Annotated in this window: 44 protein-coding genes, 2 tRNA genes and 1 riboswitch (1 of these 47 only partly in view); of the genes, 22 read left to right on the plus strand and 24 right to left on the minus strand. The window is 55.1% G+C overall.

Translation table 11 applies throughout. The annotated features are described in order from the left end of the window. A protein-coding gene (locus tag MJ923_RS08430) for a cation:proton antiporter (protein WP_240590703.1) crosses the window boundary here: on the plus strand, positions 1-186 show its end. It extends 1815 nt beyond the left edge of the window; the window shows 186 of its 2001 coding nt (coding positions 1816-2001); its start codon lies off the left edge, out of view; its stop codon occupies positions 184-186. 553 nt (positions 187-739) lie between these two features. Here the strand turns inward: MJ923_RS08430 and fadE are convergent. Then, positions 740-3187: an acyl-CoA dehydrogenase FadE gene (fadE, locus tag MJ923_RS08435; RefSeq protein ID WP_240590704.1), complete on the minus strand. Its 2448-nt coding sequence runs from the start codon at positions 3185-3187 to the stop codon at positions 740-742. A gap of 237 nt (positions 3188-3424) precedes the next feature. On the opposite strand from fadE, the gene MJ923_RS08440 reads away from it, so the two are divergent. Then, positions 3425-4234 (plus strand): class II glutamine amidotransferase, encoded by an 810-nt coding sequence (locus tag MJ923_RS08440; protein WP_240590705.1) that lies wholly within the window; start codon positions 3425-3427, stop codon positions 4232-4234. Positions 4235-4308: 74 nt separating this feature from the next. Here MJ923_RS08440 and MJ923_RS08445 read toward each other — a convergent pair whose 3' ends face one another. Genes MJ923_RS08445 through MJ923_RS08455 form a run of 3 tightly spaced genes read right to left on the minus strand, consistent with a single transcriptional unit; the run spans position 4309 to position 6853 of the window. Continuing rightward, positions 4309-5055 carry a DUF3108 domain-containing protein gene (locus tag MJ923_RS08445; RefSeq protein ID WP_240590706.1) on the minus strand — a complete coding sequence of 249 codons (747 nt, stop codon included), beginning with the start codon at positions 5053-5055 and terminating at the stop codon, positions 4309-4311. A 14-nt stretch (positions 5056-5069) separates the two neighbouring features. Beyond that, positions 5070-5411 (minus strand): MGMT family protein, encoded by a 342-nt coding sequence (locus MJ923_RS08450; RefSeq protein ID WP_126167018.1) that lies wholly within the window; start codon positions 5409-5411, stop codon positions 5070-5072. Positions 5412-5446: 35 nt separating this feature from the next. Continuing rightward, positions 5447-6853, minus strand: a complete 1407-nt coding sequence (locus tag MJ923_RS08455; protein WP_240590707.1) for a HAMP domain-containing sensor histidine kinase — start codon at positions 6851-6853, stop codon at positions 5447-5449. Positions 6854-7012: 159 nt separating this feature from the next. Between MJ923_RS08455 and imuA the strand changes: the two genes are divergently transcribed. From imuA to MJ923_RS08470, 3 genes are all read left to right on the plus strand, one after another. Further along, on the plus strand, positions 7013-7708 hold the full coding sequence (gene imuA / locus MJ923_RS08460; RefSeq protein ID WP_240590708.1) for a translesion DNA synthesis-associated protein ImuA: 696 nt from the start codon (positions 7013-7015) through the stop codon (positions 7706-7708). A 161-nt stretch (positions 7709-7869) separates the two neighbouring features. Then, a complete protein-coding gene (locus tag MJ923_RS08465; RefSeq protein ID WP_240590709.1) occupies positions 7870-10146 on the plus strand; it encodes a Y-family DNA polymerase in 2277 nt (758 codons plus the stop codon). Then, entirely contained in the window at positions 10146-13238 is a 3093-nt protein-coding gene (locus MJ923_RS08470; protein WP_240590710.1) for an error-prone DNA polymerase, read from the plus strand. Before MJ923_RS08465 ends, MJ923_RS08470 begins: the two co-directional genes overlap by 1 nt. 170 nt (positions 13239-13408) lie before the next feature. Here MJ923_RS08470 and trhA read toward each other — a convergent pair whose 3' ends face one another. Continuing rightward, positions 13409-14140, minus strand: coding sequence for a PAQR family membrane homeostasis protein TrhA (gene trhA, locus MJ923_RS08475; RefSeq protein WP_240590711.1), 732 nt, complete (start codon positions 14138-14140; stop codon positions 13409-13411). A gap of 545 nt (positions 14141-14685) precedes the next feature. On the opposite strand from trhA, the gene MJ923_RS08480 reads away from it, so the two are divergent. From MJ923_RS08480 to MJ923_RS08520, 9 genes are all read left to right on the plus strand, one after another. Next, positions 14686-15933: a hypothetical protein gene (locus MJ923_RS08480; protein WP_240590712.1), complete on the plus strand. Its 1248-nt coding sequence runs from the start codon at positions 14686-14688 to the stop codon at positions 15931-15933. A 131-nt stretch (positions 15934-16064) separates the two neighbouring features. Further along, a riboswitch (TPP riboswitch) is annotated at positions 16065-16163 on the plus strand. Between the two features lie 291 nt (positions 16164-16454). Beyond that, on the plus strand, positions 16455-18449 hold the full coding sequence (gene thiC / locus MJ923_RS08485) for a phosphomethylpyrimidine synthase ThiC (RefSeq protein ID WP_240590713.1): 1995 nt from the start codon (positions 16455-16457) through the stop codon (positions 18447-18449). A gap of 18 nt (positions 18450-18467) precedes the next feature. Continuing rightward, positions 18468-20054 (plus strand): thiamine phosphate synthase, encoded by a 1587-nt coding sequence (gene thiE, locus MJ923_RS08490; RefSeq protein ID WP_240590714.1) that lies wholly within the window; start codon positions 18468-18470, stop codon positions 20052-20054. Beyond that, entirely contained in the window at positions 20044-20796 is a 753-nt protein-coding gene (locus tag MJ923_RS08495) for a HesA/MoeB/ThiF family protein (RefSeq protein WP_240590715.1), read from the plus strand. Before thiE ends, MJ923_RS08495 begins: the two co-directional genes overlap by 11 nt. Continuing rightward, positions 20790-20993 (plus strand): sulfur carrier protein ThiS, encoded by a 204-nt coding sequence (thiS, locus tag MJ923_RS08500; RefSeq protein WP_126167008.1) that lies wholly within the window; start codon positions 20790-20792, stop codon positions 20991-20993. Before MJ923_RS08495 ends, thiS begins: the two co-directional genes overlap by 7 nt. A gap of 1 nt (position 20994) precedes the next feature. Beyond that, the gene (locus MJ923_RS08505; protein WP_240590716.1) at positions 20995-21810 is read left to right on the plus strand and encodes a thiazole synthase; all 816 of its coding nucleotides are present in this window, start codon (positions 20995-20997) and stop codon (positions 21808-21810) included. Then, positions 21807-22922, plus strand: coding sequence for a 2-iminoacetate synthase ThiH (gene thiH / locus MJ923_RS08510; protein WP_240590717.1), 1116 nt, complete (start codon positions 21807-21809; stop codon positions 22920-22922). The genes MJ923_RS08505 and thiH overlap by 4 nt, the downstream gene beginning before the upstream one ends. A gap of 102 nt (positions 22923-23024) precedes the next feature. Beyond that, positions 23025-23276 carry a chemotaxis protein gene (locus MJ923_RS08515; protein WP_126167005.1) on the plus strand — a complete coding sequence of 84 codons (252 nt, stop codon included), beginning with the start codon at positions 23025-23027 and terminating at the stop codon, positions 23274-23276. A 5-nt stretch (positions 23277-23281) separates the two neighbouring features. Then, positions 23282-25381 carry a putative metalloprotease CJM1_0395 family protein gene (locus MJ923_RS08520; RefSeq protein ID WP_240590718.1) on the plus strand — a complete coding sequence of 700 codons (2100 nt, stop codon included), beginning with the start codon at positions 23282-23284 and terminating at the stop codon, positions 25379-25381. On the opposite strand, the gene MJ923_RS08525 is transcribed toward MJ923_RS08520, so the two are convergent. The 8 genes from MJ923_RS08525 to cmoA all read right to left on the minus strand — a co-directional run bounded on the left by MJ923_RS08525 (position 25367) and on the right by cmoA (position 34100). Beyond that, positions 25367-26269: a LysR family transcriptional regulator gene (locus MJ923_RS08525; RefSeq protein WP_240590719.1), complete on the minus strand. Its 903-nt coding sequence runs from the start codon at positions 26267-26269 to the stop codon at positions 25367-25369. The two genes, MJ923_RS08520 and MJ923_RS08525, sit on opposite strands and share 15 nt — an antisense overlap. A 108-nt stretch (positions 26270-26377) precedes the next feature. Beyond that, complete coding sequence (locus MJ923_RS08530; protein WP_240590720.1) at positions 26378-27517, minus strand: DUF3541 domain-containing protein; 1140 nt, start codon at positions 27515-27517, stop codon at positions 26378-26380. Then, positions 27504-29186 (minus strand): M3 family metallopeptidase, encoded by a 1683-nt coding sequence (locus MJ923_RS08535; RefSeq protein ID WP_240590721.1) that lies wholly within the window; start codon positions 29184-29186, stop codon positions 27504-27506. Before MJ923_RS08535 ends, MJ923_RS08530 begins: the two co-directional genes overlap by 14 nt. Next, a complete protein-coding gene (locus MJ923_RS08540) occupies positions 29149-30105 on the minus strand; it encodes an alpha-L-glutamate ligase-like protein (protein ID WP_126167000.1) in 957 nt (318 codons plus the stop codon). Before MJ923_RS08540 ends, MJ923_RS08535 begins: the two co-directional genes overlap by 38 nt. Position 30106: 1 nt before the next feature. Further along, positions 30107-31609, minus strand: a complete 1503-nt coding sequence (locus tag MJ923_RS08545) for a UUP1 family membrane protein (protein ID WP_240590722.1) — start codon at positions 31607-31609, stop codon at positions 30107-30109. A gap of 27 nt (positions 31610-31636) precedes the next feature. Further along, the gene (locus MJ923_RS08550; protein WP_240590723.1) at positions 31637-32356 is read right to left on the minus strand and encodes an ATP-dependent zinc protease family protein; all 720 of its coding nucleotides are present in this window, start codon (positions 32354-32356) and stop codon (positions 31637-31639) included. Positions 32357-32379: 23 nt separating this feature from the next. Next, positions 32380-33372: a tRNA 5-methoxyuridine(34)/uridine 5-oxyacetic acid(34) synthase CmoB gene (cmoB, locus tag MJ923_RS08555; protein ID WP_240590724.1), complete on the minus strand. Its 993-nt coding sequence runs from the start codon at positions 33370-33372 to the stop codon at positions 32380-32382. Further along, complete coding sequence (gene cmoA / locus MJ923_RS08560) at positions 33369-34100, minus strand: carboxy-S-adenosyl-L-methionine synthase CmoA (protein ID WP_240590725.1); 732 nt, start codon at positions 34098-34100, stop codon at positions 33369-33371. The genes cmoB and cmoA overlap by 4 nt, the downstream gene beginning before the upstream one ends. A 147-nt stretch (positions 34101-34247) precedes the next feature. On the opposite strand from cmoA, the gene MJ923_RS08565 reads away from it, so the two are divergent. From MJ923_RS08565 to MJ923_RS08595, 7 genes are all read left to right on the plus strand, one after another. Continuing rightward, positions 34248-37046 carry a transporter substrate-binding domain-containing protein gene (locus MJ923_RS08565; RefSeq protein WP_240590726.1) on the plus strand — a complete coding sequence of 933 codons (2799 nt, stop codon included), beginning with the start codon at positions 34248-34250 and terminating at the stop codon, positions 37044-37046. 188 nt (positions 37047-37234) lie between these two features. Continuing rightward, entirely contained in the window at positions 37235-39010 is a 1776-nt protein-coding gene (gene aspS, locus MJ923_RS08570; RefSeq protein WP_240590727.1) for an aspartate--tRNA ligase, read from the plus strand. A 123-nt stretch (positions 39011-39133) separates the two neighbouring features. Further along, a complete protein-coding gene (locus tag MJ923_RS08575; RefSeq protein WP_240590728.1) occupies positions 39134-39880 on the plus strand; it encodes a YebC/PmpR family DNA-binding transcriptional regulator in 747 nt (248 codons plus the stop codon). A gap of 3 nt (positions 39881-39883) precedes the next feature. Then, the gene (gene ruvC / locus MJ923_RS08580) at positions 39884-40405 is read left to right on the plus strand and encodes a crossover junction endodeoxyribonuclease RuvC (RefSeq protein ID WP_220075617.1); all 522 of its coding nucleotides are present in this window, start codon (positions 39884-39886) and stop codon (positions 40403-40405) included. After that, positions 40402-41019, plus strand: a complete 618-nt coding sequence (ruvA, locus tag MJ923_RS08585; RefSeq protein ID WP_011759953.1) for a Holliday junction branch migration protein RuvA — start codon at positions 40402-40404, stop codon at positions 41017-41019. Before ruvC ends, ruvA begins: the two co-directional genes overlap by 4 nt. 17 nt (positions 41020-41036) lie before the next feature. Then, a complete protein-coding gene (gene ruvB / locus MJ923_RS08590) occupies positions 41037-42041 on the plus strand; it encodes a Holliday junction branch migration DNA helicase RuvB (protein ID WP_126166991.1) in 1005 nt (334 codons plus the stop codon). 454 nt (positions 42042-42495) lie between these two features. Then, the gene (locus tag MJ923_RS08595) at positions 42496-45015 is read left to right on the plus strand and encodes a TonB-dependent receptor plug domain-containing protein (RefSeq protein WP_240590729.1); all 2520 of its coding nucleotides are present in this window, start codon (positions 42496-42498) and stop codon (positions 45013-45015) included. A gap of 105 nt (positions 45016-45120) precedes the next feature. Here the strand turns inward: MJ923_RS08595 and gloA are convergent, their stop codons facing one another. From gloA to MJ923_RS08650, 11 genes are all read right to left on the minus strand, one after another. Further along, the gene (gloA, locus tag MJ923_RS08600) at positions 45121-45531 is read right to left on the minus strand and encodes a lactoylglutathione lyase (protein ID WP_240590730.1); all 411 of its coding nucleotides are present in this window, start codon (positions 45529-45531) and stop codon (positions 45121-45123) included. Between the two features lie 320 nt (positions 45532-45851). Continuing rightward, positions 45852-46493, minus strand: coding sequence for an endonuclease III (nth, locus tag MJ923_RS08605; protein WP_240590731.1), 642 nt, complete (start codon positions 46491-46493; stop codon positions 45852-45854). Positions 46494-46570: 77 nt separating this feature from the next. Beyond that, positions 46571-47269: an electron transport complex subunit E gene (locus MJ923_RS08610; RefSeq protein ID WP_240590732.1), complete on the minus strand. Its 699-nt coding sequence runs from the start codon at positions 47267-47269 to the stop codon at positions 46571-46573. Then, on the minus strand, positions 47262-47909 hold the full coding sequence (gene rsxG, locus MJ923_RS08615; RefSeq protein WP_240590733.1) for an electron transport complex subunit RsxG: 648 nt from the start codon (positions 47907-47909) through the stop codon (positions 47262-47264). Before rsxG ends, MJ923_RS08610 begins: the two co-directional genes overlap by 8 nt. Before the next feature lie 9 nt (positions 47910-47918). After that, entirely contained in the window at positions 47919-48965 is a 1047-nt protein-coding gene (rsxD, locus tag MJ923_RS08620; RefSeq protein WP_240590734.1) for an electron transport complex subunit RsxD, read from the minus strand. 2 nt (positions 48966-48967) lie between these two features. After that, positions 48968-51388 (minus strand): electron transport complex subunit RsxC, encoded by a 2421-nt coding sequence (rsxC, locus tag MJ923_RS08625; protein WP_240590735.1) that lies wholly within the window; start codon positions 51386-51388, stop codon positions 48968-48970. Then, the gene (gene rsxB / locus MJ923_RS08630; protein WP_126166983.1) at positions 51382-51951 is read right to left on the minus strand and encodes an electron transport complex subunit RsxB; all 570 of its coding nucleotides are present in this window, start codon (positions 51949-51951) and stop codon (positions 51382-51384) included. The genes rsxC and rsxB overlap by 7 nt, the downstream gene beginning before the upstream one ends. Then, positions 51951-52529, minus strand: coding sequence for an electron transport complex subunit RsxA (gene rsxA, locus MJ923_RS08635; RefSeq protein WP_126166982.1), 579 nt, complete (start codon positions 52527-52529; stop codon positions 51951-51953). Before rsxA ends, rsxB begins: the two co-directional genes overlap by 1 nt. A gap of 109 nt (positions 52530-52638) precedes the next feature. Continuing rightward, a complete protein-coding gene (locus MJ923_RS08640) occupies positions 52639-54546 on the minus strand; it encodes an EAL domain-containing protein (protein ID WP_240590736.1) in 1908 nt (635 codons plus the stop codon). Between the two features lie 156 nt (positions 54547-54702). After that, positions 54703-54778 (minus strand) — tRNA-Asn (locus MJ923_RS08645). A gap of 1 nt (position 54779) precedes the next feature. Next, positions 54780-54852: transfer RNA gene (locus MJ923_RS08650), tRNA-Asn, on the minus strand. Between the two features lie 779 nt (positions 54853-55631). On the opposite strand from MJ923_RS08650, the gene uvrB reads away from it, so the two are divergent. Further along, a complete protein-coding gene (gene uvrB, locus MJ923_RS08655) occupies positions 55632-57647 on the plus strand; it encodes an excinuclease ABC subunit UvrB (RefSeq protein ID WP_240590737.1) in 2016 nt (671 codons plus the stop codon). The last annotated feature ends 24 nt before the right edge of the window (positions 57648-57671 follow it).

The raw sequence follows: 57671 nt of genomic DNA on the forward strand, positions 1-57671 counted from the left end.
CTTGAAAAAGCCCAGGCTGAAAAGGAAGAAGCCGAGCGTGCAGCTTTTGAAAAGTTGGCCCGTGAGCAGGAAGAGGCCGCCAGGGAAGTGGCCAGTGAGGCCAACGCGGGTTTTGAAGAAGAAACCGTGGGCAGCCCAACCCTGCGTGATGAAGGCAGCGACGGCAATCAGCCGCTGAAAGCCTGATGAAATAAAGACGTTACCCGCTGAGTGGCTGAGGAAGTCAACATCCTGGCCATTCAAGCATTACTCAGTGGGTAACGCTCCGTTATGGCAATCGGTTCAATCGACAGCTATTACTGTCTAAACCTATCCCTTCCAATCTATTCCCAGCCTGATTTATTACTACCCTAATTTATTGCTGCCCAAGTCCTGTTCTCGATATCCAGCCTCACTGAAATCAACCGCCATCAAGATGCCGGCAAGGCTGAACACATTCGTTCGCCGACGCTCCACTGGGTTGGGGGCGCAGTCAGATGCTTTTCGAGTTCAGCTTAAGGCAGTTCAGCCTAAGCTGAGTTGTTTAAGCTGAGTTGCTTAAGGTGAATTCAATTCAGGACCTGTTCACCTTAAAGGCATTTAATTTGATGCAGGTTCAATGATCTGTGTGTCTTGGCCCGTGTGTCAGCAGTGGCCAGCGTATAGCAGAGAGTTTAAGTTTCATTGACAATAGTATGCAGTTGAATTGGCTGCAAAAGAAAAGGCGCCCGAAGGCGCCTTTTTTAGTTGGGAGCAGGGCTTAAGCCGCTTGCTCCTGAGACTTGCCAGTGGTGGTTTGCGCCACCAGCTCGGCTGGGTCGAAGTCGTCTACGTTGATAGACTTCATACGGCCAATCTCGGCTTTCTCCAGCAGGGCTATCTCGGCATCAGACAGAATGCCCAGTGCCTTACCTTCGGCAGCTACCTGATCCAGCCACATGAAGGGCAGACGCTTACCGGCAGCTTTGCATACCTTGTCGTACAGGGGCTCAGCGGCAAGGATGTCCTTGAAGGTCTGCTCCTGAACACCCACAGGGTTGTTATCGCAGGCTGCCCAGAACTGGCCCTGACCCAGGCGCTCACGGCTGGCACAAGGGGTTTGCATGATTTTGGCAACCTTGTGGTCCAGTACATCGCTTGGACGCTTCAGCGGACGACCGAAAGGCAGCAGCAGTACCCGCAGCACGCCGCCAAGACCTGCTGGGAAGTTGTCCAGCAGCTCATCCAAAGAGGCTTGCAGCTTGAACAGGGCATCTTCAACCGCCCACTGTACCAGTGGCAGATCTTCAGTTTGACGACCTTCATCCTGATAACGCTTCAAGGTGGCAGAGGCCAGGTACAGCTGACTCAGCATGTCGCCAAGACGGGCTGAGATACGTTCTTTACGCTTGAGATTGCCGCCCAGGGTGGCCATGGCAAGGTCAGACAGCAGCGCCAGATTGGCACTGAAACGGTTCATGTGCTGGTAGTAGCGCTTGGTCTTGTCGCCGTATGGGGCGTTAGAGAAGCGGCTGCCGGTCAGTCCCATCCACACACTGCGAACCAGGTTGCTGATGGTAAAGCCAATATGACCAAAGAGGGCTGCATCGAAGCGGTTCAGACCCTGACGCACGTCTTTATCGAAGGCAGAGTCCATTTCGGCCAGAACATATGGATGGCAGCGAATGGCACCCTGACCATAGATGATCATAGAGCGGGTAAGGATGTTGGCGCCTTCCACGGTAATGGCGATAGGGGCAGCCTGATAACCACGGCCCAGGTAGTTGTTGGGGCCAAGGCACACGCCTTTACCGCCGTGGATGTCCATGGCGTCGATTACGCATTTCTGCATCCGGTCGGTAAGGTGATACTTAACGATGGCCGAGATAACCGATGGCTTTTCACCCAGATCGATACCTGTAGTGGTCAGCGAGGTTACAGCGTCCATCAGATAAGCGTTACCGCCGATGCGCGCCATTGGCTCTTCAATACCTTCCAGCTTACCGATAGGCAGCTTGAACTGACGGCGGATGCGGGCATAGGCACCGGTTGCCAGTGCAGCGGTTTTCACGCCACCGGCTGAGTTGGATGGCAGGGTAATGCCGCGGCCAACCGACAGACATTCCACCAGCATGCGCCAGCCCTGACCGGCCATTTTCGGGCCGCCAATGATAAAGCTTAAGGGCACAAACACGTCTTTACCGCGGGTTGGGCCGTTTTGGAACATACAGTTGAGCGGGAAGTGACGACGACCGGTTTCCACGCCTTCCACATCGGTAGGAATAAGGGCACAGGTGATGCCGAGCTCTTCTTCGCCGCCGAGCAGACGCTCAGGGTCACGCAGTTTAAAGGCCAGACCAAGCACAGTGGCGATCGGGGCCAGGGTGATGTAGCGCTTGTTCCAGGTGAGCTTCATGCCAAGCACTTCTTCACCTTTCCACATGCCTTTGCAGACAACGCCGTAGTCAGGAATAGAGCCTGCGTCTGAACCGGCTTCCGGGCTGGTCAGGGCAAAGCAAGGCACTTCAAGACCCTTGGCCAGACGTGGCAGGTAGTGGTCTTGCTGCTCGGCCGTACCGTAGTGCTGCAACAGTTCACCAGGGCCGAGGGAGTTGGGCACGCCCACGGTGGACGCCAGCTCGCTGGAAACACCAGCCAGCTTTTGCAGTACGCGGGATTGGGCGTAGGCGGAGAACTCGAGACCACCGTACTTCTTCTTGATTATCATCGCGAAGAAGCCGTTGTCTTTCAGGTACTGCCACACGTCAGCAGGCAGGTCAGCCAACTGATGGGATACCTGATGCTCGTTCACCATGCGGCACACTTCGTTAACCGGGCCGTCGATAAAGGCTTGTTCTTCGGCAGAAAGGCGGGCGGTCGGGTAGTTGTGGAGCTTCTTCCAGTTAGGGTTACCGGCGAACAGATCGGCTTCCCACCAGGTGGTACCGGCGTCGATGGCTTCTTTTTCAGTGGAAGACATCTCGGGCATGATGCCACGGTACACTTTCAGCAGCGGGCGGGTGATCAGGCTCTGACGAATACTGCTGATATTCAGAGGCAGGGCGATAACCAAAAAGATGATGCCGCCCCAAAGGCCAACAACATCCAAGGTCCATCCTGCGGTCAACATAATGGCGGCTGCGGCAGTGGCGGTCAGCAAGGACACCCGCAAATAAGCGCAGGCACCAAGCACCACAAGCAGCGCGATACTCCAAAGTAGGGTAGTCACTCTCGTTCTCCTTTATTTATAACCCTTCTCCAGGCGGGTCATATAAGCGATCCTGATCACAAGTATAGTGTGTGGTCAGACCTGTGTCGCATTAAAAAGTAAATCCAACTGTGATCGAACACAAGCATTTTTCAAACAAATGTTTAAATTTTTTCGAGCCCCGCGGCATTCCCATCAACAAGGGGCAAAGTTACAATAAGTTAGTTGTTGTATTTGTGACCTTCAGGTGCCTTGATTATGTGTGAATTATTGGCGATGAGCGCCAACGTGCCCACCGACATTGTGTTCAGTTTTACCGGGCTGGCCGAGCGTGGTGGGGTAACCGGCCCCCATGTGGATGGCTGGGGCATTACCTTTTATGAAGGCAAGGGCAGCCGCACCTTTAAAGACGCCTGCCCATCGAGCGAATCACACATTGCCCGTTTGATTAAGTCATACCCGATTAAAAGCGAAACCGTGATAAGCCACATCCGCCAGGCCAATCGTGGCTGTGTGTCGCTGGAAAACACCCACCCCTTTGACAGAGAACTCTGGGGCCTGAACTGGACCTACGCCCACAACGGCCAGTTGAGTGACTATAAGGACAAGTTTGTGGTGCGCCGTTTCCGCCCTGTGGGGGACACCGACAGTGAACTGGCATTTTGCTGGATTTTGGAAAAACTGGTTGGCCGTTTTGGTGATGAGCGCCCCGATGACATGTTGCCGGTATTTGCTTACGTAGCAGAACTTGCCGAAGAAATTCGCACCCTTGGGGTGTTTAATATGATCCTTTCGGAAGGCAATTACCTGATGAGCTTTTGCAGTAACAACTTAAGCCACATCACCCGCCGCGCGCCTTTTGGCAAGGCCAAGTTGATTGATACCGATGTGGTGATTGATTTTGACAAGGAAACCACCCCCAATGACGTGGTTACCGTGATAGCTACCCGGCCACTAACCGATAACGAGGCCTGGAATATCATGCAGCCCGGCCAGTGGCAGCTGTTTTGTAAAGGGGAAGTGGTTGGTGGCGGCGCCTTTGTGGCAAACACGGATACAAACGAATAACCCGGGTACTGCCGACACAGCGTAAAGACTAAAAAAGCCGGGCATTGCCGGCTTTTTTGTTGCTTGTTTACCGCTTATGGGTTGGCCGCCAGTGGTGCGGGCGCGGTATCGGTAAAGCGATAACCGGTCAGCTGCACATCCAGCTGTTTGTCGCCCTTTTCAAAGTGAGTCATGCGTACCGGCAGATAGGCCAGATCCGGCGCCATCCACACCACGGTTTTGCGCTTCTTGCTGTCGCGGATCACCTCAAGGCGCAGGGTACGGTACTCGGTGCCATCGATATTCAGCACTTCCTCGCCCATGCGCTTGAATGAGTAGTCATCAATCTCGTTGTCTTTCACCATGTGGTATTCGAGTGCTTCTTTGCCATCAATCAGATCCTGACGGAACTGCAACTGCACCATCATGGTGTCGTAGAGCTTGTTCTCAAACGGCAGCTCAACATGCTCGCCCTTGTAGTTGCTGCGCACGATGGACTTGTCTTTCAAAAAGGCCACCTGCTCGCTGAAATCACTGCCGGTACCTGTGCGCTGATGGATAAACACCATCGGCTCAAGCCCATGGTCGGTGCGGCGGAATTTACTCTTGATACTGCGCTCATCGCTTAAAAACAGCAGGCTCAGCTCACTGGTAAAATTGTACTGGTAGTAATTTCCTTCGGGCGCCGGCAGGCTGAAATGAGCCTTGCCCAGGCCAATATCGCCGTACAGCACCTTGTAGTCGGCCTCAAAGGGCGACAGTGAGTTTTGGGCATAGGCGCTAATACTTAAAGCGCTGGCACTCAGCAGTGGCAGGGCGAGGGATAACAGAAACTTGCGCATACAGCTCCTTGGCATCAGTAAGGCAGACTCAATATCAGGGTGGCCATATCGGGCCGCCACTCATATTCAGACAAGTTGATTTTGCCTTGGTTCACGATAACCCCCTCAAGACGCAGGCTTTCCTGTTGTAGCCGAAAGGGCTCAGTGTCTTTAGGAAAAGAAATTTTTCCCTGGCTGTTTATCACCCTGTGCCAGGGCAGTGCCAGACTGTCCGGTGCCAGCTTCAGGGCCCGTGATACATAGCGGGCGCGGCCGGGCAAACCGGCAAGGTCGGCCACCTTGCCATAACTGAGCACCTTACCCTCGGGAATGAGGGTCACTATATGCCAGATCCGGCTTGGACTCAGGCTGGACATCCGCGCACCTTCCAAAAGCAATTCATGCACCTATACTAAATGGCCTTGTCGGCAGCGGCCAGCCTTTTAAGCCGCATCGGCAGCAACAGCTTAACTTCCAACCCACCAGCTTCACTGCGCCCGGCCGAGACATCACCGCCGAGCAGACGCACACACTCCCGCACTATGGCAAGCCCCAGTCCAAATCCGCCCTGACTGGCGTGACGGGCCTCATCAAAGCGGGTAAAGGGATGGAACAGGGTCTCGAGCTTGGTGTCATCGATACCCGGACCATCATCCGCCACCGTGATAGTGAGCCAGCTATCATCGCAGTGGCTGGTTATCTGAATATGACACTCAGGTCCGGCATATTTAAGGCTGTTGCGCACCAGGTTTTCCAGCGCCCGCTGCAGCAAACTTTGGTCGGTTTCAAGCTCGATATGCTTGCAGGCGGCCAGATCCTGCCATTCGATATGTTGGCGTGGCGCAGCTTCAAAACGGCAATCCCCCAGAAGTGAGTGCGCCAGCTCGTGCAGATTAAAGGGCGCGCAGCGGGCGGTCTGATAGCCACTGGCGAGGCGACTGTAACCCAAAAGGGTGTCTATCAGGCGGCTGAGTTCGCTGTTTTCGGCGTGGATCCGCTTAAGGTAAGGCGAGGATTCTGCCAGATCGCTCTCCAGCAAATCGGCTGCCAGCTTTTGCCGCGCAAGCGGGGTGCGCAGCTCATGGGACACGTCGCGAATAAGGCGCTCCTGGGTGGTGAGGGTGCGTTCAATCACATCCGCCATTTCATCAAAGTCGTGGCCGAGCTGATAAAACTCAGGTTCAGCCGCCGAAAAGTGCTCGCCGATCCGGGTGCTGAGCTTTCCGCTTGCCAGGGCGCGGGTGCCCTGTTGCAACGTCGCCAGCGGTTTAATGAGGTAGTGCCCCAGCAGGCGACTGAACAGCCACAGCACAAATAATCCCACGGTTAAGCGAATTGCCCACAGGCTGTAACTGAGATCCTTGGCTGGGTGCAAATTCGCATTGAGCTGCACCGCCAAAAGCAGAGGGCCGCTGTCATCGAAAGTGGCATAAATTGGCAGGCCAATAATGGGCTTTTGTACCCGATCCCCCAGCGCCTGATCCGGCCCCAGCATAAACCCCAGCTTGAATTCAAAGTGCGGATGAACAGGGCGGCCGCTCACGCCTTCAAGGCGGCTGTTAATCACATGCAAGCTGAACGACTGCGCCGCCTCCCACTCGGCCAGCGCCTGAGGTGAGCCGCGTTTCACCATGGCTTCGGCCTCCCGGGCCAACACCGACAGCTGCGCCTTGGTTTCTTTAGGCAGCACCAACAGCTGATGCAGCACCATGGCTTCAATCAGACTGGCCAACAACAAAATCACCAACAGGGAGGAGCCGAAATAGCCAAACAGGCGCCATTGCAGGCGGGCAAAGGGGTGATGGCGGGACAACTTCATGACAATCGTACAGACTCATAAATAAAAATGATTCGCATTATACACCTTGGCAATTCAGATCCCAGAGGATTGGCAAGTTTGTCAGAACTGCTATACTGTATAAATATACAGTTATTGGTGATTTGAATACCGAAATCCGGTTCAGACACAGGTGCCCCGATGAAAACCAGTCCACAAGAGCTTTCCAAACAACTTGGCCGCCAGGATATCTGGCTTGGACAACAAACCTGCCAGCAGCCCGGTTATGCCACCGGCTTTGAGACGCTGGATGCTGCCTTGCCCGACAGCGGCTGGCCGCGCCATGGGGTGTGTGAACTGAGCTGCCCGGTACCGGGTTCGCAGTCGATGCTGCTGTTAACGCCACTGCTCAGGTGTATACAGGACGAAAACGACACCCCTGTGATGTTGGTTGGGGCCCCCTGGCAACTGAATCCCCAGTACTTATTGCAACATGGGCTGCGGCCGGAAGGCTTTTGCCTGGTGGATGTCAACGCGCGTAAAGACAAACTCTGGGCCATGGAGCAGAGTCTGGCCAGTGGTGGCTGCCGTTTGTTACTGGGCTGGCTTGACCGTTTAAGCCTGACCGAAGCCCGGCGTTTGCAACTGGCGGCGGAAAAGGGCGGCTGTCTGGCGATTATTCTGGTGACTGACGCCACGGAGGGGAATCCATTGCCGCTGCGTTTGGGGTTAACCCCGGGCGGTAACTCAGACAGGCTGGAACTCGCCTTACTGAAACGCCGCGGCGGCAAACCGCAGGACAGTTTGCAGATTGAGGGACTTTCCCCGCTGCTGGCACGCTACTTACCGTCGCAGCCATCTGTGCAATTGGTGCAGGGCCCCTGGGGCGGCGCCTGAGCAGGAGGATGATGTATGTCGTTTATCCGTGATTGCCTGTGCGTCCATCAAAGACACTTGTTTCAGCAAAGCCTGTGTTTGCATCAGAACCTGTTCGTCCAGCAGCACTGCTGTTTGGCCCGCGGGCTGAGGCGTCATCAATCTGTTTGGGTTAAGGGTTGATGCGCTGGCTTGGTGTATGGCTGCCCCATTGGGAACTGGATTATCTGCGCCATGTACAGGGGCTGGCGCCATCCATGCCGCTTATTTTGTACGATGTGGCAAGGGCGCGGGTGCTCAAAGCCTGTCCGCAGGCGGCCAGTGCCGGGGTCATGGCCGGTCAGAGCATGGGCAGCGCGGCGCAGCTGTGCCCCAATGTGCAGCCATTTCCCTTTGTGCTCTCGCTGCACCGGCAGGGCTGCGACTGGCTGTGTCGCCACGGCTACAGTTTCAGTGCCCGCCTGGTGCCGCCCCCTGAACCCGATACGTTTTTTGCCCGTTGCCACGATGTACTGCTGCTTGAAACCGGCTCTATGGCAAAACTCTTTGGTGGCGAAGCGGCGCTGGCAAAGGCATTGGCAGCCGCGCTTGAAGGGCTTAACTGCCACTTTGCCATGGCCTTTGCTGCCACGCCGTTGGCAGCGGGTATGCTGGCCAAAACCCGGCCCAGTCTGGCATCAAAGACGCTGCAGCCAGTGTTTGCCAGGGCTGCAACGTCGCAATCGGCTCTCAAGGTTTCCGCTTCAAAACCGGCATCAAAAGCGATGGCTGAGCCCAAAAGCGCAGCTGAGGCTTTATCAAGGCAATTATCGGCGCTGCCAATCTCCACTCTGCCTGTGCCCGAGGCGCTGTTATCCCGTTTGGAGGGGATGGGACTTGAGCATATAGGTGCGCTGCAGGCTTTACCCGCCGCCGAGCTTGGGATCCGCTTTGGTCCTGAATTTGTGCTGCTATTGGCAAGGCTTAACGGTAAGCAGCCCCATCCCCAGAGCTTTTACTGCCCGCAGGAAGAGTATTGCCAGCGGCTTGAGCTGATGTATGAGGCCGAAAGCCTCAATGCCCTGGTGTTTGTACTTGGGCGTATGTTTGCCGAGCTGGCGCTGTTTTTACGTCAGCGACAGCTGGCGGTTTCCATGCTGGAGCTGGTGCTGCATTACCGGGCATCCTTCACAGGGGCCACAGAAACCACAGAAACCACAGAGGCCACAGAGGCCTCCGAGATCACAGGGAGTCCAAAGGCAAGTCTCGGTCAGGTAAGCGTGACTGGCGCGCTATCCTGGGCTTTGGATAAAGCTGAGTCGGATCAGTCCACAGCAGAGGCTCATGAAGCGCGCCTGTCGCTGGCATACCCCTTTGCCGAACACACCGCCGATGGCCTGTTGGCCCTGTGCCGTTTGCAATTGGAGCGATTTACGTTGGCCGCGCCCGTGGTGGCACTGACGCTGCACCGCTGTCACTTTAGCCCCAGAAGTGCGCCGCTGGCAGGAGCCATTGAAAACAGTCACAGAGCCAGTTTGAGCTTGTTGGCCCGGCTCGAAGCCCGGCTGGGGCAAGGCAGGGTAAAGCGCCTTGGCGCCAGAAAGGCGCTCTTGCCGGAGCACAACTTTTGCCTGCAGCCGATGTCAGCAACTGTGGCGGTTGCCTATATGGATTTGCCTGCAAAGCCTTCACTCCAGCAGCCAAAAACGAACCCACATAAATCGGCTGCGCCGTTATCGCTGACCAAGTCAGCGCGACAACGCGCAGTAGCTGCCGATATCCCTCCGGCACCAGATAAAAAAAACGCCAACACGGCTGGCGCTTCGAATGTCATCCACACAGCTTTTACTCTTCCTGCCGCTCGAGCCGATAACCAGGCAACTTCGGCTGCAATAGATGGGGCGAATGATGATCCCATGACTGAAATTATAGCGCCGCGATTCGATTCAGAAATAGTAGCTACGGATTTAACAGATACGGACTTAGCTGTTACGGGCTTAGCTGTTATGGGCTTGGCTGTTATGGGCTTAGCAGCGGCCAATGAGCCTGTTACAAACAAAGCTGTAATGAGCGATGCGGCAACGAGCGAAGCAGCAGCTGCCGTGATGAAACTGAGCGAGCCAGCGACAAAAGCCGCAGCAGCTAAGCCTGCGGCCACACAGGATGCGGCCACAGAAGGACTGTCACTTGCCTGCCGCCCGCCCTGGCTTTTGGTGGCGCCAGAAGCGATTGCAGAAACCGATGTTGAGCTCTTGCGCGGCCCAGAGCGGCTGCGTGAGCCCTGGTGGCATGGCAGCCAAACCATGGCGGCTCAAAGCACAACTGAGTTTGAGACAGGCCAGGTAAACGAGAGTTTGCCAAGCGGGAAACCCAGAGGCGCGGCGCGGGACTATTATCTTGCCCGCCACCATGAAGGTGGCCTGTGCTGGGTGTTTCGCCGTGAGGGCGAGCCCGGACTTTACTTGCAGGGCTGGTTTTGATGTACGCCGAGCTTCATGCCATCAGCAACTACAGCTTTCTACGGGGCGCATCGCACCCACACGAGCTGGTGGCCGAGGCGGCGCGGCTTGGCTACAGTGCCATCGCCATTACCGATGAGTGTTCGGTGGCAGGTGTGGTCAAGGCGCACATGGCAGCCGTGGATGCCGGAATAGCGCTGATTGTGGGCAGTGAATTTCGGCTGCCGGAAGGCACCTTTGTGCTGCTGGCCAACAGCCGGGCAGGTTATGGCGCCCTGTGCCGTTTGATAAGTCGTGGCAGGCGGCGGGCCCCGAAAGGGGAATATCGCATCAATCTCGACGACCTGTTATTGCCTTTACCTGACTGCGTGCTGCTGTGGCGCCCGCCGATGCCCCAAAACCCGGGGGCAGACATTGCCGCGACCGAGCGGCAGTGGTTTGCTACGCAAAAGCAGCTGGCAAAGCAGCTCGCAGCCTGGCAGGGGCGGCGCTATTTACTGGCAGAGCAGTGTCTTGAGGCCGCAGGCAGTCTGTGGCAGCGCTATTTGAAGCGCCTATCCGGTTTGTGCGACATCCCCTGCGTGGCGGCAGGAGATGTGCGTATGCACAGCGCTGCGCGCCAGCCGCTTTTGGATGTGCTCACCTGCATTCGCTTAGGGCTCAGGCTTGATGAAGCCGAAGGGCATTTGTGCCAGAACGCTGAGCATTACCTGCGGCCCCTTGGCAGTATCCATCGCCGTTATCCGCAGGAGTGGATTGCCAACACCCAGAAGATTGCCAGCCAGTGCCGGTTTTCGATGGCTGAGCTGAGGTACGAGTACCCGGCGGAGCTGGTGCCTGCCGGGTTTAGCGCCAGTGAATATCTTGCCCGGGAGGTGGCCAAAGGCGCCCGGCGCCGCTACGGCCTGGCGGTGCCTGCAGCGGTAAAACGCCAGTACCTGGCCGAGCTTAAGCTTATCCATGAGCTTGAATACGAGTATTTTTTTCTCACCATTTACGACATAGTCCGCTTCGCCAGACGCAAGCGGATTTTGCATCAGGGCCGCGGCTCGGCGGCCAATTCGGTGGTGTGTTTTTGCCTTGGGATCACCGAAGTGGATCCGACCCGGGTCAATATGCTGTTTGAACGCTTTATTTCCAAAGAACGCCACGAGCCGCCGGATATCGATGTGGACTTTGAGCATGAGCGCCGCGAAGAAGTGATCCAGTACATTTACCGCAAGTACGGCCGCCACCGGGCGGCGCTGGCCGCGAGTGTGATCACCTATCGGCTCAAAAGCGCCATGGGCGAGGTGGGCAAGGTGCTGGGGCTGGACAGAGAGCTGGTGGCTAGGCTCATTCAGGGCATCGACAGGCGCGATCCTAGCCATCCCTGGCGCGAACAATTAGCCGCGCAGTTGCCTGGCGCCGATATGTTTGGCGATCTTGTGCAGTCCTTGCTCGGGTTTCCGCGTCATTTATCCCAGCATGTAGGCGGCTTTGTAATTTCTGCCGGGCCGCTGGCCGAGCTGGTGCCGGTGGAAAACGCCGCCATGGAAGACAGAACCGTTATTCAGTGGGATAAGGACGATCTGGAGGCGCTGGGACTACTGAAAGTGGACGTGCTGGCGCTGGGGATGCTGACTGCCATCCGTAAGTGCTTCGAGCTTATCAGTCGTCATCAGCAGCCCTTTGGCATGCGGTCAATCAAAGCCGAAGATCCCAATGTCTATCGCATGCTCAGTCGCGGCGACAGCATGGGGGTGTTTCAGGTGGAGTCCCGGGCGCAAACGTCCATGCTGCCAAGGCTCAGACCTGCCTGCTATTACGATCTGGTTATTCAAATTGCGATTGTGCGCCCGGGGCCAATTCAGGGGGACATGGTGCATCCGTTCCTGAGGCGCCGCAAAGGGTTGGAGGCGGTGACTTACCCCAGCGAGGCAGTCAAAGCCGTGCTTGAGCGCACCATGGGGGTGCCGATTTTTCAGGAGCAGGTGATCAAGCTTGCCATGGTGGCCGCAGGTTTCAGTGGCGGTGAGGCGGATGCGCTGCGCCGGGCCATGGCCAGTTGGAAACATACCGGCAAGCTGTGGCCCTTCGAGCAAAAGCTGCTGGATGGCATGGCTGCGCGGGGCTACAGCGAAGACTTTGCCCGGCAGATCTTTCGCCAAATTCAGGGCTTTGGCGAGTATGGCTTTCCTGAATCCCACTCGGCAAGCTTTGCGCTGTTAGCCTATGTGTCTGCTTATCTTAAGTTTTACCACCCAGCGGCCTTTTGCTGCGCACTTTTGAACAGCCAGCCGATGGGGTTTTACAGCCCATCGCAGCTGTTGCAGGATGTGAGGCGCCATGGGGTGGAGGTGTTTGATGTATGTATCAATCACAGCCAGTGGGACAGCAGCCTGGTGAAGACTGCCACCGGCTTTGGGATACGGCTCGGATTCAGGCAGGTTAAGGGCTTGAAAGAGCAGGCTATGCAAAGGTTGGTTGCCGTTCGCCCTGGGGCGGGTTTTGCGCACTTGAGTGAGGTCAGCGGTTTGCTCGACAGGCACGCTTTGGAGCTGCTTGCTGCTGCCGATGCCTTCAGACTGCTCAGTGGCCACCGATTTCAAAGTCGCTGGCAATTGTCGGCCCGTCAGGCAAGCCTGCCGCTGTTTGATGACTTGCCAGAGCCGCTGCTGCCAGGGGGCGCAGAGCCAAGTCTTGATGCCCCCAATGCGGTGCAGTGCCTCAAGGCGGATTATCGCAGTAAGGGGCTAAGTCTGGGGCAACATCCGATGGCATTGTTGCGAACTGCGGGTTTGCTTGGAAAAACTTTGACAGCAAAAGCGCTTGAGGACACCCGTCATGGGCAGCTGGTAACTGTTGCCGGTGTGGTGACCGGCAGGCAGCGACCCGTCACTGCATCTGGCGTTACCTTTATTGCGCTGGAAGATGAGACTGGCAACACTAACCTGATTGTGTGGATGGGAACAGCAAGGGCGCAGCGAAGGCCGTATTTGACATCAACTATTTTGAAAGTAAATGGCACTGTAGAACATGCCGATGGCGTGACCCATGTGGTGGCCGGTCGGCTTGAGGATATCTCGCATTTACTCGATAGCCTCAAAGTGGCCTCGCGGGATTTTCACTAGCACTGAGCGCTCACAGGGAAGCTGAGCGTCAACGTCAACAGAGTACAGTTATCAGCAAGCACACTGGTGAACAACAAGAAGGCGGGCAGAGGTGTTTAGCAAACCACTGGCATGAAGAGGAACTGCATTTGCGTCTCAGTTTTTATGCCATTTGGTACTTTGACCTTTGCTTACTGGCCCTTGGGGATCACCGTGAGGTAAATGCACAGGAAGTGACTGATGGCGCCGCCAAGCACAAACAGGTGCCAAATGGCATGGTTAAAGGGAATGCGTTTCACCGCATAAAACACCACTCCCAGGCTGTAAAACAGGCCGCCGGTGAGCAGCAGAGTAAAGCCGGTGTCGGTCATGCCGGCGATCATCTTGTCGAGCACCGCCACACACAACCAGCCCATAGCAAGGTACAGCACCAGGCTGAATGCTTTAAAGCGATGTAAAAACAAAAGCTTGAATCCAATACCGCCAAGCGCAAGTAACCAGATAGCTGCCAATACCCAATCGACACCGGCTCCTTCCAGAGTAATGAGTACAAAAGGTGTGTAAGTTCCCGCAATCAAAAGATAAATGGCGCAGTGGTCAAACAGTTTGAGTTTGCGCTTAAGTGCAGGTGATTTGGCCCAGTGGTAGGCGGTAGAGCAGGCAAACAGCAGCACCATACTCAGGCCATAAAGGCCAACCCCTAAGGTTTGCAAAACACTCAAATGGCCGATGCTGTCATACAACATGGCCGCCGTGCCAAGCAGCGCCGCCAGCACGCCAATGCCGTGGCTTAAGGTGTTGGCCAGTTCTTCCCGCTCGCAATAAGCGGCTTGGCTGGCGCTGCCATAGGCATCCGAGGAGGCATTTTTCGGAGCATTGACAGGAGCAGGATCTGATACGCTGCTGGCTTGCATTGACGGCATGATGAACTCTTGGGATAGGGCTTGGCATTAGAGTCGTTAATCTAACATTCACTTTCCGCAAACACCACAAAAAAGAGTACAAGTGTACGCTTAAATATTTTTATCTGTTTTAAATCAATGTATTGAATCGCATGTTTTTGGGCAAAGCAAAATCTCACCCCTTTAAGATAGGCAGCAGGCTGCGCGAGATGATAACCAATCAGGAACTTTTGCAGCTTGCCTCTGTTCAAATAGCGATATGGTTAATGGCGGCTTTAAGCGGGTGATTTATCAGGCGCTGCAATTAAGTTCGCCTGGTAAGTTCAGCTACTGGTTTCAGGGCAAAAGAAGCGACATTGGCACCGGATTCTGGGCACAGTTCACAGTCTCAGGTGCACTGAAGGCTGAAGCTCGAGCAAGAAACTAAGCCCCCAGCACAAATAAAGCAAAACCGAGCCCAGCCAAAAGGCCAGAAAATCAGGGAAAAGCTCACGCAAGAGCCCAGGGAAAAGGAAAGGCGTTTGACCAACAGCAGTAACAGCAATGACTCCAGCCGCAATCCCCAATTGAAAACACCGGGTATGCAGGATGCGTGCATTCAATCCGGTGGCCACGAAGCATGTGCTGAAGAGGATAAATCGAACGGATTGGGCTGCTCCTTGCCACCTGCGCCGCAGCCTATGTATGCCCATCGGCACTGCCATCAACAGGACAGGCTGGATGATGGCTCAATGGCACCGCTGAGTCTGTTTGCAACCCGAACCCCAAATGAATTGCCTCAGCTGCGCTTAACATCGACGGCTTTGCCTGTACGAGACGGTGACAATCTTAACCCTGGTATTGAATGCACTGACCATGAAAGCGGTTCAGCGTTGTTTCCCGCCTTCACGGCCCTTACACAACGGGAAGCCGGATCCGTAACGCAAGAAGACACAGTAAGGCAGGATGAAACCCAGACGCGAGACAGAATCGACGTTAGGCAGACACTGCCGCTTAAATTGCTGCTGCCCGTTACCCTGGTGCACCTTGCCGTTTTGGGGCTGCTTGCCTGGCAGTTGGCACCGCAGCTGGGTTCATTAAGCGCGGTGCTGGATGAGCGCGCCAACCAGCCCAAGGCGTTGCAATCCTATTTGGTGTTCAGCGCGCCAAAACAGCCAATTGAACAGCCGCCAGAGGCGAATCCGGACCCCGCTGCAGTCAAACTCCAATCCAAACCCGAACCCGAACTCGAACAGGTTAAGCGTGTGCAAGTGAACGAGCAAAAAACGCCTGTCGAGCCTGCCTTGGCTGCAGCGCCAAAAGAGCCTGACCCTATCAAGGATGAACCGCTTCCAGCACAGCCTGCAGTTGAGCCGGTGCAGAAGGCTCGGCGGGAATCTCTGCCGCCGATAGAGACGCCCGCACCATCTGAGCAGAGTCAGCTTGATTTCTCGACCCCCGCCAGCCGTTTTATGGCGCGCCAAAACGCTCAGGCGTTGAATGCCTTATCGCAGAGTTACGCCGACGAGCAGACCGTTCACATGAATGCGGCGGGGCGTGGCATGTCAGAGCTACTGCCCGAGATGGAAGTGCTGCTGGTACCAAGTGCCGATGATTTCTATAAACCCAATACCCTGGACTCCGACATCGATCCCAATCGCATCGTGAAATCCGGCGATACCTGCTATCGGGTGGTGAAGGTGCCAACGCCCATTAATCCCCATGCCGAGAATCTGGGTTTTCCGTTTCGTTGTGGTGAGGACAGGGTAAAAAAGGCGCTTAAAGAAGGTATCAACAAGTACCTTGCATTGATGGGCAAGCAAGATTTGCGTTGAAATATCTTCATTGCAAAGGAAGCTAATTGGTATATGTATATAAAAATAAGTTGATTAACGCTTCACTGCTCATATGAATAAATTTCCCCTTCGTGGCTATTGTCATTGGCCTTCGCTTAAGCCTATACTGCCAGCACTTGTCGGAGTGCCTTAGGGCTGAGACCGTTTATTCGGGATCCGTTGAACCTGATCAGGTTAGAACCTGCGAAGGAAACAAGCATCAAATCCACCCCAGTTAGCGTCAGCAGCTTAAGCCGGAAAATAAACCGGAAAATAAACCGGAAAATAAACCGAAAGATAAGCCGGAACATGAGGCGAAAGCCCGCCGCAAGCTGAAGACTAAAGTGGCCAGCAACGAAACATCTCAGCTGAAATACGCGGAGAGTTTGCCAGGCAACCGGGGTGAATGAGACGCCAGACAGCGCTGAAAACACTGCAAAACTGTCGTCGCCGCTGATTCAACTGCTCAATTTTCTCCCCCGACAAGCAACTCCATTTTGAAACCAAAAGTGAGATTGCTGATGTCAAACCGCCGCGAAACCCGTAAAGCAGCCCAGGACTTTATCGATAACTTAAAGCCGCTGCGCCGCCCCAATTCCGAAAAGATTTTCATTGAAGGCTCACGGCCTGATATCCAGGTGGGCATGCACCAAATCCATCAAACCGATACCCGCATTGTGAACGTGCGCGGCGAAGAAACCTTTGAGGCCAACCCACCCATCAAGGTGTACGACTGCGCCGGTCCCTATTCAGACCCCGATGCCGACATCAATGTGCGCCGAGGCCTGCCCAAGCTGCGTGAAGGCTGGATTTTAGCGCGTTCTGATACCGAAGAGCTTAACAGCGCCTCATCCAACTTTACCCAGCAGCGCCTCGCCGATGAGGGGCTGGATCACCTCCGTTTTGACGTGCTGCCAAAGCCGCGCCGCGCCAAGGCAGGTAAGTGGGTTACCCAGCTGCACTATGCCCGTCAGGGTATTATCACCCCTGAGATGGAATACATCGCCATTCGCGAAAACATGGCCCGCGATGAAGTCACCGATGAGCAGCTTAACCGCAAAAAACCAGGCGAAGCCTTTGGCGCTCTGGTGGGCAAACCCATTACCCCTGAGTTTGTCCGTGACGAAGTAGCCCGCGGCCGGGCGATTATTCCGGCCAACATCAATCACCCCGAAGCTGAGCCGATGATCATTGGTCGCAACTTTTTGGTGAAGGTGAATGCCAATATCGGTAACTCGGCGGTGACTTCTTCTATCGAGGAAGAGGTGGAAAAACTGGTGTGGTCCACCCGCTGGGGCGCAGATACCGTGATGGACTTGTCCACCGGCCGTTATATTCACGAGACCCGCGAGTGGATAGTGCGTAACTCACCGGTGCCTATTGGCACTGTGCCCATCTATCAGGCGCTGGAGAAGGTCAACGGTATCGCCGAAGATCTTAACTGGGACGTGTTTCGCGACACCCTGATTGAGCAGGCCGAGCAGGGGGTGGATTACTTCACCATCCACGCGGGCGTGCTGCTGCGCTACGTGCCCATGACTGCAAAACGGGTGACCGGCATAGTGTCCCGCGGCGGCTCCATCATGGCCAAGTGGTGCTTAAGCCACCATAAAGAAAACTTCCTCTACACCCATTTCCGTGAGATCTGCGAACTTTGCGCCGCCTACGATGTGTCTCTGTCGCTTGGGGATGGCATGCGCCCGGGCTCCATTGCGGATGCCAATGACGAAGCCCAGTTTGCTGAGCTCGAAACCCTTGGGGAGCTGGTAAAAATCGCCTGGGAATACGATGTGCAAACCATCATTGAAGGCCCGGGCCATATTCCCATGCAGCTCATCAAGGAGAACATGGACAAGCAGCTTCAGCACTGCGACGAAGCGCCGTTTTACACCCTGGGCCCCCAGACCACCGACATTGCCCCGGGCTACGATCACTTCACCTCAGGCATTGGCGCGGCCATGATTGCCTGGTATGGCTGCGCCATGCTCTGCTACGTGACGCCCAAAGAGCATTTAGGCCTGCCCAACAAGGAAGATGTAAAACAAGGCCTTATCGCTTATAAGATTGCCGCCCACGCGGCCGATGTGGCCAAGGGGCATCCCGGCGCGCAAATCCGCGACAATGCACTTTCCAAAGCACGGTTCGAGTTTCGCTGGGAAGATCAGTACAACCTCGGGCTCGATCCGGATACCGCCCGTGCTTATCACGATGAGACTCTGCCGCAGGAGTCGGCCAAGGTGGCCCATTTCTGCTCCATGTGCGGCCCCAAGTTCTGCTCGATGAAGATCACTCAGGACGTACGCGACTATGCAGCGAGCTTAGAGAACGCAGCGAGCTTAGAGAATGCGGCCAACAAGCACCCCGACGCAGTGCAAACGGTCGAGGTGGGCGCGGCAGAAAGCTATGCCAAGGCGGGTATGGACAAGATGTCGGCCACCTTCAAAGAAAGCGGCAGCGAGCTTTACAGCGAGGCCCACGTCGATGCGGCGCGCAAGGCCGATCAGGAACTGGTGTAAATGGGCGAGGGCAAGGCTATGGCTGCAAAACCCTTGATTCAAAACGAACTGGCGGCAAGGCCTGTAGTCTGGACCATCGCTGGCTCCGACAGCGGTGGCGGCGCTGGTATTCAGGCCGACTTGCTGACGCTGCATGACCTTGGCTGCCATGGTTGCAGCGTGATAACCGCCATCACAGCGCAAAACTCGGTGGCGGTGACGGCGGTTGAGCCGGTTACACCAAGGATGCTGTGTGCCCAGCTTGAGACGTTAAAGGCGGATTTGTACCCAAGCGCGGTGAAAATTGGCCTTATCGCCAATCAGGCGCAGCTTGAGTTTCTGGCGAACTGGCTTGGGGATAATCTGCCTGGCGTGCCGGTCATTCTTGACCCGGTGATGGTGGCCTCCTGCGGTGATGAGTTGCAGCAGGCCGCATCGTGCTCTCAAGGCACGGCGTCTGTCAGCGGGCTCGATTTCAGTCCCTTTGCCGGAAAAATCAGCCTTATCACCCCCAACAAGGCGGAGCTGTCGTGGCTGACCGGCAAGTCGCTGGCGGATGATGATGCCCTGACGATTGCTGCCGACAGACTGTGGCGCAGCTTCGGCGGCAGCGTGCTTGCTAAAGGCGGTGATTGCCCCTGGCAGCAGTCAAAGGCCAGGGATTTGTTGCTGCTGGGGGATATCGCGACTATTTCGCCGCTGCACCGCAAGCAGAGATTTTGGCTCAGCGGTGAGCGGGTCGCGACTGTGCACAATCACGGCAGCGGCTGCACGCTTTCCAGTGCCATAGCCGCCTTTGTCGCCAAGGGGTTGGTGCTACCCGATGCGGTGCTGCTGGCCAAAGCCTATGTATTTGAGGGGCTCAGGCAGGCAAGCGCTGTAGGTTCTGGTCCCGGGCCACTGGCCCGCACCGGCATGCCTGAGTCCCTTGCCGCTATGGCATCGATTCACCGATTACATGAGAGCCGCAGTCACAGGTTGCCAACCAAGGTGTTTACCCGCCTTGGGCGTGATGTTGGCGTTTATCCCGTGGTGGCCGACATCGACATGCTTGAAACGCTGCTTGAGGCGGGTGCCCAAACTATACAGCTTAGGATCAAGGGTGAAGTGACGCCCGGCAGCGCGGCTGAAGCGGATATCATCCGCGCCATCGCCCTTGGCAGGCAGCATAAGGCGCGCGTCTTTATCAACGACCATTGGCGCCTGGCCATCAGCCATGGCGCTTTTGGGGTGCATCTTGGGCAAGAGGATATAGAAACTGTGCCGCTGGATGCCATCGCTGAAGCTGGCATGGCTCTTGGGCTGTCGAGTCACGGGCTGTTTGAGGCTTTGCTGGCGCTTGAGCTTAACCCAAGCTACCTCGCCCTTGGGCATATTTTTCCCACTACCACCAAGGAAATGCCTTCCAAACCACAGGGGCTGGAGACGCTGGCACTCCTTGCGAAGATTGTCAGCACAGCTGTGCCAACCGTGGCGATTGGCGGCATAGAGGCGGGTAATTTACCCAAGGTCGCTGCTACAGGCGTGGACAGCATTGCCGTGGTGCGTGCTGTGACCGAAGCAAGCGAACCGGCGGCGGCCTTTCGCGCACTCGCTGATGCCTGGGAGAAGCGGAATGCTCGCTGATAAAGACTTTATCCGCTACTCGCGGCAAATTCTGTTGCCGGAATGCGGCGAAGCCGGGCAGCTCAGATTAAGGAACTCCCACGTGGCCATAGTGGGTGTGGGTGGCCTTGGCTGCCAGGCGGCCATGCTGCTGGCCGCGTCGGGAGTGGGGCATTTGTCACTGTTTGATGCCGATAGCGTGGAGCTTTCAAACCTGCCGCGCCAGCTGCTGTTTTGCGACGCTGATTTGGGCAAATCCAAGGCTGTGGTCGCGGCTACGCGCTTACAGACTCGAGAACCAGGCTTAAAGGTATCTGTGTGCGGCGAGCTTAACAGTGAGACCTTAACTCAGCTCGACAACGCCGGGCTGGTGCTTGATTGCACCGATAACTTTGCGGCGCGACATCTCATTTCCGCGTACTGCGCAAAGCAAGGCAAAACGCTTATCAGTGGCGCCATTGCCGGTTTTGACGGGCTGTTGTTTGTGCAGCGGCCCGGTGAAGGTGGCTGCTATCAATGTCTGTTCCCGCCAGGCACCACTTCGGCGCAAAACTGCGCTGCGGTTGGGGTTATGGGGCCCGCTGTGGCCATTGTCGCTTCGATGCAGGCACAACTTTGTTTGAATGAACTGCTTCAACTTCCCTGCGAGGCTGGACGCCTGCAACGTTTCGATTTCAGGCATTTTCGCTGGCATGAAGCCAGGGTGCCTGTCGATCCCCTTTGCCCGGTTTGCGGTAAGGACAAGGAGCGCAAGGCATGCTGAGTATCAGTGTTAACGGACAATCCCATCCAATAGACGACGGCCAGGATTTGGCCAGCTTGGTTAAACATCACTGCGAGCGCGATAGCCATATTGCGTTGGTGCTCAACGGTGAAGTGGTACCGCGGCATCGCTGGGAACATATTCATCTTAAACACAATGATGCGGTTGAACTTTTTGCAGCAGTGGCAGGAGGCTGAGATGCTAAACATTGCAGAAACGGAATTTGGCTCCAGGCTGTTTACCGGCACAGGCAAGTTTGCTTCGGGTAAGCTGATGCAGGATGCCATTGCTGCCAGCGGCAGTGAGCTGGTGACTCTCGCCATGAAGCGGGTGGATTTTAAAGCCGGCAGCGATGATATTCTGGCGCCGCTATTGGAGCGCGGCGTTCGGCTATTGCCCAATACCTCCGGTGCCCGCAATGCTAAAGAAGCGATATTCGCCGCTACGCTTGCCAGGGAAATGCTGGGCACCGAGTGGCTGAAGCTTGAGATCCACCCGGATCCCAAGTATCTGATGCCAGATCCCATGGAAACCTTTGCTGCCGCCAAAGAGCTTGTGAGCCAGGGCTTTAAGGTGCTGCCATACGTGCATGCCGACCCTGTGCTGTGTCGGCGCCTGGAAGAGATTGGCTGCGCGGCGGTCATGCCCCTCGGCAGCCCCATAGGCTCCAATCAGGGGTTGGTCAGCCGGGAGTTTTTGAAAATTATCATTGAGCAGGCGAGCATTCCTGTGGTGGTGGACGCAGGCATTGGCGCGCCTTCCCACGCCTGTGAGGCGATGGAACTTGGCGCCGATGCCGTGCTGGTTAATACCGCCATTGCCTCGAGTGCCGACCCTGTGCGTATGGCCAGAGCCTTTGCGCTGGCAGTGCAAATTGGCCGAGAAGCCTATTTGGCCGGGCTTGGCAGTAAAAGCCTGCATGCCCACGAAACCAGCCCACTGACCGGCTTTTTAAATACAGGCTCATCCACCACGGGCTTGGTTGATTCGGGCATGGCGGAAAAGCTGTTATGAGCCAGGGCTATTTCTCTGAGGCATTTTCGCGCCTGAACCCCGATAGCTTGCGGCTTAAGCTTTACTCCGCCACAGTACAGGATGTGGAGGCGGCGCTGCGGGCACCGGCGGGTAATCTGAACGCGCTGCTGGCACTCTTGTCACCTGCCGCTGAGCCTTATCTTGAGCAGATGGCACAAAAAAGTATGCAGCTCACCCGTAAGCGCTTTGGTGCCAGTATCGGTATGTACCTGCCGCTGTATCTATCCAATCTGTGTGCAAACGAGTGTGATTACTGCGGCTTTTCAATGAGTAACCGCATTAAGCGTAAGACCCTTGATGAAACCGAGCTTACCCGCGAAATGGCCGCCATCAAGGCCATGGGCTATGACTCAGTGCTGCTGGTCTCCGGCGAGCATGAAACCAAGGTCGGCATGGGCTATTTTCGCAAGGTGTTACCCGAGGTAAAGCGCGCGTTTTCCTACGTGGCGATGGAAGTGCAGCCCCTAGCCGAGCAGGAGTACCGCGAGCTGGTAACTCTCGGGCTTGATGCTGTGATGATTTATCAGGAAACCTATCAGCGAGCCACCTACGCTGAGCATCACACGCGCGGCAAAAAAATGGACTTTATCTGGCGCCTGGATACGCCCGACAGACTGGCGCTGGCCGGTATAGACAAGATTGGCCTTGGGGTGCTGCTGGGGCTTGATGACTGGCGCCTGGATGCGCTTTTAATGGGTTATCATCTTGATTATCTTGAGCGAAAATACTGGCGCACCCGCTACAGTATTTCACTGCCAAGACTCAGGCCCTGCACCGGCGGCGTGGCGCCTAAAACCGAGATAAGCGATAAAGGCTTGGTGCAGCTTATCTGCGCATTCAGGCTGTTTAATGAAGCGCTGGATATCAGTCTTTCCACCCGTGAACGGCCTGAATTTCGTGACAATCTGTTTGCCCTTGGGATCACCCAAACCAGCGCTGGCAGTGCTACATCACCGGGTGGCTATTCCGAGCCGGATACCCATTTGGATCAGTTTGAAATCAGTGATGACAGAAGTTCAGCCCTAATCGCTGCTGTGCTGAAATCGAGGGGGCTGAACCCTGTGTGGAAAGACTGGGAGTCCCAGTGGTAAACAGGCGCTCATTCGGCGTTGCTAGGGTGCATTTTTACTGGCAATTGTCGCCATTATGGCCAATAATTAACCCGATCACCAAAACCTGTTAAGGAGGGGACCATGCAAATCCCACCTGCATCTGTATCGGGTGTTAATGGCTTCAACAGCGCGCAAAGCGGTTTGACCCAGGCAACCATCGATGTAGCCCGTAGCGAACCTGCCCAGCAGAGCGCTGAGCTTAAGGCTGATGCGCCGGACAAGACCGATGCCCTGGTGAAAGCCACTCAGTCGGTTAATCAGGCAGAAGCCTCAGCTGAGGTAATTGAAACGGCCGACGAGACTATCGGTACCATTATAGATATTACAGTGTAACCAACATGGTTTCTTCGACGCTGTCTGTTCACCAAACGGCGTCAGCTAATCAGCTCAGGAGTTTAGGCTCCGGGCGAGAAGAGGGCGCTGCACCTAACGGGGCATCCACTGCCACGCAGGGAAAGCACGTTCTTTCATCTCCTCACTCGGCTGTTTCATCTTCAGCTATTTCATCTCAACCCAATGCCGTTGTTACAGGGCCTGCTGCTGCCAGCTTTTCAAATGCTGCAAGCATGTCAGTGCCTGCAATAACGCCAGCATCGATAGGTGGTAATGCCTTCAGCGGCACGTCTGCTGAAGCAAAAAGCATTCAGCCGAGTTTGCGTTTAAGCTCAGGATCAAATTCAGGCCCAGTTTCCAGCTCAAGCTCAAGCTCAACTGCTGATGGTATTGATCACGACTCCTTGGCCGAAGTCCCAACGGGATCTGCTCTAGGCACTGCGACCTTGGCGTTGCCCTCGTCGGCAGCTGCGCCCTCCGTTTCTTTCAATCTGCTGACAGGCCCGCAATCCATCGCTGCTATGCCAGTAATGTCATCTGAACCACGCAACAGTTCCGGTTTAGCAGATAGTGCAGGTTTTACAGATAGCGCAGGTTTGGCAGATAGTGCTGGTTCTGCCGCGCAATATGCGCCTGAAGCTGCCAATATAGCGCTGACGGCATTGGCTGATAGCCCATCTTTTGGTCTGGGCACTGGCCAGGCCTCAGGAGCTTTAACAGGTACCACAAAAGCCGCGGTAAATATCGGGCTTGGTGGTTCATTCAGCGCTGGCCCCGGCAGTGATCGGGTCGGTGGAATGGGAGTTTCCCTGGTTAGCCCCTCTGCTGCACCTGCTGTGACCGCACCTGACTTGGTGTTTAGTGGGTCGCAAACGGCATCAAACGGCTCAGCGAGTGGCTTTGGTATGGGGCTGGGCGTGCCTGACCCGACACCCCGTTTGTCGCCCCAAACGTCATCAACATTTAATGCGCAGGAAGCAGCCCCATCTGCTGCGCCAGTGGTCTTCGGCAGAGATCGCTCCAGTCGAGACATTCAAGAGACAGCGGCGGCTGAAAACCTGGGGCGAGATGCTTCCAAACAAGAAGCTTCCAAACAAGAAGCCGCCAATAGAGAAGCTGAGGCTGCAAAGCGCGAACAGCAGGCTCAGGCAGAGAAGCAGCAAAAAGACGCCGCCAGGCGAGAGCAGCTCAGTAAAGTATTTGAAGATACCGCCGCGCGCAGCAGCACCGAGCCATCCCGAAGTGATACTGAAGATGACGCCAGAGCCAAGGCAAATGCCCAGCGTGAGGCGCAGGCCATGGCCCGGGAAGCAATGGAGGTAAGGCAACTCGAGGCTCGTCAGGAAGAAGTACACGCCCATGAACGTGCCCATGCGGCGGTAGGGGGGCAATACGCCCGTTCACCCAATTTTGAATACGAAGTGGGCCCCGATGGCAAGCGCTACGCCACCGGCGGTGAAGTCTCTATCGATATCGCGCCGGTACACGGCAATGCCCGCGCGACTATCAATAAAATGCAGCAGGTCTATGCTGCAGCGATGGCGCCGGTTAACCCTTCCCAGGCCGATTTAATGGTGGCGGCCGAAGCACTGCGTAAAATCAACACCGCAAAAGAGTCGCTTGTGGAGGAGCGTCAGGCGGCCATGCCAGATAAAGAAGCGTTGGCACCGCTGCTTGGTGCCGATAATGCCATCGATGAACTGCCGGCCTTTGAAACTGTAACCCCTACGCTTGCTGGTGCTAGCCTGGATGAAACGGGCGCATTGGTAAAAGATACGCAACAGGATGCCGTGGTTGAGCAAATCAGCGATCGGGTGAGGGCGTCTTTGGCACAAACCATTTCTATCACGGAAGAGGACGCTGAACAAACACAGGCAGGAGAGAGTTCATCGACAGCGGCAGTTTCAGCGACCGCTGGCAGTACCGCTTCCAGCGTAGACAGCAATCAAGATGAAAGCACCGAAAATCCGCAGAGTGCCAAAAAGGCGGTGGATATCAGCTTGCTGGGTCCACCAAGAGCCATTCTGGCTTACCTCAATGCTGTTGAAGAAGAGTCCGCCTCCGAGGACGACCAACGCTCATCCGGAGTATCACTGACGGTCTGAAATACCGTGCTGCGCTAAAATAAGCTCTTCCAGCGCCCGCCCGGCGGGTCCCTGATCGTCCCTGCTGGGAATAATCAGGTTAATCGGCACCCGCCTGCATTCGCTGCCAATTAAAAACAGCCTGACAAGCTCGCCATCCCGAAGCTCCTTTTCCACCATTTCTTTGGGCAGCCAGCAAAAGCCGCTGCCTGAGGCCAAAATGGCTTTGGCTTCGTGGAAATTACTTACGGTCCAGCGCTGCTCGGCCTTAAGCCATCCGATATCGGTGGCAGATTTATAGGCCGTATCACGAATAACGATTTGTAAATGCTGGGCAAGTGACTTGTCGTCATGGTTTTTGGGTTCGGCCGCCAGCGGGTTGGACGGATGGCAAACCAGCACCAGATCGGCGGTGCACAGTGGTTGGGCGAGAAACCCTTTGGGCGGATTGCCGCCGCACAGGGCAATATCGACCTTCTTGTCGTGTACCAGCTCGTGGGTGCCTGCGAGCACTGAATCAATCACAGTAACCCGGGTGCCGCGGCAATTGGGCAAAAAGTGGTTAATGGCGGCAATCAGTTTATCCATCGGGTAAATGATCTCGCGGGCGATGGTAATTTCAGGCTCCCAACCTTTTTCGAGATTAGATGCGAGCTGCTCAAGCTCCATCACCGATTGTGTGATGTATCGACTGCGTCTTAGCAGCACTTCACCGCGGTTGGTGAGATAGGCTTTGCGGCCACGAATTTCCAACAGCTCGACCCCCAGTTGATGTTGCAACTTGGCCACCGCATGGTTTAACGATGACTGACTCTTATTGAGTGCCGCTGCAGCCTGGGCATAACCGCCATGGTCAACCACGGCCTGCAGAATACGCCATTGCTCGAGGGTGGATTTGGCTCTGTGCATAGTCAAAGATTCGAAAGGATTTAGCTAGATACTGCACCTTTACTTCGATTTTTTGCAATAAAAAACCGCGCCTTTGCGCGGTTTTTATGAGAGCTGGGCGGGTTTGGCTTATTTCGCGCTCTTCTCTGTCTTGGATTTGGCGTCTTTCCCCTGAGTTTTTTCCTTGGCTTTCGCCGCTTTCTCGCTTACCTGCATCGGCAAATACTTCTTGGTAGCTTTGAGCTCGGCCAGCATGGGGCCAGGGGTGAGTTTTTCAGGCCAGCGCAGCAACATCATGGCCAGCATATTTCTGTGTTCACCAAGGGCCAGATCTGGATTTCCTTTGGGAGAGGGAATGATATTGTGCTTTTCATCGAAGGCGTTGACGATATGGTCGCGGGTTTTGGCCACCACAGGATGGGAAGGTTTCTGCGCCAGCAGGAAGCTGACACCGACTTCGGCGATAATATCGTCGGTTGCATCCACAAGGATCCTGTCGATATTGGCTTCGAAGTAATCCAGTATCCAGGCAAACTCTTTTGCGTCTACTTCGGTTTGGTAATAGCCACTTGCGGCAAAGATAAAGTGGGTCATGCCATAGATTTTGTTGCGAAACTGCGCCTTATCAAGCTCTTTGTCCCGCGAAGCCGGATACACGGCATTGAAGGCATCTTTATATTCCTGCAGATAGTCGCCCACTCCCAGCTGCTTTGCCCAATACATATAGTTGGCCAGCTGTGCCGCCCAGGCTTCAATCATGTCAGGTGATGTCAGGCCTTTCTTTAAATCGGTACTTTTGAGCGCGGCTATCATCTGCTGGTGGCAGGGGCCTTCCAGGCCAAACTCATCAATTCTGCTGCCAAATCGCAGTAATACGTCGGTAAAAAACAAAAACTCGGGAATGTCTTCCAGCGCCTTCTTACGGGCTTTGGCCCTTGGTCCTTTGCCCAGAACGCTAATGGCTTCCTCCGATGCTTTTTCTATAAAACCGGGTTTATCCAGATTGCAGGCGTAAAAGCTCTGGGCCTCGGTAACGGCAAACAAGTCGACCAGGGCAGCGTTGGCGTATTTGTCATCGCCGGTCATGCGGTACATGCGAATGCCGTAATGGCCCTGAACCCGTGGCGGTAATTGGTACAGGTGAGTTTCAAGGTTTTGCTGTATGGCGTTGTAGACCCGGTCGATATCGGCCTGGCTGGCGGCAAATGACAGCGGGCTTAAAAGAGCGCTTCCCAGCGCTGCACCTATGAGAGCCTTAGTGAATGTCATGGGCAATGCTCCTTATCAGTTCGTCGCGGCTTATGTTGTGCCCGAGGATTTGCGCCAGTAAGGCGTCGAGGGAAAGTTGCTCGGGGTTGACCAAAAGCCGGGTGAAGATATCGTGTTCGCTAACTTGTGCGTGTTGGTTCAGGTAATGTGAAAGCCGTAAATACCACAGCCGCCTATACAGTAAAGCCCCTTCCTGCATCAATGCCGAGCTGCTTTGATATTGGCTGTCTCTGTCTTGCCACTCACCCTGAAAATGGGTTGAGAAGGGATCTTGTACACTGTCTGAATTGCTGAAAAAGGCCAGCGCCAGTGCGGCGCGGTAATATTCCTGTGCGAGTCCATGGGAACTTGCGAGCGCTTCCCGCTCGGATTTTGGTGGTATCGCGGTGTCCAGCTTGGCAGCCAGCGTTTGAGCCAGCCACTGACTCGCCAGTTGCCGGGTTTCCTGCGAAAGGCTATCGCGGCTTAGCAGGTAATAGCGCTGGCTGCTCGCCATCTGGCTGATGGCATCGCTGAGCGTTTGAAGCAGGCGCTCTGCCTGTTCGGCGCCTTTGAGTGCTTTGGGCATACTCAGCAGTCCCTGAGCAAACTGACGGGTGAATACTGCGCGCCGGGTCATGTCGAGGCGCGGCTTGGCGCCGTCGGCAATCATCAGTTCGCCAAGAAGACGGCCATCGAGCCACAAACGCCAATGCCTGGAATGAATGGCTTCGGCCTGAATGCCAAAATCACCGAGCGCAGCAAATGCCTGACTCAGGAAGCTGGCGCTGTCCAGGGTGTCAGTGTGGTTTTCTGCCTGCTTGAGTGCCAGGCCAATATTCCAGGGAGCCAGGGCTGGCGCAGGACGAGTGCTGGCCAAAAAGTCATTTACCCGCTCCTGGGTTTCAAGAAAGCTTCTGCTTAGCTGCATATCTGCAAAACTGGCAAACCCCGCGCGCCTTGCCTGCGCCGTACGGATTTGCTGAATAAGCGCAAGGCTTGCACTGCCGCTGCTGTTATCACGCCGCTGAAACGCTTTCCAGGCAAGCTCCCGGCAGTGTGAATCAGGTTGATGGATAAGATAGCTGGCCATCTGGCGCTCGATGGAAACCGGCGCGGTTTGTGCTTCTTCGGCAGCTGCCGTGTCGGCGCTGCTGGCGTGGTGTCCGGCAATACTGCACTCGGGTGCGGTATTGAGTGAAAAGCCCTCCCGGCGCCGGTGAGACATAAAGCTTGCTTCACCGCTGTGTAGCCTTGCTTTGTCATCCTGCGGCAGTTGGCTCAGGGTCATAAAGGCCATGGCGTTGCCAAGCGCGGCAATTTCGCTGTCTTGGGTTTCACTAAAACTTGCAGATAAGCGTGAAAATGCCGGACTGGCGACGATAGTTGCAACCTCATCGGCTAAACGGATTTGGCAGCTCAGCAGTGAGTCCCGCACCGCAGAAGGAAGGGGCTTGGCCAGGAAATAACTTAACTGATCGGCAAGGTTATTCAGCCCAAGCGTGAGACGGTCAAAGTCTCGGGCTTGGTCGGCACTGCCCTTTGCGCTGTTTTCAGCGAACCCTTGGCTGAAGTCGCTCGCAAAAGAGAGCTGCTGACACTGATGTGTCAGCAGCGATAAGGGTTCGGCAACAGCAGTAGAGACGTGGGCGCTAGAAATCAGCGCCAGCGCCAAAATGGATTTTCGCATAGGCGACCCTGTCATCCACTGAAGGGGTGTGGTTGCCAAGTGACTCAACGTGTTTGAGCCGTGGCAGGAGTCCCTTGCCGTTGGCGATTTGAATGGCAAGGCCAGGACGGGCGTTGAGCTCAAGCAGCAACGGGCCTTTTTCGCTGTCGAGTACCATGTCGGTGCCAAGATAGCCAAGCTCGCACATCTCGTAGGCGCTGGAGGCCGTTCTCAGCAGCACATCCCAATCGGGCACCTGAATATCCATCAGGCGACGCCCTGTATCGGGATGAAACTCGATTGGCTCGTTAAACTGCACCGCTCTGAGGCCTTTACCTGTGGCGATGTCGATGCCAACGCCAACGGCGCCCTGGTGCAGGTTGGCCTTGCCGTCAGAGGCAGCGGTGGACAAGCGCAGCATGCCCATCACCGGGTAGCCTTTAAAGACAATCAGGCGGATATCCGGCACCCCTTCGTAGCTAAAGCCATCGAACACAGGGTCGAACTGAATAAGGCCTTCCACAATGGCCACATCGGGCTTACCACCGAGTGAGAACAGGCCGCTGAGGATGTTGGACACGTGGCGGTCGATTTCGCTTGGGGTCACTTCATTGCCACTTGGCTTGAAATAACGGCCATTTTCGACCTTGGTGATCACCAAAATCCCTTTGCCGCCAGAGCCTTTGGCAGGCTTGATCACAAAGCCGCTGCGATCCAGCACCATCTCCGGAATATCGGCGATTTCATGCTGCTCTTTCACCACACCAATCAGGTCGGGTACGGCAATGTCATTGGCAAGCGCAAGCTGTTTGGTGGTGAGCTTATCGTCCACCCGCTTGTAATATTTGCGCGGATTATAGCGACCTATGTAGTCGATATTGCGCTTATTCATATTGAGCACGCCGGCGCGGCGCAGCTCCCATGGCCAGGCATATCGCATATTATTCTCCTGCCAGTGGCTTGAAGCGCTTAAGCTCCAGCAGGCGATAGCCGGTGTACTGACCCATCAGCATAACCAGCGCCAGAATAACCAGGTGAATACCCAGGAAATTGAATACCCAGTGCTGTACCCAGGTGGCGCTCATGGCGAGATAGGCAAGGGTAGCAACCAGCAGGCTGCCGCCGCCCTGAAGTACCACTTCCTTGGCGCCTTCTTCTTCCCAAAGGATCGACATACGCTCGATGGTCCAGGCCAGAATGATCATCGGGAAGAAGGTAATGGTCAGGCCTTCACTTAGGCCAAACTTGTACGACAGCAGGGTGAAAATGCCGATGATGCCGATAACCACAATGATCACCGCCGATATTCGTGAAATCAGCAGCAAATTGAGGTGCGACAGATAAGAGCGGATCATCAAACCACAGGAGACAATCAGCAAAAAGCCCACCAAACCGGTAACCAGGGTGGTTTGGATAAACGCCAGCGCAATCAGTACCGGCATAAAGGTGCCTGAGGTTTTAATACCTATGATCACCCTAAGAAACACCACCATCAGCACGCCGATTGGAATAAGCAGGATGCCCTTGAACAGGCTTTGCTCTTCCAATGGCAACTGATACAGGGAGAAGTCCAGTCCCTGACCCACTTCCATCATGTCGATGGAGGTCGACAGTGCAGGGCGGGTTTCCATCAGCATGGAGAAGTTCACCTGAGAGTTGTTGCCGCCAATCACGTCCAGCACCGATTTGCCCTGACGCTCCCACAGCAGCAGGTTTTCAGGGCGGCCTTCGTTGCCGTTGCTGGCATCGAACAGGTGCCACTCGCCTTTGTCATACACTTCAACAAAGCTCACCAGTTGCTGACGGCGACGCTGATCTTCAAGGCGCAGCGCAGATACTTCGCGGGCGGGAACCCCTTTGGCCGCCAGCAGATTGATAAATAGCTTGGCAGGGCGATTGGCTGTCAGCAGCAGCGCCAGATTCTGGCTCTTGTCGCCGCCAACCAGACGCACCAGTTGCCGTGCGTAGGACAGGTTGGAGCCACTCTGTGCCCAGGCTTGGTCAATGATTTCTTCGGCTGCAGCTTTCTCGGTAGCGGCCCACACAGGGGCTTCGGGCGTGGCGGGCTCATCGTCATCGACCAGACGCGTCTGACCTGTGGGTACCAGGGTGACCTTATAGTAGAGGTCCTGCTGACCGCTGACCTGGCGTTTACTCCAGATGGCGCGGCGTCCCAGCTCATCATCAATAATCGACAAACCGTAGCCAGGCGAGGTGGTGTGCTCCATCAGCACTTCGTAGGCGGGATCCTGCGGCAGTGCCAGTGACACTTCACCTGCATCACCCTGGCCAACAAAGCTGACCTTGGCGTCGATGGCCCAGGTTTCTACCTGCTGCCCGGGCAGAAAGGGCACTCTGTGTTCAATGCCACGGTAAATGCTGCTTGCCAAGCCAACGACAAACAGCAAAAAAACGAGAATGTAAAAAGGCTTACGTGAGTGCATCTGCTCTCCTTGGCGTGAATTTGCCTGTTACTTGCCGTGAATGAAACGTTGGCCTACATCGACAACGGCAATGTCTTTCATAAATTTGCGGCCAAGCAGCAGCGGATAATCCAAATGGCTGCGATCGGTCAGGTTCAAATCGGTTTCGGCACTGAATTTGCCGATTTTCAGGTGGGCGTGGATCACCGGACGGCGATCGTCAGTTTCTGTGTCCTGTTTGATGCGCACAAAGCGCACCACCTTGGCTTCGAAGGTGGAGGCGGGTTTGTCTTCGCCCTGAGTGAACACATCGAAGCGTACCCATTGGGTACCGTCGCGCTCAAACAGCAGAATATTACGCGCATCCAGCGAAGAGCTTTCGGCGCCGGTATCAATACGGGTTTCAAAGCTGGTTTTCAGTTCTTCAACAAAGACATTTTCCACTTCACCCAGCATGAATTTATCACCAATGGCGCTGGGAGGGCATTCCACCTGAGGTTGACTCGGCGCGGCTGTGGCCTGCTTTTGCCCCAGGGTTTTAACTTCCTGATCCAGGGCGGTAATGGCGTTTTCAAGCTCAGCTATTTGAGCGCGGGAGTCATCTTTTACGGCACTGATGGCGGCCAGCAGTTCAGTTTGCTGGGCAGCCATGGCCTGCTTGAACTCGTCGGCATTCACAGGCTGCGGGCCTGTGGGCTGGGGCGTTTGCGTCATGGAACAACCCGCGGTCAGGGCGATGATGGCGATGGCCAGAGTGTGTTTTAACATGTGCTTGCTTCCCTTTCGCGTTATCAATCAAAATCCTGGCTACTGCGGTTTTTTACCGCAATAAAGGTGGCCCGTTTCGGGGCGGGGTAGCCTTCTACTGTCAGGCTGACATCCTGTGGGTCGAGGTAATCGACCAGAGACTCGTTTTGCATCCAACCGGTAGCACGCTGCTCTGCCAGCGAGGTGACATCCAGATTCACACAGCGCACGTCGGTAAAATCACATTTTTCCAGCCACAGCTTAAGCGCTTCTATGGATGGCAAAAACCATACATTATTCATCTTGCCATATCTATCGCGGGGCACCAGAACTGTGTCCTTATCGCCATCGACTACCAGAGTTTCGAGCACAAGCTCACCGCCCATACGCAGTTGATCCCTAAGCTGCAGTAAATGATCAATTGGCGAGCGTCTGTGGTACAGCACGCCCATAGAGAACACAGTGTCGAAGGCATCCAGTGGCGGCAGCTCTTCAATTCCAAGCGGCAGCAAATGCACAGGCGAGTCAACGTCTATTAAGCGTTTGATGGCTTCAAACTGGCATAAAAACAGCGCCGAGGGGTCGATACCCACTACGCGTTTGGCGCCTTCACCCAGCATACGCCACATGTGATAGCCGCTGCCGCAGCCAACGTCGAGTACGGTTCGGTTAGCCAGTGGGCTGATGTGGGGCGAAACCCGGTCCCACTTCCAGTCACTGCGCCACTCGGTATCGATGTGAATACCGTGCACATGGAACGGGCCTTTACGCCAGGGTGAGAGGATGCGCAGCAGGTTTTCTAGCTTTTCCTGCTGGCCTTCACTGAGCTGAGCGCCACTGCCGATAGTGACACTGTGCAGCAAATCCAGCTCATCGGGAGCCGGAAAATTCAGTTTGGCGAGCACCTTTTCCCACTTGGGCAGGTTGCCGTGTTTGTGGCTTCGCTGCCACTCACCGAGCACGGCAGGCAGGGTTTCGAGCCAATGCTGTAAATTGGTATCGGCGATTTGGCGGTAAAAACTGGAGAAACTGATCACTTGATGGCCACCATGGAGGCAAAGTTGAAACACTGAAACCAGAGGTCGGCCTGGGTAAAGCCGGCCTGATGCAGGCGCGCCTTGTGCTCATCCAGAGTATCCGGGATCAGTACGTTTTCGATGGCGCTGCGCTTTTGGCTGATTTCAAGCTCGCTGTAACCATTGGCACGCTTGAAATCCAGATGCTGGGCATCGAGCAGCTGCTGAATGGCATCGTTGTTGAATTTGAGTTTTTCTGACAGCACCAGTACGCCGCCGGGCACCATGCCGTGCCAGATCCGGGCGACAAGCGCATCACGATCGGCAGGGGGCAAAAACTGCAGAGTAAAGTTCAGCACCACCATGGAGGCATTTTCGATTGCCACATCACGAATGTCGGCCAGATGAAACTCTACCTTAGTGTCACTGACATAGGCATCGAGGTTTTCCCGGCAACGGGCCAGCATGGGCTCGCTGTTATCGATGGCATGGATACAGACGTTGCGGCCTTCCACCTGACGGCGGATGGATAGGGTGGCGGCGCCAAGAGAGCAGCCAAGGTCATAAACCTGAGTATTCGGGCTAACCAGACGACCGGCAAAATCGCCAATGGTGGCAATGATTTGGCTGTAGCCAGGCACCGAACGGCGGATCATATCGCCAAAGACACCGGCTACCCGGTTGTCGAACTGAAAATTGCCCTGATGCTCACCGGGCAGCGCAAACAAAGTATCTTGTTGATTGGTCATGTGCTGTCGTTCTCACAATATAGCCTTGTATTTTAACGAATCGCGTTTCTGAGCAGCAAGGGCACACTGGCTATTTCGGCCAAATTTATGTCTAATACGCCGTTAGATAACATTCTTTTTACGCAACTTTGACCTTTGGGTACCGGTTTGAAGCTTATTCTGCGACTGTTGTTGTGCCTGTCACTGGGTTTGTCATTTCTTGCCTACAGCGACGATAAACCTCTGACGCTGGTGATGGGCGAAGACAGCTATCCATTTCAATTTATAGATGAAAATGGCGATCCTCAGGGCCTGATGGTTGAGCTCTGGAAAGAGTGGTCGCGGGTAAACCGCCGCCCTGTGGTGTTTGTCAGCCGCGTGTGGCGCGACTCCCTGACCCAGCTTCAGGACGGGCGGGCCGATGTGCACCTGGGCATGGCCATCAATCCGGACCGTGAGCGCCTGTTTGATTTCGCCGACACCATTTCTGAGGTCAACACCTACGTTTACCTGCATAAACAATTGCAGGGACGAACCTCCCTTGAGCAATTGCGGCCTTTCCAGATAGGTATAGTGCAGGGGTCCACCTTTGAAAACGAACTCAATGCCCGAGTGCCCGGCCTGACCTTCAAGCGTTTCCCAACCCGGGAGAGTCTGCTTGAGGCGGCGGATAGGGGTGAGCTGGTCGCTTTTGCCGGTATGGAAGGTTATATGCGCGATCAGCGCCTGCAGCAAAAGCTGTCAGTGGACTTCCCCATCAACACCCGGGTGCTGGTGCGTCAAACTGACATGCATCCTGCGGTACAAAAAGGCAATCAGGCGCTGCTGCGGCAAATCAATGAAGGGTTTGCCCGTCTGTCGAGCGACTTTACCCGCAAACTCGAACGGCGCTGGTTGGGTTATCAACGCCAGCAGAGCGGTCTTGCCATTGCCATGCAACTGGGTGTCGAGCCTTTTGTCGACCTGGGTGTCGATGGTTTACCCCACGGTCTGTATGTGGATTTGTGGCGTTTGTGGTCAGAAAAAACCGGCGTTCCCATTAATTTTATCCCAGGCGATATGAATGGCAGCCTGGAGGATGTGCGCACCGGCCGCGCCGATGTCCATATAGGTTACCCTGAAAGCGATGATATGAATACCGGGCTGTACCGCGCCTGGCATATGTACACGGTAAAAAGCCGACTTTTTTTACATGGCAATCAAATCACTGACGCCAAGGCGCTCAAAGGAAAACGCATTGGTATTTTCCCAACGGCACCTTATGTGGCCAAGGTGAGGGCAGCACTGCCCGACACCCAGGTGCGCTTCTATAACGGAATGGAGGAGATGCTCAATGCAGTGCATCAGGGGGACATTGTTGGCTTTGTCGCCTCTGCAGCCTGGACCCAGCACTATCTGCTGCTCGATAAAAGTTGGGCCGAGTTCACCCAGGCCAACTTTTTAGAATACGACACCGAAATCTATGCGCTGATCCGCAATGGCGATCAGGGGCTTGCTAATCGTATTGCCTCCGGCTTCAACATGATAAGTCTGAAGGAGCTTGCGGACATCGAGCAGAAATGGATGCTCAACAGTCGCGACCATGTGTTTGTGAAGTCCCGCGAGCACATCAATTTGAGCGAGCCTGAGCGCCAGTACTTGACTGGTCTAGGCAGCCTGAAAATGGGCTATCTGGAAAACTGGGCGCCGATGGAGTTTACCGATGAAAAAGGCGAGTTTGCCGGGGTGAACTCTGATGTGGCAAAGATGTTTGAATCCATGTTGGGGATTGAGATTGAGCCTGTCGCCTTTAAGGCCTGGGGCGACCTTATCAGTGCACTTCAAAGCGGTAAAATTGACCTTGCCGGCAGCGTCGCCAAAACGCCCGAGCGGGAAGGGCAAATCACCTACAGTGAGCCTTACTGGCCATCGGCATGGGCGCTGGTAAGCCCGATTGATGTAGTGTCGGTATTTAACCTGGATCAACTTGAAGGCCAGCGACTGGCGGTGGTGGAAGGCTATCAGATTGTCAGTCGGCTGATGGCAGAGTATCCCGGCATTAAGCTGGTACTGGTGCCGGACAGCCAGACCGGTTTGCAGGCGGTGTCCTCCGGCAAGGCCGATTTGTTCATAGAAAAAGTGGTGACTCTTGCCAATAAGCTCAACAGTGGCCAGTTTCAGCAACTGAAAATGTCACTGCTGGCTGATTTTGCCGATCAGAAAAGTCATATCGGTGTTACCCCGCGCCATCAGGAATTGCTGCCGTATCTGAACAAGGTGATAGCCAAGCTCGATAAAGCCAAGGTGCAGGAAATCCACTCCCACTGGATGGATTTTAATGTGGACACCGGCGTTGCCCGTTATCAGCGTTACTTGCGCAGCGTGGTGATTGCTTTGTCGGTGCTCTTGCTGCTGACTCTGGTGGTCGCGGTTATTAATCGGCGGCTGAAGCAGGAAATCAAGGCTCGCCAAATCGCTGAGGCGCGTATCGCACATCTTGCCAGCCACGACCCCTTAACGGGCTTGCCAAACCGGATTTTGCTGGATGACAGACTGCGTCAGGCGGTGCTGCTCCATGGCCGCGAGCAGGCAAAGTTTGCGCTGCTGTTTGTGGATCTCGATGGCTTTAAAGAGGTAAACGACGCCAAAGGCCACGCCATGGGCGATAAGCTGTTGGTGGAAGTGGCGCGGGTATTGGATGACGCTGTACGTAAATCCGATACAGTGGCGCGTTTTGGCGGCGATGAGTTTATTGTGCTGCTCAATAAAATCGCCGATATGGACAGTGTCTGCCAGGTGGCGGAGAACCTGATTGCCAAATTGTCCAAGCCCTTTGATATGGAAGGTGCCCAAATCAGTATCTCGGCCAGTATTGGCATTGCCATCTACCCAAGCGACAGTGACAATCCCATCGGTTTGATGCAAAAAGCCGACAAGATGATGTACTTCGCCAAGCAGGCGGGTGGCCACAGCTACCGCAGTGCCTGAAAGCTGTAGAAATTTTCGGCATTCGTAGCAAATTCAGCGCCGCACCCTCTGGTCTTAAACAAAAACTTGCTGGATACTTCACCGACCAAAAGTGAAGTACTTTGGCTCAGGGCATTCTTTCACTATAATGCCCAGTCACTATTTTCAATCAGCTTTCCGCCAAAGTGCAGGAAAAAGGATAACTCTCGATGCGCAGTCATTATTGTGGAGACGTTAATAAGTCTCACGTCGGACAAGAAGTCACCCTCGTCGGCTGGGTCAACCGCAGCCGCGATTTGGGGGGTGTGATCTTTTTGGATCTTCGCGACCGCGAAGGTGTGGTTCAGGTGGTTTACGACCCGGACTTGCCAGACGTGTTTGACGTAGCCAGCAGCCTGCGTGCCGAGTTCTGTGTTCAGGTTAAAGGTGTGGTTCGCCCACGTCCTGACAGCCAGGTGAACAGCCAGATGAAAACCGGTGAAATTGAAGTGCTGGGCAAAGCGCTCACCATTATCAATGCCGCCGACCCGCTGCCACTGAGCCTGGATAACCACCAGAACAACAGCGAAGAAGCCCGTCTTAAGTACCGCTATCTGGATCTGCGCCGTCCTGAAATGGCCCAGCGTCTGATTTTCCGCGCCAAGGTAACCAGCTTTGTGCGTAACTTTATGGACGGTAACGGCTTCCTCGACATCGAAACCCCCATTCTGACCAAGGCCACTCCGGAAGGTGCCCGCGACTACCTGGTACCAAGCCGTACCTATAAAGGTCAGTTTTTCGCTCTGCCTCAGTCGCCACAGCTGTTCAAGCAGCTGCTGATGATGTCAGGTTTCGACCGTTACTATCAAATCGTGAAGTGTTTCCGCGACGAAGACCTGCGCGCCGACCGGCAGCCTGAATTCACCCAAATCGATATCGAAACCTCGTTCATGAGCTCTGATCAGGTGATGGAAACCACCGAGCGTATGATCCGTAATCTGTTCCTCGAACTGATGAACGTGGATCTGGGCGAATTCCCGAAGATGACCTGGGACGAAGCCATGCGACGCTTTGGCTCCGACAAACCTGACCTGCGTAACCCGCTGGAATTGGTTGATGTCGCCGATCTGCTTAAAGCCGTTGAGTTTGCCGTATTCTCCGGCCCAGCCAACGACGAAGAAGGCCGAGTTGCTGCCCTGCGCATCCCAGGTGGCGCCGAGCTGTCACGCAAGCAAATCGATGACTACACCAAGTTTGTAGGAATCTACGGTGCTCGCGGTCTGGCCTGGATGAAGGTCAACAACCTGGCGGCTGGCGTTGAAGGCATTCAGTCACCTGTGGCCAAGTTCCTCAATGAAGACATCATCAATGAAATCATTGCCCGCACTGGCGCTGCTGATGGCGATATCATCTTCTTCGGTGCCGACAAGGCCAACGTGGTTGCCGAGTCCATGGGCGCCCTGCGTCTGAAAGCCGGTGAAGACTTCAATCTGCTCCAGGGCGAGTGGCGCCCACTGTGGGTGGTTGACTTCCCGATGTTCGAAAAGGCCGATGGCCGTTTCTACGCAGTTCACCATCCCTTTACCGCGCCGCGCGGCGTCACTGCTGCCGAGCTTGAAGCCAACCCTGGCAAGGCCGTGTCCGATGCCTACGACATGGTACTCAACGGCGTTGAACTGGGCGGCGGCTCTGTGCGTATCCACAATGGCGACATGCAGTCTACCGTGTTCCGTATCCTTGGCATCGACGATGAAGAAGCCAAAGAGAAGTTCGGCTTCCTGCTGGACGCACTGCGTTTCGGTACTCCGCCGCACGCGGGTCTGGCCTTTGGTCTGGACCGTCTGGTGATGCTGATGACCGGCGCCAGCTCCATCCGTGACGTGATGGCCTTCCCCAAGACCACCACGGCGGCCTGTCCGCTCACCAACGCGCCGGGACATGCCAATCCCGACCAACTGGTGGAACTGGGCATTGCGGTTCTGCCGAAAGAGCCGAAACAAGACTGATAGAGTCACAAACAAACCGGGGCGCATGCCTCGGTCTGTTTTTACGGCCACTGCATTTTCCCCGGACGCTGTTTTTCGTTAGTCTGGACACTGGTCATCTATCCGCATTTCAAGGAGATTTCTATGGCAGGTCACAGCAAGTGGGCCAACATCAGGCACCGTAAAGCCGCCCAGGATGCCAAGCGCGGCAAACTCTTTACCAAACTCATTCGCGAGCTGGTTGTCTCCGCCCGTGAGGGTGGTTCAGATGCCGATGCCAATCCCCGTCTGCGTGCCGCCATCGATAAAGCACTGTCTGCCAATATGACCCGTGACACTGTGGAGCGCGCGGTTAAACGCGGCTCGGGTGAACTTGATGGCGACAACCTCGAAACCCTCATCTACGAAGGCTACGGCCCCGGCGGCACTGCTGTGATGGTCGAGTGCATGACGGATAATCGCAACCGTGCGGTGACCGGGGTGCGCAATGCCTTCAATAAGTCCGGCGGCAACCTGGGTACAGATGGCTCGGTGGCGTATCTCTTTACCAAACGTGGGGTGATAAGTTTTGAGCCCGGCACAGATGAAGACGCCATGATGGAAGCTGCGCTCGATGCCGGCGCCGATGATGTCATCATCAATGATGATGGCAGTGCCGATGTGTACACTACGCCTGAGGACTTTGGCGCCGTGAAAGATGCCCTCGATGGCGCCGGTTTTTCCTCGGTGAACGCCGAAGTGACCATGGTGCCATCCACACGGGCCGTGCTTGATGCCGAAACCGCTCCCAAATTCCTGCGGCTTATCGATCAGCTTGAAGATCATGATGATGTGCAGGAGGTTTACCATAACGCCGACATCCCCGATGAGGTGATGGAGACGCTGGAATAATCCATGGCCATTATTTTAGGGGTCGATCCGGGCTCACGCATCACAGGTTATGGGGTTATCCAGTGTCAGGGCAGGCATCAGCTCTATCTTGGCAGCGGTTGCATCCGTACTTCATCGGACGACTTGCCCGACAGGCTTAAGCAGATTTTTGATGGTCTGCAGGAAATTATCCGTCAGTACCAGCCGAGCCAGTTCGCCATCGAGCGGGTCTTTATGGCCAAAAATGCCGACTCGGCATTGAAGCTCGGCCAGGCGAGGGGCGCCGCCATTGTGGCGGCCACAGTGGCGGGCTTACCTGTGGCCGAATACAGCGCCACCCAGATTAAAAATGCCGTCGTGGGCACAGGCCGGGCACAAAAGGCCCAGGTGCAGCACATGGTGCAGCAGATGCTGAAACTCCCCGCAGCGCCCCAGGCCGACGCGGCAGATGCACTGGCGGTTGCCATGTGTCATTATCACACCCATCAAAGTCTGGTGGCCCTCGGTGGGCGCGCCAGTGTCAGAACATACGGAAGATACAGATGATAGGTCGTTTAAAGGGCATTTTGGTTGAGAAACACGCCCCAGAGGTATTGATAGATGTGGGCGGTGTTGGCTATGAGCTGCAAATGCCGCTGACCTCCTTTTACGAGCTGCCACTGCCTGGCGCCGAGGTCATTGTTTATACCCATTTTGTGGTCCGTGAAGATGCTCAGCTTTTGTATGGATTTATCCATAAAGAAGAGCGCTCATTGTTTCGTTTGCTTATCAAGGCCAATGGTGTTGGCCCCAAGCTCGCGCTCACCATATTGTCGGGCATGACCGCCAAGGAATTTATTGGCTGCCTGGAGCGTGACGATATCGCGACCCTGATTAAGCTGCCCGGTGTGGGTAAAAAGACTGCCGAGCGTCTGCTGGTTGAGATGCGCGACAAACTCAAGAGCCTGATGGAAGCCTCCATGGGCGCTGAGCGCGAGTTTGTGCTTAAGAGCAACTTCACCCCGGCGCCGGTGGCTGCCACGGTGGAAGAAGATGCCATAGCCGCGCTCTTGTCATTGGGTTACAAACCGCAGCAGGCCAGCAAGGCCGTATCCAGTGCCTTCCAGGAGGGCATGGATCCCGAGCAGCTTATCAAGGCTGCACTCAAGTCCATGCTCTAAGGTGAAAGGGGAATACCATGATTGAGGCCGACCGGCTTATTCAGCCCCAGGATCTGGGTCAGGAAGATGTGATTGACCGCGCCATGCGGCCAAAATTACTCGATGAATACACGGGGCAGGACGATACCCGCGCCCAGCTTAAAGTCTTTATTGAGGCGGCTAAAAAGCGCGGCGAAGCCCTGGATCATATGCTGATCTACGGCCCTCCGGGCCTGGGTAAAACCACCCTGGCCAATATCGTTGCCAACGAAATGGGGGTGAACATCAAGTCCACCTCCGGGCCTGTGCTGGAAAAGGCAGGCGATTTGGCGGCCCTGCTCACCAATCTTGAAGAAGGTGACGTGCTCTTTATCGATGAAATCCACCGCTTAAGCCCTGTGGTGGAGGAAATCCTCTATCCGGCGATGGAAGACTATCAGCTGGATATCATGATAGGTGAGGGGCCAGCTGCACGCTCCATTAAGTTGGATTTGCCGCCCTTTACCCTGGTGGGCGCGACTACCCGCGCAGGTTCACTCACATCACCGCTGCGGGCCCGTTTCGGCATTCCGCTGCGGCTAGAGTTTTACAATGTCCGTGACCTGTCATCCATTGTGGCCCGCTCGGCCAAGGTGATGGACGTGCCCATGGATGAAGGTGGCGCCGAAGAGATTGCCCGCCGCAGCCGCGGCACACCCCGTATCGCCAACCGGCTGCTGCGCCGGGTGCGCGATTTTGCCGAAGTGAAACACGATGGCGCTATCAGCCGCGCCGTTGCCCAGTCTGCACTGGATTTATTGGATGTGGACAGCGAAGGTTTCGATTACATGGACCGCAAGTTACTGCTGGCGATTATCGACAAGTTTATGGGCGGTCCTGTGGGGCTGGATAACCTTGCCGCCGCGATAGGTGAAGAGCGCGAAACCATTGAAGATGTGCTGGAGCCATTTCTTATTCAGCAAGGCTTTGTACAGCGCACGCCCCGGGGGCGTATTGCAACAGCCCGTGCCTACAGCCACTTCGATTTGATAAAGCCTGAATAAAAATTGACACAGCGCTTTGGCTTAACAAGAGACCTTCGGGTCTCTTTTTTGTATCTGCTCTGCAGGATTTGAGTGGTTCAGGTTAACAACTTCGGTCAAAACCGTTACCAGGCCCAGCTTAATCCGCTATTAACGCGACTCGGGTCACACAAAAAGTGTGACTCAAATCACATATTCGCTCTTTGCATTGTTAACGGGTCGGCAGCCGGTTTGGCTGCGACTCAAGCGACTGTGACATTATGTATCTGCATATTTGAATAAATATTCAGTTTGCAACGCCGCCGACACTTATGCGTATACAAGCATGAAAACAACCTTAAACAAGTTGGTTTCAATGGGAATTTATTGTTAATTTTTTGGGGGTTTGACGATTCTTCACTGCTTGGCGAGTATCGGGGCTGCACCAAATTCAAAATCTTACAGGTGCAGTCAAAACTAAGCAGGGAGATAAATCATGTTAAAAACCACGAGAATTGCGTGGGCGGTCAATTGCGTCTTATTGGCTACCGGTGCTTCTGCAGTCGTGTCATCTCAGGCGTTTGCTGAAGAAGCCCAGGCCAAAGACGTAGAACGCATTGCCGTAACAGGTTCACGTATCCAACGTCAGGATATGGAAACAGCCTCACCTGTTACCGTGATCAGTGCCGATGCTATCCGTGCCGAAGGTTACACCTCAGTGGATCAGATGCTGCAGGCGCAAACCTCCATGGCAGGTGCCGCTGTAGGTTCAACCACCAACAACGGTGCAGACGGCGTGGCTCAGGTTGATCTGCGTGGTATGGGCGCCGAGCGTACTCTGGTACTGCTCAACGGTCGCCGTATGGTGAACTCAGGCTCTGGCGCTGACAGCGCAGTTGACCTGAACTCTATCCCGGTTGCCATGATTGCCCGGGTTGAGATCCTCAAAGATGGTGCCTCCGCGGTATATGGCTCAGATGCCATTGCCGGTGTGGTTAACATCATCACCAAAAAAGATTTCGAAGGCTTCCAGTTTGATTTCAACGGCAGCGGCACCGACAAGGGTGACGGTGAAACCGGCGAACTGAGCCTGCTGTATGGTTTCAACACCGACAACGGTGGCAACTACACCTTTGGCGCCGCCTATTCTGAGCGCCGCGGTGTTATTCAGGCCGACCGCGACTGGACCGAGCCAGGTTACAGCTCCTTTATCCCAACCGGCTCTCTGGGCGGTATGGTGAAAGACGCCAACGGTAATTGGGTTAAGCGTGACACAGGTTACGACTTCACTCAGGACAGCTGGTACCAGACCCCAAGCAAGCGCTACAGCCTGTTTGCCAATATGATCCAGGAGCTGGGCAGCGATGTGGTTCTGAGCGGTGACATCCTGTACACCAAGCGTAAGTCTGATCAGCAAATGGCGGCTCAGCCAGCCGATATCATGCTGGGCGTGTGTGGCGAGGAAGGTATCGATCCTGCCCGTTGTATCACCCTGGATCAGGACATGCAGGATGCCGGTATCGAAGCCGATGACACTGGCCGCGTAAACTACCGTCGCCGTACCACAGATGTGGGTCCACGTATCTACAATCAGGATACCGACACCCTGCGCGCCTCTATCGGCCTGCAAGGCTCTCTGGACATCAACACCGGCATGACCTGGGATGTGTCTTACACCTACGGCAAGAACAAGGCCGAGACCTGGGTTGAGAACTCCATCAACGCCGTGAAGATGGAAAACTCCGTCTACAACAACCTGGACGCATGGCTGAGCGGTCAGCCGCTGCCACAGGACATCATCAACGATATCGGTTTTACCGAGCGTAACTATGGTGGTAACGAGCAGCACGTGGTAGCCGGTGTACTGAGTGGCGAGCTGTTTGATCTGAGCGCTGGCCCTGTGGGCTTTGCTATCGGTGCCGAATACCGTTACGACAGCGGTTACTACAACCCGGATCCCGTTATCGTAGCGGGCGAGGGCACTGCGGCCCAGCAGGATCCAACCGACGGTAACTACAACGTATTCTCTTTCTATCAGGAAGTGAGCGTGCCATTCACCGAGAAACTGACCGGTGAATTCGCCCTGCGCTTTGACGACTACTCTACCTTCGGTAAGGCGTCTACCTGGAAGATTGGTTTGACCTATGAAGCCACTGACGACCTGATGCTGCGTACCGTAGCGGCCACCGGTTTCCGTGCGCCTAACGTTGCTGAGCTTTACGGTGGTAACACCGGCTCTTACGACTACTTGGACGACCCATGGGGTAACGAGCAGGACCCACAAATTCTGGTGAACTACACCTCAGATGCGGATCTGAAGCCAGAAGAGTCTGAGTCTTATACAGCCGGTCTGGTGTACTCGCCAAGCTATATCGATGGCATGTCGCTGACCCTGGACTACTGGCGTTTCCGCGTGACCAACGCCATCACCCGTCTGGACGCACAAAAAGGTCTGAATGATTGCCACGCCGGCATTCTGAGCGCCTGTGAAACCTTCAAGATCACTGCCGATGGCGATCTGTCGAACTTCACCAACCCGCTGACCAACGTGGGTAGCCAGAACACCAGTGGTATCGACTTCAACCTGGCTTACAGCTTCGAAGCCCTGAGCCTGGACTGGAAGATCAACAACGATATGACCTATCTGCTTGAGTTCGAGCAGGACGGTGTGTCCTATGAAGGCACCAGCGATGGTAACTTCGGTGGTTACGCCAAGGTACGTAACAACTTCAGCATCCAGGCCGGCCAGGCCGACTGGAGCCTGATGTACTACAACCGCTTCATTGGCGAAACCGAGTGGCTGGGCGACCCAAGCGAGACTGTGGATTCAGTGCTGTACCACAACGTGGTTGCCAACTACTTTGTGAACGACGCTGTGACTGTGTCTCTGGGCGTGAAGAACTTCACCGACGAAGAGCCATCTTACGTGCCTAACGGCAGCGATGGCGGCACCATCCCTCAGGTGTTCGACACCATTGGTCGCCAGTTCTACGGCGGCGTATCGATGAAGTTCTGATAACGGTCAGACTCTGATGAAAAAAGCGCCCCATGGGCGCTTTTTTATTGGCTGCAGAGCATCATCGGCGGTGAACTATCTGCAATGATTTGTGCTCAGGCCAGCTTAGCCAAGGCCGTGCATGGCGGATTTCATTTGAATAAGCTCAATCTTGTAGCCGTCAGGATCTTCCACAAAGGCGATTTCAGTGGTGCCACCGGCAACGGGTCCCGGCGCGCGGGTCACTTTGCCACCGGCCTTGGCGATATCTTCACAGGCCTGATAGATATCGGCTTTGCCAATCGCAATATGGCCATAACCGGTACCCAGATCGTACTTGTCAGTATCCCAGTTCCAGGTCAATTCAATCACTGCAGCGCCGCTGGATTCTTCGCCATAACCCACAAAGGCGAGTGAATAACGGTACTCGGGGTTTTCGGAGGTGCGCAGCAGCTTCATGCCCAGCACTTCGGTGTAGAAGGCGATGGACTTTTCAAGATTGGCAACCCGAACCATGGTATGAAGAATTTGAGACATTTGGGGTTCCTTAGACGACATGAATAAGCGGCCAGTATAACAAAAATGCCCGGCGCAAACCGACGAAAACGATAAATCTGAGGCAACTCACAGTTTAACGGTGGAGTGTTGGCTAAAGCGTTCGCACCGTCGGATAATGCATTGCAGGTTCACCAAGGGAGAAGAATATGAAAACTGAACTGAAAATGGCTGTTGGTACCGTGGCCGTGATTGGGCTGTTCTTTGCTGCGTTCGCAAGCTCAATGTTCTAAAACGCTTTTTTACGAAAAACGCCGCAGCTGGTAGCAGACTGCGGCGTTTTTCATTAGGGGGTTCCCTGCTTACTCGTCGGGGTAAACCTTGTCCTTGAATTCGCACAAATCTTCAATGATACAGCTGCCGCAGCGAGGCTTGCGCGCAAGGCAGGTGTAGCGTCCGTGCAGAATAAACCAGTGGTGCACGTCTACTTTAAACTCGGCAGGCACCACCTTCAGCATCCGCTCTTCCACTTCCACCACGTTTTTACCAGGGGCAAATTTGGTGCGGTTTGCCAAGCGAAAAATGTGGGTGTCCACGGCGATTGTCGGCCAGCCGAAGGCGGTGTTGAGCACCACATTGGCAGTCTTGCGGCCAACGCCCGGCAGCGCCTCCAGCGCGTCTCTGTCTTCCGGCACTTCGCCGCCGTGCTTATCCAACAGAATTTGTGACAGCTTCACCACGTTGATGGCTTTGTTGTTGAATAGGCCGATGGTCTTGATGTACTCCTTCAGCCCATCGACACCCAAATCCACTATGGCCTGCGGAGTGTTGGCCACAGGGAACAGCTTGTCGGTTGCCTTGTTTACACTCACATCGGTAGCCTGAGCAGACAGGGTGACCGCAACCAGCAGCTCAAACGGTGTGGAAAAGTTAAGCTCGGTTTCCGGCTTGGGGTTGTTGTCCCTAAGACGCGTCAGAATTTCAATACGCTTTTGATTATTCAAGACTTATCCTTACTCTTTCACACGTTTTTTTGTCTGGTTTTTATCAATGTCATTGCGCCACCCAAGTGCTTTAGAGCTCAGCCAACCTTGGTAATGCGGGCGCGGGTAATGGCTTCGGGCGAGCTTACCACGGGCTTTTTGGCTTCGATGCGAGCATCAATCACGTTTTTAGCGGCGATTAGCAGCCCCATGGCGATAAAGGCGCCCGGCGGCAACATAGCCAGCAGAAAACTGTTATCAACCTGCCAAAGCTCGATTCTGAGCGACAGCGCCCAGTCACCGAGCAGCTGATCCGCGCCATCAAACAGGGTGCCCTGACCTAGGATTTCACGCACTGCGCCAAGCACGGCCAGCACGGCGGTAAAGCCCACGCCCATCATCAAGCCATCAAAGGCACTGGCAGCCACGCTGTTGCGGGAGGCAAAGGCCTCGGCACGGCCGATGATGACGCAGTTGGTGACGATAAGCGGCAGGAAGATCCCAAGCGACAGATAAAGGCCATAGGCATAGGCGTTAATCACCAACTGCACCACGGTTACCAGCGCAGCAATGATCATCACAAACACCGGAATACGGATTTCTTTGGGTACATAGTCGCGCACCAGCGACACCAGCACGTTGGAGCCGATAAGCACGGCAACAGTGGCAAGGCCGAGGCCCAGGGCGTTGGTGAGGGTAGCGGTAACCGCAAGCAGTGGGCACAGGCCCAAAAGCTGCACCAGACCGGGGTTATTCTTCCAAAGCCCTTGCCAGGCAATTTCTTTGAAATTACTCACTGATTTCGCCTCCTGCATCGCAGCCAAGGGGTCTTTCAAACCAGGCTTGCTGCTCTTTACTGACCAGAGTAAGGGTTCGGCTGATGGCCTTCATATAGGCCCTTGGGGTAATGGTGGCGCCGGTAAACTGATCGAACTCGCCGCCATCCTTCTTCACTTTCCAGTTGCTGTCGTTGCCACTGTCAAATACCTGGCCATTGAAAGCCAGCACCCAGTCTGATTTACGAAGCTCAATTTTATCGCCAAGGCCCGGTGTCTCCTGATGACTAAGGGTTCGCACCCCAAGCACCTTGCCGGCGGTATTGACACCTATGATGAAGCGGATATTGCCGTTGTAGCCATCGGGAGCATTGGTCTCAATGGCCAGGGCTACGGGGTCGCCGCCGCGGGTGGCAAGATACACAGGCATGGCATCGCTGCTGCCAAGGGCTTCTGGCGCAGTGACCAGAATGCAGCTGGCACCAAGGTCGTTATCGTGCAGCTCGTCCGGGACGATTTGATGCAGAATGCGGGTGAGTTCAAGCCGCTGCTGCTCGGCGATTTTATCTTTGGTTGCTTCATTCACCAGCGCAACCGCGGCAGTACAGGCCAGGGCAAAGCCTGCCAATAGAAGACCGTTTTTGATGATGGATTTTTGCATCCGAGTCTCCTACAGGCTGCCACGATGGCCATAGGCCCGCGGCTTGATGTAATAATCGATAAGGGGCGCGCACAGGTTAGCAAGCAGCACGGCAAAGGCCACGCCATCGGGATAGCCACCGAAGGTTCGGATAACATACACAAGCACCCCAATCAGCGCGCCAAACAGCAAGCGTCCGCGGGGACTGGTTGCCGCAGTAACGGGATCGGTTGCGATAAAGAAGGCCGCCAGCATGGTGGCACCACTGAATAATTGCATGACCGGGCTGGCGTGGGTGTCTGGTGACACACCAAAACCAAACAGGCTGCAAACAAAGAGTGCACCGAGGAAGCCGGTACTGATATGCCAGCGGATGGTTTTGGTCGCCAGCAAGAACATGCCACCGGCAAGGTAGGCAAGATTGACCCAAAACCAGCCTTCACCTGTACTGCCGCCACCAAACAGCGGCTTCTGCAGGCTCTCGGACGCGGTCAAACCCATGGAGAGATCCGTTTTCAAGGTATCCAGTGGAGTTGCCATGGTCACGCCGTCGATGCCCATGGCGTAGTCAATGGCTCCTACACCACCGAAAATAACCTGCAGCGCATCCATTACACCGGCACTCTTATCGGCAAGGGATGCAGGCGCCGCCCACACTGTCATCAGCGCCGGGAAGGAGATCAGCAACAGCACATAGGCCGCCATGGCGGGGTTAAACAGGTTCTGCCCAAGGCCGCCATACAACTGCTTGACGATGATGATGGCAAACAGGGTGCCTATCACCACCAGATACCAGGGGGCGAGGGGAGGAATGGCCACCCCAAGCAGGATGGCGGTCAGTACTGCACTTTGATCTTTGAGGGTATCAGCAACCGGGCGGTTTCGCAGTTTCAGCACCAGGGCTTCGCAGGCAAGTGCCGTGGCGAGAGCAAGCAGTACCTGAATAAAGCTGCCCCAGCCGAAGAAATAACACTGTGCGGCAAGGCCCGGCAGCACCGCCAGGATCACCCGCTGCATTACCGCCGAGGTTTGCAGCTCTTTGCGTACGTGGGGTGATGATGCAATCTTAAACGCCATAATCAGTCTTGCTCCCGGGCAGTCTTTTTCGCTTTCGCCTTGGCAACGGCGGCCGCAATACGGGCTTTTTTCAGTTCGTCGGCCGACATGGATTCAGATGCCTGCTCTGGTGTTGTCTGAGCTGTAGTGGTTTCTGCTTCCGGCTTTGTGTCGTTACCCTCTGGCTGTGAGGCATCACTGGGCTCAGAGTGAGAGTCAGATTCGGTCTTAACATCAGACCCGTTATCTGCACTTTGCTTTTCAGCGGCCTTTGCCTGAGCGGCCTTTTTCGCCTTGGCTTTGGCAATAGCAGCAGCCACGACGGCTTTTTTGGGATCTACAGCCCCTGACGCTTCCGGCTCGACAGGTGTCGCCTCCTGAGGCTCTGCAGGCAGGGCTTTTGCAGTTTCAACCGCGACATCAGCAGTGTCGTCAGTGCTGGTAGCGACGCTGCCCTGTGCCTGCGCGGCCTTTTTGGCTTTGGCACGGGCAATGGCAGCAGCCACAGCGGCCTTTTTCGGATCTGCCGCAGGTGCCTCATCAGGCGCTTGAGGTGTTGACCTCACAGCATCAACCGCGACATCGGAAGTGTTGTCGCGATCGGTTGCCATGTTGCCCTGTGCCTGCGCTGCCTTTTTGGCTTTCGCACGGGCAATGGCAGCAGCCACAGCGGCCTTTTTGGGATCGGCAGCGGATGTTTCAGGGTTAGCAGCAGCTGCCACATCGAGGTTATTTTCGCTGCTGGTTGCTAAGTTACCCTGTGCTTGTGCCTGTGATTGGGCCGCTTTTTTCGCTTTGGCTCTGGCAATCGCCGCGGCTACGCCTGCTTTGGGATCTTTATCGGCGCTGGCGGCTGTATTGGCCCTTACAGCAGATTGGGCATCATTGACGGCAGTCTCTTGGGTTGCAGCCGCCTTTTTGGCCTGAACCCGCGCCAGCGCAGCAGCAATGGCATCTTTCTCATTGCCGGCCATGCTGGCCTTGCGCTTGTCAGCCGCCTCTTTGGCCTTGGCTTCGCGGGCGGCTTTTTCTTCTTCCAAACGGGCCAGTCGCGCCTCGAAACGGACCTTGGCCCGTTCGGCTTTTTGCTTTTCATCGGCCTGCTGGCGAATTGCCGCCTTGGCTACCCGGTAGTATTCCACCAGAGGAATGTCGCTTGGGCAGACATAACTGCAGCAGCCACATTCGATACAATCTTTGAGGTTATAACTCTCGGCCTTGTCGTACTCTTCGGCCTTGGCATGCCAGAAGAGTTGCTGTGGCAACAACATGGCCGGACAGGCAACCGCGCATTCGCCGCAGCGAATACAGGGTTTTTCAGGCGGCATCTCGGTGATTTCAAGACCATTGGGCGCAAGAATACAGTTGCTGCCTTTAAGCAGCGGCACCTGGGTGCTGGGCAAGGTGTAACCCATCATGGGGCCGCCCATAATCACTTTTTGTGCTTCCGCTGCGCGAAAATCACAGTGTTCGAGCACATCCTGTACCTGGGTGCCAATCAGCGCCCAATAGTTGCCGGGTTTGCTGACAGCATTGCCGGTGACTGTGACCACCCGCTCAATAAGAGGCTTGCCTTCAAGCACTGCGTCGCGAATGGCAAACAGGGTGCCCACGTTGTGGACCAGAATGCCGAGCTGCGCCGGAATCGCGCCTGATGGAACTTCCTGACCGGTAACGATTTGAATAAGCTGCTTTTCGCCGCCGGACGGGTATTTGGTAGGCACCACAGTTACCCGGGCTGTGCCTGCGGGCAAATGGCTGCGGCTGATTGCGGCGCGCACTGCGTCGGCGGCTTCGGGTTTGTTATCTTCAATGGCGATGATAATGCGCTTGGGACCAAGAATGCGGTGCACAATTTCGGCGCCGCCCAAAATCGCATCGGCATGTTCGCGCATCAGACGATCGTCGGCGGTGATATAAGGTTCACACTCAACGCCGTTGACGATAACCAGTTCGATATCGCTGGCGGGGCTTAACTTGATATGGCTTGGGAAGGCCGCGCCGCCCATACCGGCAATGCCGGCTTCCTGCACCTTTTTCACCATCTCCGCAGGGCTGAGCGAATTCACTGCTGCGGGATTAAGCTCACACCAGCTATCTTCGCCATCGCTTTCCAGCACCAGCGTCAATACCGGCAGCCCTGAAGCGTGATTGCTGGGGTGGGCCTCAATGGCCTTAACCTGGCCAGAGGTTGGCGCATGCACCGGCAGATACCCAAAGCCCTGACCCTTGGTCAGCACCTGGCCTTTCAATACTTTGTCGCTAGGGTTTACCGCAAGCGTTGCTTGTTCTCCCACCTGCGGCAGCGGAATCAAATACTCTTTAAACAGTGGCAAACGCGCGATGGGCGTGCCGCTGGAGAGGGTTTTCATTTCGGGCGGATGGATACCGCCGGGAGAGCGCCAAAGCGTACCTTTATCCAGTTGTTCCAAAAGCGTCAGCACGGTTTGTCCTCTTCGAGCTGCATAACCGGAATGGCACTGAGTTTCCAATTCCAGGTTTTAATGTCCTGAGCCACGGGGATCATGTCGATGCAATCTACGGGGCAGGGCTCAACGCAGAGATCGCAGCCGGTGCAGTCCTGGGTGATCACCGTGTGCATGAGCTTACCGGCGCCAACAATGGCATCCACAGGGCAAGCCTGAATGCACTTGGTGCAGCCAATACACTCATCTTCACGGATATAGGCGACTTTCTTTACCTGCTGCTCTTCGGAGGCAGACAGTGGCTCGGGTTCAACGCCCATCAGCTCGGCGAGCTTTTCCATGGTGGCGGTGCCACCAGGAGGGCATTTATTGATTTTATCGCCGCCGGCAATAGCTTCGGCGTAAGGGCGACAGCCAGGGTAACCGCACTGACCGCATTGGGTTTGTGGCAATAGGGCTTCGACCTGATCGACCAGTGGGTTGCCTTCAACTTTAAACTTGACGGCAGCAAAGCCCAAAATGGCGCCAAACACCAACGCCAGCACCCCAAGCACAACTATGGCTAACATAACTCCCGACATTATTTCACCAGCCCAGTAAAGCCCATAAAGGCCAGCGACATCAAACCTGCGGTGATCATGGCGATGGCGCCGCCTTTAAAAGGCACAGGCACATCGGCGGCGGCCAGGCGCTCACGCATGGCAGAAAAGAGCACCAACACAAGAGAAAAGCCCACCGCAGCGCCAAAACCGTAAATGGCTGACTCGAGGAAATCGTGCTGCTCGTTGACATTCAGCAGTGCCACCCCGAGTACCGCACAGTTGGTGGTAATCAGTGGCAGGTAGATGCCCAGCGCGCGGTGCAGGGTGGCGCTGGTTTTTTGCACCAGCATCTCGGTAAATTGCACCACAACGGCAATCACCAGAATAAAGCTCATGGTACGCAGATAGGTTAAATCAAAGGGGGCCAACAGGTACTGGTTCACCAGGAAACTCAGTATTGACGCCAGGGTCAGCACAAAGGTGGTCGCCATCGACATGCCGATGGCAGACTCAAGTTTGCCTGATACCCCCATAAAGGGGCAAAGCCCAAGGAATTTTACCAAAACGAAGTTGTTGACCAGCACGGTACCGATCAACAACAGAAGATATTCACTCATCGCAAAAAAGCATTAGCGGTCGGTGCCCGGTATTATCGGCTTTTTGAGTGGCATTAACAACATATCAAAAGCAGGGTTAACCGGGCCGGGTTGATTTTTATTCAGTCGGTTACTCGCCGGCTTCGCCTGGACCCATTTGTTGGGGCTGAGCGATGTAATAGCCTTGCAGACCATCCACCAGCAATTTTTCCAGGGTCAGCTTTTCTTCCTGACGCTCAACGCCACAGGCAATAACTCTGACACCAATGCGGCGGGCAATATCGATAATCATCCGCACAAAAAACTTGTTGTTGGCGTCCTGATCGATGGCTTCGCTGTAGGTGGCGTCGAGTTTGATGTAATCCGGGCGGATTTCACGGAAGAACTTGAACGAGGTAAAGCCCATACCAAAGCGCTCGATGGATACCCGGGTGCCAACGCTGTGGACTTCACGAATAAACTTAAAGCAGCCGTGCATATTGGTTTGTAGACCACTTTCATTGATTTCTACCACCAGGCGGCTGGCCACGCTGCGCTGTTTTATCAGCAAATCTTTAAGCCAGCTGACAAAGTTTTCGTTGGTGGCGGACGCTGCGCTGATGTTGACACCAAAAGAGCCGCTGAGGTTTTTGTTGTCTATCAGCATTTTGATAGCAGACAAAATCACCAGCTTATCCAAATCTATCGACATGCCGTGGCGCTCAGCCATGGCAATCACGGTGGCGGTGGGCAGAAACTTGCCTTCGGGGTTATAAAAGCGGGCGAAGAGCTCGCGATACACTTCCACTTCGGCGCGGCAGGGCTGAATAGGCTGCTGGAAGAAGCGCACTGCACGGCGTTTGATTATGTCGTTAATTGCCAGTTGCCAACGGTTATCACCGATTTCCATGTCATCACTGAAATCTTCCAGAGTATGGAAACTGTTCGGACCCAGGGTTTGGGCAATACTGAGCGCTGCATCGGACAAGCTGAGCAGGTTAACCGGGTCGACACCGCTCTTGTAAGGTACCAGCCCCGTGTAGGCCACTGAATCGGTCTTGGTGGTGCTTTGGTATTCATCGAGCAAGGTTTTCAGGGGCTCAAGGAAACGCTCGGCCTCTTTTATCACCAGATTGGGCAGGAAGATGGCAAAGTCGGAGCTGCTTATTCTGAAACATTCGGCATCGGGAAACTGGCCGCAGGCACGGCGAAGACAGTTTGCTACCTTGGCGAGGTATTCATCTCCGGCAGTGCGCCCCTGTAACTGGTTGATATTGCCAAGCTCTGTGGCCTGCACCATAGCAAGACAGCCGAGCAAATCTTTCTGGCTTTTGGCAACTTCATCGAGTTTACGGGTGAAGCGGGCACGACTGCCAAAGCCGGTGATGGGATCTTGAAAAGCCGCCCTCGACAGCTTTTCGTTTTCCTGATTCAAACTGTCGATTTTGCTTTTAAGACCTGCACGGCTTTCTTCCAGCGCCTGAGCCAGCGGTCTTAATTCGGCTCTGAGCCTTGATTGCTCTACCGGCGCAAAGTTAAGTGAAGGAATGGCGCGGATATAGTCGGCGGCATAACGGATATTGCGTGACAAAAACGCCTGCAGCAGCCAAAACAGCAGCAAAGCGCAGCCAAGCAGACCGCCAAGGATAATTAGCTGCTCGGTAAAAGCGGCAGTGGCGGCGCTGCGGGCATGGCTGACATCGAGCTTAACCATCATCCGGCCTTCGGGCAGATTGCGGGTATCACCAAGCTCAAGGGGGAAGAGTTGCATCACCGGGGAGTCGGCCGAGGCCTGCAGTTGCCCCTTGGTGAGATTGCGGGCACTATCGGTGGCGTCGGTGTACTGAAAAAACTGCAACGAATTATTATTGCTCAGCGCCTGATACAGCGCTGCGCCGTCACCTTTCCAGTCGGCAAGTTGGGTAAGGCTCTGCTGGTAGGCTGATAAAATCCGGGCGCCTTCATCCTGAAGTTGACCCTGACTTTCCTTATACATCCAAGCGACGGCAGCGCCGAAGAGTAAAATAAGGACGATTGGAAACGTTCTGCTCAGACTCATGATGAATTCCGTTTACGCCATTTACTGGATTTTAGTTTAAAGAAACTGCGAACAGGGCAAAAGTTTAACCAGTTTTGGCCAAAAACAAAATCCAAATCAACGGGATTTGCGCGCGTAGGCAATATTGGAGCAGGGCAGAGATAGCGAAAAAGAAGGTGGCTCCCCTGACTGGACTTGAACCAGTGACATACGGATTAACAGTCCGCCGTTCTACCGACTGAACTACAGGGGAACTCCCCTGACTGGACTTGAACCAGTGACATACGGATTAACAGTCCGCCGTTCTACCGACTGAACTACAGGGGAATCGTTGTAAAACAACTGCTCGCTGAGAACGGAGCGCATAGTAAAACGGGCAGCGGTATGAGTCAACGGCGGAGTTCAAAAAAAGTGTGATTATGCTGTTAAGTGCTCATCTAATGCACATCCTGATGTGAAAATCGGCATATTGTCCATGTTTCACACAGCAAGTGGCTGTTTTAATGAAGTAAAGTGAAATGTCAGCCGTAAGTTTCCTTGTGCTCAAGTGATGGATTGCAGTATGGATCCCTGGGCCGACTTTCATCTGTAGTTAAATTACAAACAGTTGCCACCGCCAGGGCAATTTTGCACACCCCGACCAAACCCACAGCCCGTCTGGCTTTGCGAGACTTTTCCACAAATTCTGTGGATAAGCCTGTGGGCTATCGCAAAAATGGCCCTGCAAACCCGCGTGGTTGTGGGATTTGTGTTAAATTGTGCGGGATTGCTCGAAAAGAAAAATGTTCAATAAAATCAATGTCAAGACTTTTCTTTCTGTTTTGTTGTTCCCCCCGGAAGTCGTTGCAAAATTGTAAGCGCGGAACATCATCTGCTTTGTGTATGATTTTGTGTTCAGCGGTGGAACAAACGTGCCAGTTAGCGCGAATCGACTGTCTTGTGGCGCTCTGACAGCCAGTTACAAATCCAAATCTGTTATCCTCAGTAGGAAATCTTGTCCGGCGGCAACGGCAACACATTGCTGGGACCTTGCCGCCGACATGCGGTGGTGTCCCTAAGCGGGCTGGTTTACACTATCGGCCGGTGAATTACAGGATGGCTTTCACGTGACCGAACAAGTTTTTCAGCTTTCTTCCCACTATGCCCCCGCTGGCGATCAGCCAAAGGCCATTGCCAAGCTGCTTGATGGCCTCGAGTCGGGGCTTGCCTGTCAAACCTTGCTCGGGGTAACCGGCTCGGGCAAAACCTTTACTGTGGCCAATGTGATAGCCACCATGGGGCGGCCGACCATTATTATGGCGCCCAACAAGACACTGGCGGCGCAGCTCTATGGTGAGATGAAGGAATTCTTTCCCAATAATGCGGTGGAGTATTTCGTTTCTTACTACGACTACTATCAGCCAGAAGCCTATGTGCCCGCATCCAACACCTTTATTGAGAAAGACGCCTCGGTAAACGCCCACATTGAGCAGATGCGCCTGTCAGCAACCAAGGCTTTACTTGAGCGGCGGGATGTCATCATAGTCGCCTCGGTGTCCGCCATTTATGGTCTGGGGGATCCCGACTCCTACATGAAGATGTTGCTGCATTTGCGCCAGGGCGATTTTATGGGCCAGCGGGATATCCTGCGTCGCCTCAGCGAAATGCAGTACAGCCGCAACGATATTGATCTGCAGCGTGGTACCTTCCGGGTGCGCGGCGAGGTGATTGATATTTTCCCGGCGGATTCTGAGCGCGATGCCATCCGGGTTGAACTGTTCGACGATGAAATCGAGCGCATCAGTGAATTCGACCCCTTAACGGGCCAGGTTACCAAACGTCTCGCCAGGGCGACCGTGTATCCCAAGACTCACTACGTGACCCCGCGGGAGAAAATTCTTGAAGCAATCGATCAGATTAAAGTGGAGCTTCGCGAGCGCAAACAGCAGTTTCTCGATACTCACAAGCTGATTGAAGCTCAGCGGATCACCGAGCGGGTGCAATACGATTTGGAAATGATGACCGAACTGGGTTATTGCTCCGGCATCGAAAACTACTCCCGCTATCTTTCAGGCCGTGGTGAAGGAGAGGGGCCGCCAACGCTGCTAGACTATCTGCCGGCGGATGGTCTGATGATCATCGATGAGTCCCACAACACGGTGCCGCAAATCGGCGCCATGTATAAGGGCGACCGCTCCCGCAAAACCACTCTGGTGGAGTATGGCTTCCGTTTGCCCTCAGCGTTGGATAACAGGCCACTGAAATTCGAAGAATTTGAATCCCTGATGCCCCAGACCATCTTTGTCTCGGCAACCCCCGGTAAATACGAGCTTGAAAAGAGCGGTGATGACATTGCCGAGCAGGTGGTGCGGCCCACCGGTTTGATTGACCCCGAGCTGGAAGTACGCCCGGTGGCGATACAGGTGGATGATCTGCTTTCAGAAGTCGCCAAACGGGTGGCGGTGAACGAGCGGGTGCTGGTAACCACACTGACCAAGCGGATGGCGGAAGATTTGACCGAATATCTGGACGAGCACGGCGTGAAGGTGCGTTACCTGCACTCGGATATCGACACCGTTGAGCGGATGGAGATTATTCGCGATTTGCGCTTGGGGGTGTTCGATGTGCTGGTTGGCATCAACCTGCTAAGAGAAGGTCTCGACATGCCGGAAGTGTCGCTGGTGTGTATACTCGATGCCGATAAAGAAGGCTTTTTGCGCTCCGAGCGCTCACTTATTCAGACCATAGGCCGCGCCGCCCGTAACGTGAACGGCAAGGTTATCCTCTACGGCGACCGCATCACCGACTCCATGGCCCGCGCCATGGCGGAAACCGAGCGACGCCGCACCAAGCAGATGCAGTTTAACGAAGAGCATGGCATTATCCCTCGCGGCGTGGTGAAGAAAATCACCGATGTGATGGATGTGGGCGAAAGGTCTGCCCCAAGCCGTGGCGCCAGCAAGGTGTCAGCTCGCGCCAGCGCCACCAAACCTGCGGTGAAGCAAGATCCGCATCAGATTGCCGTGACCATAGATGCGCTTGAAAAACAAATGCATCAACATGCGCGGGATCTGGAGTTTGAGCAGGCCGCTGCGCTCAGGGATGAAATCCATGGGCTTCGCCAGCAGTTGCTGCAGGCCTGAGAGGCCTGAACGCCCGTAATGAAA

This window comes from Shewanella zhuhaiensis, assembly GCF_022484835.1.
GTDB lineage: Bacteria > Pseudomonadota > Gammaproteobacteria > Enterobacterales > Shewanellaceae > Shewanella > Shewanella khirikhana.

Excerpts from the sequence above, each read along its gene's own strand:
- imuA (WP_240590708.1), top strand. The coding sequence starts at position 7,013 with ATGAAAACCAGTCCACAAGAGCTTTCCAAACAACTTGGCCGCCAGGAT.
- MJ923_RS08575 (WP_240590728.1), top strand. The coding sequence starts at position 39,134 with ATGGCAGGTCACAGCAAGTGGGCCAACATCAGGCACCGTAAAGCCGCC.
- MJ923_RS08505 (WP_240590716.1), top strand. The coding sequence starts at position 20,995 with ATGCTAAACATTGCAGAAACGGAATTTGGCTCCAGGCTGTTTACCGGC.
- MJ923_RS08640 (WP_240590736.1), bottom strand. The coding sequence starts at position 54,546 with ATGAGTCTGAGCAGAACGTTTCCAATCGTCCTTATTTTACTCTTCGGC.
- MJ923_RS08520 (WP_240590718.1), top strand. The coding sequence starts at position 23,282 with ATGGTTTCTTCGACGCTGTCTGTTCACCAAACGGCGTCAGCTAATCAG.
- thiH (WP_240590717.1), top strand. The coding sequence starts at position 21,807 with ATGAGCCAGGGCTATTTCTCTGAGGCATTTTCGCGCCTGAACCCCGAT.
- rsxB (WP_126166983.1), bottom strand. The coding sequence starts at position 51,951 with ATGTCGGGAGTTATGTTAGCCATAGTTGTGCTTGGGGTGCTGGCGTTG.
- MJ923_RS08515 (WP_126167005.1), top strand. The coding sequence starts at position 23,025 with ATGCAAATCCCACCTGCATCTGTATCGGGTGTTAATGGCTTCAACAGC.
- MJ923_RS08545 (WP_240590722.1), bottom strand. The coding sequence starts at position 31,609 with ATGCACTCACGTAAGCCTTTTTACATTCTCGTTTTTTTGCTGTTTGTC.
- MJ923_RS08525 (WP_240590719.1), bottom strand. The coding sequence starts at position 26,269 with ATGCACAGAGCCAAATCCACCCTCGAGCAATGGCGTATTCTGCAGGCC.
- MJ923_RS08595 (WP_240590729.1), top strand. The coding sequence starts at position 42,496 with ATGTTAAAAACCACGAGAATTGCGTGGGCGGTCAATTGCGTCTTATTG.
- MJ923_RS08550 (WP_240590723.1), bottom strand. The coding sequence starts at position 32,356 with ATGTTAAAACACACTCTGGCCATCGCCATCATCGCCCTGACCGCGGGT.
- MJ923_RS08540 (WP_126167000.1), bottom strand. The coding sequence starts at position 30,105 with ATGCGATATGCCTGGCCATGGGAGCTGCGCCGCGCCGGCGTGCTCAAT.
- trhA (WP_240590711.1), bottom strand. The coding sequence starts at position 14,140 with ATGCCGTCAATGCAAGCCAGCAGCGTATCAGATCCTGCTCCTGTCAAT.
- MJ923_RS08465 (WP_240590709.1), top strand. The coding sequence starts at position 7,870 with ATGCGCTGGCTTGGTGTATGGCTGCCCCATTGGGAACTGGATTATCTG.
- ruvA (WP_011759953.1), top strand. The coding sequence starts at position 40,402 with ATGATAGGTCGTTTAAAGGGCATTTTGGTTGAGAAACACGCCCCAGAG.
- ruvC (WP_220075617.1), top strand. The coding sequence starts at position 39,884 with ATGGCCATTATTTTAGGGGTCGATCCGGGCTCACGCATCACAGGTTAT.
- MJ923_RS08530 (WP_240590720.1), bottom strand. The coding sequence starts at position 27,517 with ATGACATTCACTAAGGCTCTCATAGGTGCAGCGCTGGGAAGCGCTCTT.
- MJ923_RS08440 (WP_240590705.1), top strand. The coding sequence starts at position 3,425 with ATGTGTGAATTATTGGCGATGAGCGCCAACGTGCCCACCGACATTGTG.
- MJ923_RS08450 (WP_126167018.1), bottom strand. The coding sequence starts at position 5,411 with ATGTCCAGCCTGAGTCCAAGCCGGATCTGGCATATAGTGACCCTCATT.
- MJ923_RS08535 (WP_240590721.1), bottom strand. The coding sequence starts at position 29,186 with ATGCGAAAATCCATTTTGGCGCTGGCGCTGATTTCTAGCGCCCACGTC.
- cmoA (WP_240590725.1), bottom strand. The coding sequence starts at position 34,100 with ATGACCAATCAACAAGATACTTTGTTTGCGCTGCCCGGTGAGCATCAG.
- MJ923_RS08470 (WP_240590710.1), top strand. The coding sequence starts at position 10,146 with ATGTACGCCGAGCTTCATGCCATCAGCAACTACAGCTTTCTACGGGGC.
- rsxD (WP_240590734.1), bottom strand. The coding sequence starts at position 48,965 with ATGGCGTTTAAGATTGCATCATCACCCCACGTACGCAAAGAGCTGCAA.
- gloA (WP_240590730.1), bottom strand. The coding sequence starts at position 45,531 with ATGTCTCAAATTCTTCATACCATGGTTCGGGTTGCCAATCTTGAAAAG.
- rsxG (WP_240590733.1), bottom strand. The coding sequence starts at position 47,909 with ATGCAAAAATCCATCATCAAAAACGGTCTTCTATTGGCAGGCTTTGCC.
- MJ923_RS08455 (WP_240590707.1), bottom strand. The coding sequence starts at position 6,853 with ATGAAGTTGTCCCGCCATCACCCCTTTGCCCGCCTGCAATGGCGCCTG.
- thiE (WP_240590714.1), top strand. The coding sequence starts at position 18,468 with ATGGCTGCAAAACCCTTGATTCAAAACGAACTGGCGGCAAGGCCTGTA.
- ruvB (WP_126166991.1), top strand. The coding sequence starts at position 41,037 with ATGATTGAGGCCGACCGGCTTATTCAGCCCCAGGATCTGGGTCAGGAA.
- MJ923_RS08445 (WP_240590706.1), bottom strand. The coding sequence starts at position 5,055 with ATGCGCAAGTTTCTGTTATCCCTCGCCCTGCCACTGCTGAGTGCCAGC.
- rsxA (WP_126166982.1), bottom strand. The coding sequence starts at position 52,529 with ATGAGTGAATATCTTCTGTTGTTGATCGGTACCGTGCTGGTCAACAAC.
- thiC (WP_240590713.1), top strand. The coding sequence starts at position 16,455 with ATGTCAAACCGCCGCGAAACCCGTAAAGCAGCCCAGGACTTTATCGAT.
- MJ923_RS08495 (WP_240590715.1), top strand. The coding sequence starts at position 20,044 with ATGCTCGCTGATAAAGACTTTATCCGCTACTCGCGGCAAATTCTGTTG.
- thiS (WP_126167008.1), top strand. The coding sequence starts at position 20,790 with ATGCTGAGTATCAGTGTTAACGGACAATCCCATCCAATAGACGACGGC.
- aspS (WP_240590727.1), top strand. The coding sequence starts at position 37,235 with ATGCGCAGTCATTATTGTGGAGACGTTAATAAGTCTCACGTCGGACAA.